Origin of the sequence: Streptomyces griseorubiginosus, assembly GCF_001514195.1 — a bacterium.
Lineage (GTDB): Bacteria > Actinomycetota > Actinomycetes > Streptomycetales > Streptomycetaceae > Streptomyces > Streptomyces griseorubiginosus.
This window is the reverse complement of record NZ_KQ948734.1, coordinates 550,491-607,146: the sequence shown is the minus strand read 5'-3', so window position 1 is coordinate 607,146 and position 56,656 is coordinate 550,491. Positions and strand designations below refer to the sequence as shown.

Here is a 56,656-nt window from a genome sequence, read left to right as displayed (position 1 = left end):
GGGTCCTGATGGCGGTGGTCCTGCTGGGCTTCGTGCTGCTCCCGTTCCTGCGGCGCAGGCGAGGCGGGATCGAGCAGGTCCCGGCGGGCCACCCGGACGCGGCGGACCCAGCGAACTACGGCTTCGTGCTGCAGGAGGAGCTGGACGTCCGTATGCCCGGCCCCGACCAGGACCTGCTGGACGTCCTTGACCTGGTGCAGCGCACCCAGGACTACAAGGCGGCCTCCCAGCTGCTGGCCGGCACCGAGCGGGAGGGCGAGCTGCGCTGGCAGCGGGTGCAGGCGTTCGCCGGTGCCGCCTCGCTGGAGTTGCAGCAGCGGCCGGGCGGCGTGAGCGAGGCGCCGGGCGGACAGTGGCTGCGGGTGTGGCGGGCCGAGCAGCCCAAGGACGCGGGCGGCGCGGCCGTGCACGCGGAGTTCCTGGTGCAGCAGGCGTGGCGCACGTCGACGCCGGGCACCGACGACTTCCGGATCATCATGGAGGAGGCGAAGGCGGCCTGCGGCGAGGCGGCGCTGCTGGCTCCCGGCGATCCGGTGCCGTACATCGTGGAGCTGTCCGTCGCACGCGGACTGGGCTACTCCCAGGCGGAGTTCGAGCAGCTGTGGCTGAAGATCCTGGACCGGGCGCCGACCCACATGGGAGCGCATCTGGCCGCGCTGCACTACTGGTGCGAGAAGTGGCACGGCTCGCGGGAGCAGGCGTACGGATTCGCCGAGGCGGCGGCCGCCCGTGCCCCACGGGGCTCGCTGCTGGCCGCGATGCCGCTGTTCGCGGTCTTCGAGCACCTGCCGGAGGTGAACCTGGTCAGCGGCTTCTACCAGAGCGAAGTCGTCACCAAGGCCATCCACGGCGCGCTGCACGCGGTGCACTCGGCCCGCGCGGACGACCCGATGCTGGCTCATGTGCGGCATCTGCTGCTGTTCTTCCTGGTGCGCGGTGAGCGCTGGGCGGAGGCGATGAGTCAGCTCGTGCACATCGACGGCCATGTCGGCGCCCTGCCCTGGACCCTGTCCGCGGACCCGGCCGCCGAGTTCGCGATATACCGGGCCCTGGCGGTGGCGGGGTACGAGGCGAACGGCGGCAGTCCGGCGACGCTCGCGCAGTGACGCCGTAGCGGTCCTCCCGAGTGACGCCGTAGCGGCCCTCCCCGGTGCCGCCGTAGGCGCCCTCCCGGGCCTGCCACGCGCCCTGCCGTGGGCGTGTCTTGCCTGATGGGGGGCCGGTCGGCCATACTCCGCGCTCACACTCTGTTGGTCATGAGCACGCCGCATGTGCCCGCTGACCGGCAGGTGGTCAGTGATCATTCGATCCGTCCCGTGGGGGGACCGATCCGTCCTGTGGGGGGACTTCTGCCCAATGGGCACGACTCTGCGTGCGCTGCGCGCTCTTCTGCTGCTCGCCGGCTTCTATCTGCTCGGCGTCCTGCTGCTGGCCGCACTGGCCGGCGCCGACTATCTGCTGTTGCTGCACGCCCCGACCAGCCTCGCGGGCAAGTTGATCATCGTCTCCGTGCTGCTGGCGATCCCGCTGGTGCAGGGCCTGTTCATGCTCCGCACCCCGCGCGAGGAGGAAATGGCGGGCCTGCCCGTCACCGAGTCCGACGAGCCCGAACTGTGGCGGACGGTGAGGGAGTTGGCCAACGAGGTCGGCACCGCCGCCCCGTCCCGGATCGTCCTGACCGCCGACGTCAACGCCGCCGTCTCCGAGGACGCCCGGCTGCTGGGACTGCGCGCGGGACCGCGCCGCCTCTACCTCGGCGTGCCGCTGCTGCAAGGGCTGTCGCAGGCGCAGTTGCGCGCGGTCCTCGCCCATGAGCTGGGCCACTACTCGAACTCCGACACCCGGCTCGCCGCCATGACCGTGCGCGGCCGCGCCCAAGTCCTGCGCACCATCAGGCACTTCGAGCAGCGCGCGGACAACACGGCCGCGCGCGAGCAGGCCCGGCAGGAGAAGAAGAACGCCAAGGCCGAGGCGAAGGGCAAGCAGGCCAAGGAGGTCGACACCGGCCACGCGGGCATCACCTACCGCGCCATGGCGAAGATCTACATCGGCTACGCCAAGCTGTACTTCCGCGCCACGCAATCCGTCTCCCGCCGCCAGGAGTACGCCGCCGACACCGCGGCCGCCCGCATCGCCGGACGCGACGCCACCGCGTCGGCACTGCGCGAGATCCCGGTGCTGAGCAGCTCGTTCGACTTCTACATGAACTGCTACGCCACCCTCGGCACCGACCAGGAGCTGCTGCCGCCGCGCGGTGAGATGTTCGGCGGCTTCGGCCGGATGCTGAACGGCCGCCGTCTGGAGCTGGTCGAGATGCGCGGCGATCTGCCCACGGGGCCGACCTCGCCGTACGACTCGCATCCGCCGATCGCCGACCGGGTGCGCCGGATCGAGGAACTGCCCGACGACGGACGCGCGGACGAGGACCGGGGTGCCGCCCTCGACCTCCTCACCGACCCGCACCGGACGCTGACGGAGCTGGAGGACGCGGTGCTGACGGAGGCGGTGCGGGGCTTCCGCCGTAGCGCCGACTGGCAGGAGCTGCTCGACGAGGTGATGGCGAAGTCGTTCCGGGCCGGGTCGACGCCGCTGCACCGGGCGTACGCCGAGTACGCCGGCGAGCAGCCGACGCTGCCCGCGCTGCTCGACCTGATCGAGGACGGCAGGCTGTGGGAGCTGGCGAAGCGGCTGCCGCTGTCCGAGGAGGCGGCCGCGGCTCGGGGGCGGGTGTTCCGTGAGTTCGTACGGCCGACCCTGCACAGGTCGTTGAAGAGCATGGCGCTGGCCGAGCTGAACGAGCGTGGGCTGCTGCGCTGGGAGTTCTCCTGGGAGCGGTCCGCCATCCCGCGCCCGCCGCGGGACGCGCAGGGGCACGAGACGGATCTCGACGAGGTGGTCGCCCCGGTCGTCACCGACGCGCCGGACACGACGGCACTGCGGGCGCTGCTCGCACGGGAGCCTGAGCCCCAGGGATCGCCGCGAGGTGCGATGTGATCATCCTCTGGATCGTTCTGGGCGTCATCGGGCTGCCGTTGCTCGCCCTGGGCCTGTACTTCCTGAAGGCCATCGTGCAGGGCGCGTTGGAGGGCTGGCGCGGGGCGGACGACGGGTCCGGGGAGAACGGCTCCGAGCAGGACGCCGACCGGCCGTACGAGCTGCCGGCCGCGGCCGCCGCGCTGGGGATGCGGCCGCCCGAGGAGCAGAACAGGGACTCCGCGGCGCCGGTCCCGGCGGTGCTCGCTTCCGCCGTCGCGGCCGCCAGGAGCGGCGACTGGCAGCCGGCCGCGGATCTGCTGGACGCGACGGCCGCCGGGCGGGACTGGGAGAACCGGTCCTTCCACAGCTGGTGGCTCGCGGACATGGCCGCCGATGACGACACCTGGCTGCTGGCCTGGGAGAGCGTCCGCCCCGACGACCCGGGCGCCGCCCTGGTGAGGGCGCGCAGCACGGTGGCGCTGGCGGGGAAGATCCGTGGGGCGAAGCAGGCGAAGTACACCACCGCCGAGCAGTTCGCCGGTTTCCGCCGGGTCATGGAGCAGTCCCGCGAGCACCACGCGCGGGCGGCGGAACTCGCGGTCGAGGGCGACCCGGTGCCGTACATCGGACGGATCTCGACCGCGCTGGGACTCGGTGACCCGCACATCGAGATGGAACGCATCTGGAAGGAGATCACCGAACGCGACCCGCACCACTACGAGGCGCACTACATGGCCCTCCAGTACTGGTGCGCGAAGTGGCGCGGTTCGGAGAAGCTGGCCCGGGAGTTCGCGGCCGAGGCCGCGGAGAAGGCCCCGCCGGGCAGCCTGATGACGGTCTTCCCGCTGATCGCGCACTTCGAGCACGACGAGTCGGACACGACGGACGCCGACCGTACGCCGGAGATGCGGACCCTGGTCGACGCGCTGCTCGCGGACGTGACGGCGGCGGATCCGGCCCATCCGCGGCTGGCGGAGGCGCGACACATGCTGGCGTACTACCTGAGCCTCCAGGACCGGGACGAGGCCGCGGTGGAGCAGTTCCGGCTGGTCGACGGCTATGTGGACGCGCTGCCGTGGCGGTACCGGGCGGATCCGGCGGCGGCGTTCTGCCGGATGCGGGATCTGAGCGTGGGGAATCTGAACGGGGGTGGGGGCGAGGGGACTTCTGGCTGAGAGAGCCGGTCGGGGGAGGGCGGCGGCTTGGGCGGACGGTCAAAATGCGGGTCGGAATACGGGTCGGGACGCGGGTCGGGACGCGGGTCGGAATGCGGGTCGGGACGCAAGCGTTGACGCGTCCACGGCCGCGCATTCGGCCACTGCACGGCGCACGGTGCAGCCGCTCACCGCCAACCCTCCGCGTGTCCTCACGTCCGCCTCCCCAGCCGCTCACGAAGGAGCCCGCGTCATGCTGTTCGGCCGCACGCCCGTTCTGCCCACGCCCGAGCAGGCGTTGCAGGGCCGCCCGGAGCCGGTGTTCAGGGTCCCGGACCGGCACACGGTCCTCGGCACTCCGCTCCTGGGCCCCTACCCCGAGGGCTACGGGACGGCCGACTTCGGCATGGGCTGCTTCTGGGGCGCGGAACGCACCTTCTGGAAGCTCCCGGTGGGCATCTGGACGACGCTGGTCGGCTACCAGGGCGGCCACACCGAGAACCCCACCTACGAGGAGGTCTGCTCGGGCCTCACGGGCCACGCCGAGGTGGTCCGGGTGGTGTACGACCCCGCCCTGATCTCGTACGAACGCCTCCTGAAGACCTTCTGGGAGTCCCACAACCCCACGCAGGGCTTCCGCCAGGGCAACGACGTGGGCACCCAGTACCGCTCGGCGATCCACACCCACACCCCCGAACAGGCAGCACTGGCCGAGTCCTCCCGAACCGCCTACCAGAAGGTCCTCACGTACTCGGGCCACCGCACCATCACCACGGAAATCCTCCCGGCCGAGACCCGCACCTTCTATCCGGCGGAGGGGTACCACCAGCAGTACCTCGACAAGAACCCGGCGGGCTACTGCGGGTTGGACGGGACGGGTGTCTCCTGCCCGGTCGGCCTGGCGATGACGGATGGTTGAGCCACTGCCGCCGGACGTGGCAGCGACGCTGCGTGCACTGCTGTCCGGCTCAGACCCGGTCAGCGGCGCCCTCCTGGCCCAGGTTCCCCACGCGCGGGTGGTGGGCAGGTGTGGCTGCGGTTGCGCGACGGTCGATCTGGAGGTGGACCGCACGGCGGCGGCTCCCGCTCCGCCGCACGACAACCCTGCCGTGGAGGAGGGGTACGCCGGCCCGCACTCGGCCGGTGTCTTGGTCTGCACCGAGGACGGTTACCTGTCGCTCCTGGAGATCTACTCGGTCGCCGACGAGCCGGTCTCAGCGTGGCCGGACCCCCGCCACATCGAGCGATGAGCGACTAGGCACATGCATTCAGCAGTACTTCGGCAAGAACCCGGCGGGGTACTGCGGGTTGGACTGCGAACGGGAGACCTTCGCCGAAAATCGGTGGCTGCCCGCACCGGCCCACCTCACGCTGTACGCCATGGAAGAACCAACACGCAGGATCCGTGCGGCCCACTCGGACTCCACCATCACCGTCTACCAGGCGTACTCCCGCGAAATCGGCCTGCCGGCCGCACGCGACGGTCGTTTCCCGGCCGCGTGGAAGCGGGACAGGATGACGTGGATCAAGCCGTCGTTCCTGTGGATGATGTACCGGTGCGGCTGGGGTGCCAAGGAGGGGCAGGAGACCGTTCTCGCTGTCGAGATCAGCCGTGAGGGCTTCGACTGGGCGCTGCGCAACGCGTGTCTGTCCAGCTACGCCCATGGCCTGCACCCCGACCGGGCCACCTGGCAACGCCAGTTGAAGCGTGCTCCCGCGCGCGTGCAGTGGGATCCCGAGCGGGATCTGCGCCTGCAACCCATGCCGTACCGGTCCCTGCAACTGGGCCTCTCAGGTGAGGCCGCACGGCGCTACGCCGACGAGTGGACGATCTCCATACGCGACGTGACCCCGCTCGCCCACGAGATCCACGCCCTGGTCGGCAGCGGTGACCTGGACTCCGCCGCCCGGCTGCTGCCCCAGGAGCGCCCCTATCCCGTCGAGGACGAGGTCCTCGCCCCGTTGCACGGATGACGAACTGGTCCCGGACACGTACCGCAAGCCACGCGACGCGTCCGGCCTGTGAGGCTCAGCCTCCCTCGGGTGACTCTGCCCGCATTGGTGCGCCGTGGCCGATGGTCATGGACCAGCGCACGCCTGAGGGTGCTTCGACCGAGGCGACGCCGCCGCGGTCCGCCCCTGTCAGGTCCACCTCGTTGTAATTGGTGCTGCTCTCGTCGGCGACGCATGGCTGCGAGAAGGACACCTGGAGGGGCCGTACGGCGACCTTGATCTTCCCTTCGCCCTGGCAGCGCACCGCGATGATGAGGGTCTGGCCCTTCCTGCCCTTGCTGTAAGCGACACTGGCACCCCCGCTGGTCATCCCCTGGCGAGCGGCAAGACTCTCGCTGACGTCCAGCTCCGGAGGGGTCTGCACGGAGGGTTGTGCGGTGCTCGGTGCGGAGGTCGCCGTCGCGGGACGGGCCGAGGAGGAGTGCCGAGGCTGAGCGGCCTGCCTGGTGTCCGGATGATCTGTTGTGCACGCGGCGGTGGGAAAGACCGTCGCAGCGCACAGGAGGCTCAGTCCTGTTGCGCGGGTCCAGCGCGGCATTTCGGTCCTTCCAGACGTACCAGCATCTCCTGCGATCATGTCAGTCCTGGAATCGGGCTCCCGGCTTCCTCGCAATTCCTGAGGAAGACATGAGGCACCGGCGAACACTACTAACGCTGCTAACACTGCGAACACCATCCTGATCACGGCACCGCTCGCTCCGCATCAACGCAGTTGGTTGCGTCCGCCGAAGGCCGGATCATGGATGCGTGACGAAGTGGACGAAGGTCGGTTCTCCGGTCGACCAGCCAGTTCCAGAACCGACGTTTTCCCCGTATCAGCACGCGCTCCGGCAGAGACTTCTCGCCGCCCCCGTGATCGCGGCCCCTGAGCCCTGGCGACGCATCGCCTGCACCCCTGTCGGTGGGCTTCTCGGTATCGGCTTCGCCTCGCACCCCGGCACCGGCCACGACTTGGTGATGGTGGTCTCGCACGACGGTCACGGGCTCTTCGACACCGTCACCGGGGAGAGGATCGCGCGGGATCGCGACCCGGACGACGAGGACGACCCGCGTGGCGCGGATCCCGCCCTGTGGTGTTCCGGGCTGGGACCGCTTGCCGGAAGCAGAGTGCGCATCGCCGGGCTTTTCGGCGGAGAGCTGCACAGCAGCAGCGGAGACGGTTGGACGCTGGAGGTCGTCGCCCCTGCCTGGCCGAACGAGCGGGTCCTGCTCTCGCGCGACGGCGGTCTGCCGCACTCCGGTCCGCACGGGGAGCACTGGTGGCACATCTTCGACTCCCGCTCCTCCGAACTCCGTACCGCCGGATTCTCCCCCTCCGGGAAGACCCTTGCCGTAGCGACGAGCAGCGATCTGTCCCTCTGGACGCGCGACACCGACGTCGACGTCGATCACAGCCCCGGGGGTGTCGCCCAGCTGTACGGATGACAGCCGGCCTCGCGGCAGCACAGGCTGGCCGCGACCGCGGAAACCCAACCCGACCGCAACGATGAGTTCGGTCGCCGCCCGCAGTCCCCACTCCGTGAGCGAGCGAAAGCGAAAGGGAGTGGACATGGGCGAGCTGACGCAGGTCGCGGACGGGGTCTGGGTGCGGCAGAGCGAGTGGGTCTGGTCCAACTCGGTCGTGGTGCGCGGGGACGACGGGCTGGTCCTGATCGATCCCGGCATCCACGGCGCCGAGCTGGACCGGCTCGCCGATGACGTGGACGGGCTCGGTGTGCCGGTGGTCGCCGGGTTCTCCACCCATCCCCACTGGGACCACCTGCTCTGGCACCCCCGGTTCGGTGACGTCCCGCGCTACGCCACCGCCCCTTGCGCCCACCTCGCCGGCCAGGCCAGGGAGCGGGCTCAGGCGATGGCGGCGGAGAGCGCGTCCGGCGTTCCTCTCGACCTGGTCGCGCTCGTGACCCCGCTGCCCGAGGACGGCAGTCCCCTGCCCGGCGAGGTCGTCGAGCATCGGGCGCACGCCGTCGGCCACGCCGCGCTGCTCCTCGCGGACCGTGGCGTCCTGCTCGTCGGCGACATGCTCTCCGACGTGCTGATCCCGCTCCTGGACATCCGTCAGGACGATCAGCTCAGTGCCTACGAGACGGCGCTCGACCTCCTCGAGAAGGCCGCCGCCCACGCCGACGTCGTCATCCCCGGCCACGGCGCCCTCGCCACGGGCAGCGAGGTGACGGACCGACTCACCGCCGACCGCGCCTACATCGCCGCCCTGCGACGGGGAGAGGAACCGGCCGACGCACGCCTGACGGCCGCGGAATGGCTGGCCGCCCCCCACCGCTCGAACCTCCAGCAGGCACGAGTTCGAGGGCGGTAGGAGGGCGCACCTGCACTCCCGCGCGTCCGTACAGCGAGTACGGCGGCGGGAGGGTGGCCGGCAGTCCGGCGCGTCGACTCCGGTGCGTCAGTCCTGCGCGTCGACTCCGGTGCACCAGTCCTGCGCGTCAGGCCGCGCCTCAGCCCTACGCCTCAGTCCCGCGCCTCACCCCTACGCCTCAGTCCTTCGCCCGCTCCGGCAGCCTCCAGCCCGGGCGGGGGAAGTGGCAGGTGTAGCCGTCGGGGTAGCGCTGGAGGTAGTCCTGGTGCTCCGGCTCGGCCTCCCAGAAGGGGCCGACCGGCTCGACCTCGGTGACGACCTTGCCGGGCCACAGACCGGACGCGTCCACGTCCGCGATCGTGTCCTCGGCGATCCGCTTCTGCTCGTCGTCGACGTAGTAGATCGCCGAGCGGTAGCTGAGGCCGATGTCGTTGCCCTGGCGGTTCTTGGTGCTCGGGTCGTGGATCTGGAAGAAGAACTCCAGGAGGGTGCGGTAGTCGGTCCGCTCGGGGTCGTAGAGGATCTCGATGGCCTCCGCGTGGGTGCCGTGGTTGCGGTACGTCGCGTTCGGCACGTCGCCCCCGGTGTATCCGACCCGGGTCGCCGTCACACCGGGAAGACGGCGGATCAGCTCCTCCATCCCCCAGAAGCATCCGCCCGCCAGCACGGCCCTCTGCGTCTGCGCAGCCATTGCCGCTCCTCCCATATCTGTCCGCTCGGTCACTCGAGGCGCTCGGCCCACATCTCACCGGCAGTCCACGCCCACTGTGCTCAACGCGGGAAGGGTCCCGCCGATTCCGCCCCCCTGTGCCACCGTCCGTGCCACCGTCCGTGCCGCCGTACGTGCCGCCGTACGGCATCTCAAACGCCGCCTCCCCATCATTCGGCCTCCGCCGAAAAGGAGGTTCGGCCGCGAACACCCTGTCCTACGATCCCCGCATGCTGATTCGTCGGACATTACGGATGATCGTCGTACTCGCCGTAACCCTCGTCGGAGCGGTCGGGGGCGGTGTGGGCACGGCCCAGGCCGAGGGAAGCGGAAGCGGAGCCTCTTATGACCGGCAGTTGCTGTTCTACAACCACTCCTACGGCGTGCTCGACCGGGAGACCGCCGATGCCATCGAGCGCTCCGACTACCTGAAGGACTTCGCGAGCTTCGAGGTCCGCACCACGACCGGCTCCGGCGGGCAGACCTGGACCGGCCGCTATCTGCGGGGGCGCGAGACCTACCTGGAACTGTTCGGGGTCGGTGACCTCCCCGGCCCGGACGGCACCCTCGGCGCCGCCGGACTGGGCGTGTCGACCGAACGGGACGGCGACCTGGCCACGGTCGCCGAGCGGATGAAGAGCGAGGGCGCCACCCCCATCGAGTTCCTCCAGACCCGGGACTTCGGTGACGGGGTGCCCGTGCCGTGGTTCGACGCCCTGCTCACCGCCACCGAGTACGACGCCTTCCAGGCCTGGGCGATGGAGTACCGCCCGGAGTACTTCGCCGATCCCCGCAGCAACACCGAGCCGGCGAGCTTTCCCGGCGACGTCGGCAGGGAGCGCTATCTCTCCGACGACTACCGCAACCACCTGATGCGTGACATCACCTCGGTCCACCTCGCCGTCACCGAGGGCGACCTCGCCGACACCGTGCCGCTGCTGCGGGCCGGCGGGTTCGCCGTGCGGACCGTCACCGGCGGGGGCGTGGTCGCGGAGGGCGGCGGCACCACGATCCGGCTCGACGCCGTGCCGCGCGCGCAGGCCGGGTTGCAGCGGGTCACCATGTCCCTGAACCGGCCCGTGAAGGACCGGCACGTGGAGCGGATCGGCAACTCCACGCTCACCGTCGGGCCCGGCAGCCACGCGGTGTGGACGTTCCCGGCCAACGGCACCCCGTAGAAAGGCAGCAGGCGTGGGGGCGGCCGTCGCCGCCCCCTACCGCTGGCCCCTGTCCGCTATCACCCGCTCCCGTACGGCCGCGTCAGTATCTCCAGCCGATGGCCGTTCGGGTCGTCGAAGTACGCGCCCCGGCCGCCGTCGTTGCGGTTGATCTCGCCGGGGCGGTGGTGGAAGGGGTCCGCCCAGTACGTCAGTCCCGCCCGCTCCACACGCGCGAAGATCGTGTCGAACTCGTCCTCCGAGACCAGGAACGCGTAGTGCTGGGGCGTGATCTCGTCGGACGTGTCCATGTAGTCCAGGGTCACGCCGTTGGGGATCTCGACGGGGACGAAGGGGCCGTACTGCGGGCTCACCCTCAGGCCCAGGATGTCGGCCAGGAAGCGGGCCGAGGCCTGCTTGTCGTGAGCGGCGACGATGGTGTGGTTCAGCTGAACGGTCATCGTGCGGGCCTCCCGGAAGCCACGGTGCGTGACAGCGCCTCCTCGCGAAAAGCCTACTCGCAGGGAGCCCGCCGACGGCCGCACGGCGAAGGGCCCCGCCGTACGGCGAAAGACCCCGCCGTACGGCGAAAGACCCTCGCGTAAGGCGAAGGACCCCCGTCGGCTGCCCTACGCCGAAGAACCCCGTCGGCCGCCGTACGCCGACGAACCCGCCGGCCGCCCTACGCCGAAGGACCCCGGCAGCTCGCCAGGGCCCTCCGCTCAAGCGGTCGGTGTCAGATCGTCGCCGTGTCGATCACGAACCGGTACCGCACGTCGCTGTTGACGACCCGCTCGTACGCCTCGTTGATCTCGGACGCGGCGATCAGCTCGATCTCCGCGCCGAGGCCGTGCGACGCGCAGAAGTCCAGCATCTCCTGGGTCTCGGCGATGCCGCCGATCATCGAACCGGCGAGGATCTTGCTGCCGCCGATGAGGGAGAAGAGGTTCAGGGAGATCGGCTCCTCGGGGGCACCCACGTTCACCAGGGCACCGCCCGCCTTCAGCAGGCCGAGGTACGCGCCGAAGTCCAGCGGGGCCGACACCGTGGAGAGGATCAGGTCGAAGGTGCCCGCGAGCTCCTTGAAGGTGTTCTCGTCGCTGGTCGCGTAGTAGTGGTCGGCGCCCAGCTTCAGGCCGTCGTCCTTCTTGCGCAGGGACTGCGACAGGACGGTGACCTCGGCGCCCAGCGCGTGCGCGATCTTGACGCCCATGTGGCCGAGGCCGCCCAGGCCGATCACGGCGACCTTCTTGCCGGGGCCGGCGCCCCACTTCTTGAGCGGGGAGTACGTGGTGATGCCGGCGCACAGCAGCGGCGCGGCCTCGTCGAGGGACAGGCCCTCGGGGATGCCGACCACGAAGTTCTCGTCGACGACGACCTTCTCGGAGTAGCCGCCGTAGGTGGGCTCGCCGTCCTTGCCGACGGCGTTGTACGTGCCGACGTTGCCGCCGGTGCAGTGCTGCTCCAGGCCGGCCTTGCAGTTCTCGCACTCACGGCAGGAGTCGACGAGACAGCCGACGCCCACGCGGTCGCCGACCTTGAACTTGGTGACACCGGCGCCGACCTCGGAGACCACGCCCGCGATCTCGTGGCCCGGGACCATCGGGAAGATGGCCTCGCCCCAGCCCTCGCGGGCCTGGTGGATGTCGGAGTGGCAGATACCGGCGAACTTGATGTCGATCAGGACGTCGTGCTCGCGGACCGCCCGGCGCTCGATGGTGGTGCGCTCCAGGGGAGCCTTGGCGGCGGGGGCGGCGTATGCGGCAACAGTGGTCATGAGGGTGGTTCTCCTCGAAGGGGGGGGTGCGCGCCCGGCTGCCTTCTGTCGTGTTCCATCCGTCCGGGCACGATGTACAGCGTGCCCGGAGAACCGGCATCCACCCAGGTCACCGCTCAGCCTACGTTCGCTGTGCCTACTACTGGCGGGGACAGGATCGTGTGCGTACGACCGTGAATACTTGACGTATGGACGAGATGGCCGAGGAACGCACCGGAGGCGGCTCACTGGACCGGCGTGCCGAGCTCAGCGAGTTTCTGCGCACCCGGCGGGCCCGGCTGAAGCCGGAGGACGTGGGGCTGCCGGAGTTCGGGCGGCACCGCCGGGTGCCCGGGCTGCGGCGCGAGGAGCTGGCGCAGCTGGCGGGCGTCTCCGTGGCGTACTACACCCGCCTCGAGCAGGGCAACGGGCGCAACGTCTCGGCGGAGGTCCTGAACGCGATCGCCCGCGCACTGCGGCTGAGCGACGCCGAGTCGGCGCACCTGACGCATCTGGCGAGGCCGAAGCAGCACAAGAAGAAGGCGGGCGCGCGGACCGAGCAGGTGCGCGGGCCGTTGCGGCAGCTGCTGGACTCGATCGAGGTCCCGGCGTACGTCTCGGGGCGCCGGTCGGACATCCTCGCCTGGAACCGGATGGCGGCGGCGGTCTTCGGGGACTGGTCGGAGCTGCCGGTGGAGGAGCGGAACTGGGCCCGGCTGGTGTTCCTGAAGCCGGAGTACCGCGAGCTGTTCGTGGACTGGGACCAGAAGGCGTACGACATGGTCAGCTATCTGCGGATGGACGCCGGCTGCCACGCCGACGACCCGCTGCTGTCCACGCTGGTCGGTGAGCTCTCGCTGAAGAGCGAGGAGTTCCGGCGGCTGTGGGCCACGCACGACGTCAAGGAGAAGACCTACGGCGTCAAGCGGCTCCGGCATCCGCTGGTCGGCGACCTGGCCCTGCACTTCGAGTCCTTCCGCCTGTCCGACGGCACCGACCAGGCCCTGATCACCTACCACGCGGAACCGGGCTCCCCCTCGGCGGAAGCCCTCCGCCTCCTGGCCAGCTGGGGCGCGGACGCGACCCGGGCGGGGGAGTCGGCGCGCCCCTGAACACCGGGCAGCGCACCAAGGTCCGCTCCCCCTCCCACTCCCCCTCATCCCCGATACGGCGGCGCCGCCCCCCACGACCACACAGGAACCGGCTGTTCCGCCGGCGGCTTCGCGTCCGGGCCCGAGAAGTGGACCGCGAGACGGGTGCCCCACTCCACGTACGCGAGGAACGCCGAGCGGAACTCCGGGTCGGTGGGCAGGCCGGCCTCGTCGGCGGCGTCCTGGATGAGGTTGAGCCAGCGGCGGCGCTGCGGCTCGGTGATCCCGCGGCCCATGTGCTTGGCGACCATGTGGCCGTGTCCGCCCTGCGTCTCGGAGTAGGCGGGCGGTCCGCCGAAGACCTCGGTGAGCCAGAGCGCCACGTGCTCGGCGTGCTCCGGGGCCAGGCCCTCGAACACCGGGGCCAGGAGGTCGTCGGCGAGGACCTTCTCGTAGAAGACCGTGGTGAGCCGGGAGAAGGCCTCCGCGCCGCCCGCCCAGGCGAACAGCGTGGGGACGGCGGCGCCCCGGCCGCGGACCGCCGTCGGCTTGTAGTGCCGCATCTCCTCGATGTTCTCGATGTACGGCCGGATGTCGGCGAGGAAGTCCGGGAACAGCTCCGACTTGCGGAAGCCCTCCAGGTGGTCCTCGGTCGAGGTCCAGGTGATGCGCAGGACGTAGTGCTCGAAGTCCTCCTCGCAGCGCGCGAGTTCGTAGTCGACGCACTGCGGGGCCGCCGCCAGCTTGGCCGAGGCGTGGGTGTAGGCGGACAGGAACTCCGCCGAGCGGTCTTCCGGGATGCGGTAGCGGATGTACTCGACGGTCTCTGTGGTCATACGGCCACTCAAACACGGACGCCCGCCGGAAGCAGTGCTTCCGGCGGGCGTCTCATCTAACGCTCGCTACAGGTCACTTCCCGTAGTACGCGTTGTAGATCGAGATCGTCGACTTGTTGCCCTTCTTGTCGGCGATCTTGGCGTGGAAGGAGATGGCCTTGTCCTTCGCCGGGTTCTTCACGGTGATCTGGCCGTCCTTGACTGTGACCTTCTTCCAGGTCTGGCCGTAGTCGTACGACACGTACACCGAGAGGGACTTCAGGTTCGAGCCCTTGGCGGCGCCCTCGACCGTCAGCGGGATCTTGACCGTCTTGCCGGCCTCGACCCGGTTGTCCAGGCCCGTCTTCGCGTTGAAGCGGACCATGGAGGCCGGGAGGGTGGCCGCGTTGTCGCCGGTCGGCTTCTTGGACTTGAACTCCCAGCTCGCGTCGATGCGGGTGGAGGCCGCCGCGACCTTGACGCTGCGCTTGACCGACGTGGTCAGCTTGTACTTGGCCTCGCCGGACGGGACCGTGAACTCCTTGCCGCCGAACAGCGGGTCGTCGTTCGTGCCGACCTTGACGCCGTTGCGGTACAGGCTGGTGCTGACCGCGGTGAAGTCGGAGGAACCGGCGTGGCCGGCACCGTCGGCGAACAGCGGCACAATGCCGTAGATCGCGTTCTCGTAGCGGAACAGCCCGTAGTACTTGTTCAGGTGCGGGCCGAAGACCGCGGTGTTGAAGGTCTTCGTGTACTTCTGGCCGGCCTTGAAGGTCTGCGCGTCGTCCAGGGTGTAGTAGGCCTCCGTGATCGGGAAGCCGTCCGCGTCCTTGCCCTTGTACTGCGACAGGTCGTACATCCACTTGACCTTGTCGACCGTCGACAGGTACAGCGTGCGGGTGCTCGGCAGTTTCTGCTCGAACGCCATGCCGAGGGTGAAGTCGGTCGGGAAGAAGCCCATCACGGACATCGCGCCGGTCTTGCCGGAGACACCGGAGCCGAGGTTGTTCTTCACGGTGGCGAGCTCACCGGCCTTGAAGTGCCGGACCTTGTCGCCCTGGATCTTCTTGACGTCGGCGGTGGTTGCCACGTCGTACTCGGCCTGGTCACCCTTGGTCCACTGACCGCTCCAGGTCTGGTGCAGACCGGAGACCTCGCCGCCGAGCGGGGCCACGCGGACGCCCTCGAAGGACTTGAGACCGATGCTGAAGCCGATGCCGGCCGCGTCGTAGTTGTAGCCGATCACACCGAGCTGCTGCTTGGCCTGCGCGTCCGGGACGGTGATGTCGGACGTCTTGGTCTTGCGGGCGTCGATCGTCACCGAGACGTTCTTGGTGACGCTCAGCTTGGGCTGGACCAGCCAGTCCACGCCGCCCTCGAAGTTCACGAAGTCCTTGGCGATCCAGGCGTCCAGCAGGTAGTTGCCCTTGGGGACGCGCATCGTCGTCGTACCGGACGGCGCGACGGTCACCTGGAAGCCGCGGCCCTCGCCGAGACCCGAGTAGCCGTAGAGGATGGTGTTGTAGTCGGCGGTCGGATTGCCGTCACGGCCGATGTGCTTGATCGTGACGTCGTACGACTCGATCTCGCGCTGCACCGCGGCCCCGGTGCGCACGGTCTGGCCGCCGCCGGTCGCCGTCACGTACGCCGAGTAGGCGCCGTCGAGCGTGCCGCCCAGCTTGGTGTTCACGGTGAAGTCGACGGAGGCTGTGCCGCCCGCCGGAACCGTCACCGTGGTCGCGGCCAGCTTGAAGAAGCCCGCCGGAGCGGCCTGGCCCTTCGGGTTGGTCGCCGTCGACGCCAGCTTCAGCGTCACGTCCTTCGTGCCCAGGTTGCGGTAGGTCAGCTTCTTGGTGACCGGCTTGTCGTCGGTGTGCGGCCACAGCTGCGTACCGAAGCTCACCGACACCGGGTCGGCGATCACGGTCTGCTTGATGGCCTTGTCCACCTGGATACGGCCCGAACCCTGCTGGAACGGCGTGTACTTGCCGCCCTTCGTGGACCCGGTCAGGGCGCCCTTGAGCTCGGCGTAACCCCAGTCCGGGTGCTCCTGCTTAAGGATCGCCGCCGCACCCGCGACATGCGGAGTCGCCATCGACGTACCGGAGATGGTCAGGTAGCCCGGCGGCTTCTCACCGACCTCCTGGTCGATGACACTGCCCTTGGCCGCTGCGGCCGTGATGTCCACGCCGGGCGCGGTGACGTCCGGCTTGATGGCTCCGTCCCCGACGCGGGGACCGGTGCTGGAGAAGTCGGCCAGCTTGTCCTTGTCGTCGACGGCGCCGACGGTGAGCGCGGCGTCCGCGCTGCCTGGCGAACCGATGGACTCCGGACCGGAATTGCCGGCCGCGATGGCGAACAGGATGCCCTTCTCGGCGGAGAGCTTGTTGACCTCCGCCTCCAACGGGTCGATCTCCGGGGTGTCGCCGCCGCCCAGGCTGAGGTTGACGACGTCGGCGCCCTGCGCTGCGGCCCACTCCATGCCGGCGAGGATGCCGGAGTCGTCACCGGAGCCGGTGTCGTCGAGGACCTTGCCGTTGAGGATCCTGGCGCCGGGCGCGACGCCCTTGTACTTGCCGCCCGACTTGGCGCCGGTGCCCGCCGCGATGGACGCGACATGCGTGCCGTGACCGAACTTGTCGGTCGCGTCGGCCGCGGCGGAGAAGTTCTTGGACTCGACCACCTGGGTCTTGAGGTCCGGGTGGGTCGCATCGACACCGGTGTCCAGGACGGCGATCTTGACGCCCTTGCCGTCGTAACCGGCCGCCCACGCCTTGGGAGCGCCGATCTGCGGCACGGACTTGTCCAGACTGGCCTTGCGGACACCGTCGAGCCACACGTGCGCGATACCCGAGGCGGTCTTGTCGCCGCTGGTGACCGCGTCCCACAGCTCGGGCGTTTCCTTCTGCGGCGTCTGGACGGCGTCCGCGTTGAGCGTCTTCAGGGTCCGCCGCAGGGTGCCCGCGTCCCGTACGTCGGCCTTGGCCGCGCTCGCCGCGCCCTGGTAGCCGACGATGACCTTCAGCCCCTTGGCCTGGGACTTGCGGAGGGCGGCCTTGTTGAGCTCGGTGACGTCGAACAGCCGCTGGTCGAGCTTGCCGCTCGCGACCATGCGGACCGCGTCGCCCGGGACCACGAGGGTGTGGCCGTCGACCTTGCGGATCTGCACGGGTATGTGTTCGCGCCCCTTCGCCCGCTCCAGGCCGACGACCCGGCCCTTGGCGTCGACGACGACACGGTCACCGGTGATCAGAGTGATGCGGTGCTTCGCGGTGAGGGCGGCACCGGCGGACTTCGACGCGCCCACCCCCTGCTGCGCGTCCGCCGTGGCAGGGCTGGTCATTCCCGCCGCGAGCGCTACCGCGGCCGCCGTGGCGACCGTGGCCGCGCATGCCTTTTTCACTTGTCTGCGCAAGATTCCCCCTTGCAGAAGGACCGGGTGAATTCCCCGTTCACCCGGGCGGGGGTGGTCTCGCACACCTGCGCGTGCACCCCCCGGAATCGCAGTATGCCGAGGGGTGATCACATCGTTCAATAGACAACTCGCCGACAGCAAAGTCTGTTACAAGACTGCCGGATTCAGGGCAAGTTGAGGCCTCGTGCTCAGGTCGCCGCGTTCTCCTTCACGGTGATCCGGCCCTTGCGGATGGTCGCCAGACGGGGGGCCTTCTTCGCGATCGCGGAGTCGTGGGTGACCATGATGAAGGTCAATCCCAGCTCCTTCCACATGCGTTCGAGCACGTCCATGATCTCGTCGCGCATCGACTCGTCGAGGTTGCCGGTCGGTTCGTCGGCGAGGAGCACCTTCGGCTGCTTGACGAGGGCCCGGGCGATGGCGACCCGCTGCTGCTGTCCGCCGGACATCTCGGAGGGCAGATGCGCGAGCCGCTCCCCGAGCCCGACGGAGGTGAGCGCCTCCGCAGCCCGGTCCCTGCGCTCCTTGCCCTTCACGCCGAGGGGTACGAGGGCGGTCTCCACGTTCTCCTGGGCCGTGAGGGTGGGGATCAGGTTGAAGGACTGGAAGACGAAGCCGATGTTCTCGCTGCGGACCTTGGTGAGCCTGGCCTCCGACAGCCTGGCCAAGTCGGTGCCGTCCAGCACGACTTCGCCCTCGGTGGGCTTGTCGAGACCGCCGAGCATCTGGAGGAGGGTCGACTTGCCGCCGCCGGTGGGGCCCTGGATGACGAGGCGGTCCCCGTCGGCGATGGTGAGGTCGACCCCGGCGAGCGCGTCGACGGTGTCCTTGCCTCGGGAGTAGCGCTTGGTGACGTTTCTCAGTTCGTACACGGTGAGCTCCTGGGTATGGGTCTGGGTTCGTGTTCGGCCGCGGGTCGGTGGGGGTTTGCCGCGCAGTTCCCCGCGCCCCTGAGTGGGTGCGGGCCAGGCACGTCCAGCTGCAACCCACCTGGGGGCGCGGGGAACTGCGCGACCAGCCACGACGCACCTGCACCCGCGCGACCACAAGGCGAGGCACATCCATAGGCGCACCTGCACCCGCGCGACCACAAGGCGAGGCACATCCATAGGCGCACCGGCACCACAGCCGACGTCCGCTACTCGACTCGCCGCAACGCGTCCGCCGGCCGCAGCCGCGACGCCCGCCACCCGCCGAACGCCCCGGCGATGAGACCACCGGCCACCGCCAGACCGACCGCGATCGCGACGGTCGTCAGGCTGACCGGAGCGCTGAGGGAGACGTCCAGCGTCCTGGCGGCAGCCCGCCGGCCAAAGCCGCCGAACCCGCCCCCACCACCGGCACCGCCGCCTCCCCCGCCGCCCAACTGGGCTTGCAACGTGGGGCTGATGGCCGTCACCGCATACGCTCCCGCGAGGCCCAGGGCGATGCCCAGGACGCCTCCCAGCAGTCCGTTGACCATGGCCTCGCCGACGACCTGCCGGGTCACCCGCCCCGACTTCCAGCCCAGCGCCTTGAGCGTGCCGAACTCCCGCACCCGGCGCGAGACGGCGGAGGAGGTGAGCAGACCGGCCACGAGGAACGCGGCGACCAGGACGGCGATGGAGAGCCACTTGCCGACGTTGGACGCCAGGGAGGAGGCCGTGGACAGCGATCCGGACACCGTGCTCGCGAGGTCCGCCGAGGTCGTCACCGTGGTGCCCGAGATGTTCTTCTGGATCGACGACTTGACGGAGTCGATCTTCTGGGAGTCGGTCGCCTTGACGTAGATCGTGGTGACCTTGTTCTTCGAGTCGCTGAGGGTCTGCGCCTGGGTGAGCGGGATGTAGACGTTGGCGGCCGCGTCCCCGCTGTCCGCGGTGGCGATGCCGATCACCGTGAACTTGACGCTCTTGATGGTCAGGGTGGAGCCGACCTTGAGCTTCTTCTCCTTGGCGTACGCGGAGTCGAGGACGGCGACCTTGGCGTTCGTCTCGGTCGACTTGAACGTACGGCCGCTGGTGAGCTTGGAGGAGGTCAGCGGGCCGAGGGCCGGCCGGGTGACGTCCGTGCCGTAGACGGAGTAGTTGTTGACGTCGAAGTTCGCGCCGCCGCCCCGCACTTCACCCTGCGGCTCGCCGGTACCGCCGCCGCGGCGGAAGCCGCCCTCGCCGCCGCCGTTGCCGTTCTGCTGGAACTCGCCCCGGGTGAACTGGCCGTTGATCTTGATGACCTGGAGGCTCAGCCCGCCGACCGCGTCGGAGACACCGGACTGCTGGTCGACCTTGGTGACGGTGGAGGTGGGCAGGGTCTCGAAGCCCTGCACCAGAACACGGTCGCTGCTCTGCTCCGCGTCGGAGCCGTTGTCCTGCGCGTCGAACCGGAAGCGCGGCCGGTCGGAGGAGTCGGCCTGCGGCTGGGCCGCCTTGGTGACGGTCATGTCGGTGCCCAGCCCGTAGAGGGACTGGAGCACCTTGTCCTGGGCCTTCCCCATGCCGGACGACACGGAACTGACCACGATGACCAGCGCGATCCCGAGCGCGAGCCCGGAGGCGACGACGAGGGCCGCCTTTCTGCGGCGGCGCAGCTCGCGCCTCAGGTAGGTGAAGAACATGCCCGCAAGCTAGGTACGACGCGTGATGACTCGCTAAGCCCCTTATAAGAGCTGCATGAGAAGCCTGTCCGCGAGCCGGGGACGAGCCGTCACGGGGCTGTCAGACCGGCGGGGCACGGGGCGGGCCCCGCAGGCCCCGCCGTACCCGTCGCGCCCGCCGCACCCGCCGCGCCCGCCGCACAGGAAAGGCCCATCGCACGGGAAAGGCCCGCCGGAAGCGGTGTGCTTCCGGCGGGCCCTCAACTACCGCTCCCTACGGCTCACTTCCCGTAGTACGCGTTGTAGATCGAGATCGTCGACTTGTTGCCCTTCTTGTCGGCGATCTTGGCGTGGAAGGAGATGGCCTTGCCCTTCGCCGGGTTCTTCACGGTGATCTTGCCGCCCGTGACCGTGACCTTCTTCCAGGTCTGGCCGTAGTCGTACGACACGTACACCGACAGGGACTTCAGGTTCGAGCCCTTGGCGGCACCCTCGACCGTCACCGGGATCTTGACCGTCTTGCCGGCCTCGACCCTGCTGTCCAGACCCGTGGCCGCGTTGAAGCGGACCGTGGAGGCGGGCAGCTTGGTGAGGTCGCCGGTCTTCTTGGACGCGAACGTCCAGCTGGCGTCGATCCGGGTGGAGGCCGCCGCGACCTTGACGCTGCGCTTGACCGAGGTCGTCAGCTTGTAGTCGGCCTTGCCCGCCGGGACCTTGAAGGTCTTCTCACCGAAGAGGGGGTCGTCGTTGGAGCCGACCTTGACGCCGTTCTTGTACAGCGTGGTCTTCACCGAGGTGAACTCCGAGGAACCGGGGTTGCCCTGGCCGTCCGCGAACAGCGGCAGGGAGCCGAAGATCTCGTTGCCCTTGCGGTAGAGACCGTAGTCGGCGCCCAGACGCGGGCCGAAGACCGCGGTGTTGAAGGTCTTCGCGTACGACTTGCCGCCCTGGAAGGACAGCGGAGCGCCGACCGTGTAGTACGCGTCGCTGATCGGGAAGCCGTCCGGGGCGACCCCGCTGTACTGCTCGAACGACAGGCCCCACTTCACACCGCTGACCGTCGACAGGTGCAGGGTGCGGGTGCTGGGCAGGGCCTGCGGGAAGTTGATCGAGGAGCCCGAGAAGGAGCCGGGCAGCCAGCCCGTGGCGCTGACCGCGCCCTTCTTGCCGCTCGCCGCCGCGCCCAGGCCGACCTTCACCTTGGCCAGCTCGCTCGCCTTGTAGTGCTTGGTGTAACCGGTGGGGAACTGCTTGACCTTGCCGCCGGCCACGGTGTCGTACTGCTCGGTGGCGCCCTTGCTCCAGTGCCCGTCGAACTGCTGGGTGAGGGAGCCGTCGGTCACCTGCGGGCCGAAGTGCGCGGTACGGAAGCCCGCGTACGTGTCCAGGAACCAGCCGTATCCGAACCCGCCGTCGGCCGTGTCGATCTGGAAGCCGGGCATGGCGAACTCCGACTTGGCGGCCGCGTCCGGCACGGTGATGTCCACCGGCTTGGCCTTGCGCGAGTCCAGCGTCACCGTCGTGTTCTTGGTGACGTTCAGCTTCGGCTGGACCAGCCAGTCGGTGCCCTTGGTGGCGTCCTCCGGGTCCACGAAGGTGGAGGAGTTGAGGATGTAGCCACCCTTGGGCACTCGTACGGTGACGGAGCCGTCCGCGTCGTACGGCGTGAACCACCTGCCACTGCCGAGGCCGGAGACGCCCGACAGGTCGGCGCCGTAGTTCTTGGTCAACTTGCCGTCACGGTCGAGCACGTTCAGCGTGACGTCGTACGACTCGATCTCGCGCTGCACCGCGGCGGCCGTGCGCACGGTCTGACCGCCGCCCGTCGCCGTCACGTACGCCGAGTAGGCGCCGTCGAGGGTGCCGCCCAGCTTGGTGTTGACCGTGACATCGACGGAGGCCGTGCCGCCCGCCGGAACCGTCACCGTGGTCGCGGCCAGCTTGAAGAAGCCCGCCGGAGCGGCCTGGCCCTTCGGGTTGGTCGCCGTAGACGCCAGCTTCAGAGTGACGTCCTTCGTGCCCAGGTTGCGGTAGGTCAGCTTCTTGGTGACCGGCTTGTCGTCGGTGTGCGGCCACAGCTGCGTACCGAAGCTCACCGACACCGCATCCGCGATGACGGACTGCTTGATGGCCTTGTCCACCTGGATACGGCCCGACCCCTGCTGGAACGGCGTGTACTTGCCGCCCTTCGTCGAGCCCGTCAGGGCGCCCTTCAGCTCGGCGTAACCCCAGTCGGGGTGCTCCTGCTTCAGGATCGCCGCCGCACCCGCGACATGCGGAGTCGCCATCGACGTACCGGAGATCGTGAGGTAGCCCGGCGGCTTCTCACCGACCTCCTTGTCGATGACACTGCCGGGAGCGGCCGCCGCGGTGATGTCCACACCCGGCGCGGTCACGTCGGGCTTGATCTGCCCGTCGAGGCCGGGGCCGGTGCTGGAGAAGTCGGCCAGCTTGTCCTTGTCGTCGACCGCGCCGACGGTCAGGGCGGAGGCGGCGCTGCCCGGCGAACCGATGGACTCCGGACCGGAGTTGCCGGCCGCGATGGCGAACAGGATGCCCTTGGTCTCCGAGAGCTTGTTGACCTCGGCTTCCAGCGGGTCGATCTCCGGGGTGTCGCCGCCGCCGAGGCTGAGATTGACGACGTCGGCGCCCTGCTCGGCCGCCCACTCCATGCCCGCGAGGATCTGCGAGTCGTCGCCGTAGCCGTCGTCGCTGAGCACCTTGCCGTTGAGGATCTTGGCGCCGGGCGCGACGCCCTTGTACTTGCCGCCCGACTTGGCACCGGTGCCCGCCGCGATGGACGCGACGTGCGTGCCGTGACCGAACTTGTCGGTCGCGTCCGCGGAGGTCGAGAAGTTCTTCGAGGCGATCACCTGGGTCTTGAGGTCCGGGTGGGTCGCATCGACACCGGTGTCCAGGACGGCGATCTTGACGCCCTTGCCGTCGTAACCGGCCGCCCACGCCTTGGGAGCGCCGATCTGCGGCACGGACTTGTCCAGACTGGCCTTGCGGACACCGTCGAGCCACACGTGCGCGATACCCGAGGCGGTCTTGTCGCCGTTGGTGACCGCGTCCCACAGCTCGGGCGCGTCGTCCTTCGGGGTCTGCACCGCGTCGGCGTTGAGGGAGGCCAGGGAGTGGCGGAGCGTGCCCGCGTCCCGTACGTCGGCCTTGGCGGCGCTCGCCGCGCCCTGGTAGCCGACGATGACCTTCAGTCCCTTGGCCTGGGACTTGCGGGTGGCGGCCTTGTTGAGCTCGGTGACGTCGAACAGCCGCTGGTCGAGCTTGCCGCTCGACACCAGGCGGACGACGTCGGACGGCAGCACATAGGTGTGGCCGTCGGCCTTGCGGAGCTGCACCGGTATGTGCGCGCGCCCCTTCGCGGGCTCCAGGCCGACGACGCGGCCCTTGGCGTCCACGACGACACGGTCACCGGTGATCAGGGTGATGCGGTGGTGGGGCGTGAGCTGGGCCTTGCCGGACCGCGAGACGCTCGCGGTCTGTTGCGCGTCCGCCGAGGCGGGGCTGGTCATTCCCGCCGCGAGCGCTACCGCGGCCGCCGTGGCGATCGTGGCCGCGCATGCCTTTTTCACTTGTCTGCGCAAGTTTCCCCCTTGCAGAAGGACCGGGTGAATTCCCCGTTCACCCGGGCGGGGGGAGTTTCGCACGCATGTACGTGCACCCCCCGGTGCCCGCAGTATGCCGAGGGGTGATCACGACGTTCAACAGAAAACTCGCCGACAGCAAAGTCTGTTACAAGACCGCCGGATTCAGGGGGAGTTGAGGCTGCGCTCGGCCCGAGACGCAGAAACGCGCCCGCCACCCGTGAGGGCGGCGAGCGCGTTGTACGGCGTTCTGCGAAGCGCTCGGCGTCAGACCGCCGACCCCGCCTTCCAGTCGGCCCAGCTCAGGTTCCAGCCGTTGAGACCGTTGTCCGGGGCCACCGTCTTGTCGCCGGTGTTCTTGACGACCACGACGTCACCGACGATCGAGTGGGTGTACATCCAGTACGCCGCGGTGCCGGTGTCGTTGGCGCCCTTGGTGTCGGACAGGCCCACGCAGCCGTGGCTGGTGTTCACGGAGCCGAAGATGGACTTGGCGCCCCAGTAGTTCCCGTGCATGAAGGTGCCGGAGTTGGTGAGCCGGATGGCGTGCGGCACGTCCTTGATGTCGTACTCGCCCTTGCCGTCGTCGTCGGTGAAGCCCACGGTCGCGCCGTTCATGCGCGTCTCCTTGAACTTCTCGGACATCACCATGACGCCTTCGTACGTCTTGTTCTCCGGCGAGCCGGCCGAGATCGGGATCGTCTTGATCGTCTGGCCGTTCTGCGTGACCTTCATCTGCTTGGTCTTGGCGTCGACGTACGAGACCTGGTTGCGGCCGATCTTGAAGGTGACCGTCTTCTGCTGGACGCCGTAGACCCCGTTGGCACCCTCCACCCCGTCGAGCGCGAGCTTCAGCGTGACGGTGGAGTTCTCCTTCCAGTAGTCCTCGGGGCGGAAGTCGATGCGGTTGGCGTTGAACCAGTGACCGACGACCTCCTGACCGCTGCTGGAGGAGACGGTGATGCCCTTCTGGACGGCCGCCTTGTTGGTGATCGCCTTGTCGAAGTTGATCGACACCGGCATGCCCACGCCGACCGTCGAGCCGTTCTCCGGCGTGAAGTTGCCTATGAAGCTGTTGGCCGGGGAGACCGTCGTGAAGGAGGCGTTCTCGTGGGCGGCGAGCCCGTCGGCGTCCTTGGCCTCCGCGGCGACCTTGTAGGTCGTCGAGCGCTCCAGCTGGGCGTCGGGCTTCCAGCTGGTCCTGTCCGCGGACAGCTGGCCGGCGACCTTGGTGCCGTCGGCGGTCGTCATCGTCACGTCGGTGAGCGTGCCCTTGCTCACGGTGACGGCGGCGGAGTTGTTGATGGAGGCGTTGTCGGTGCCGTCCTTGGGCGTGATCTTGATCTCGGCCTTGGAGCTCTTCTTCGCCGCCGCCTCGTCGGCCTTGGCCTGCGAGGTGTCGCCGCCGCCGCTGCCCGACGAGGAGTCGTCGCCACCGGAAGAACAGGCGGAAAGCACCAGTACCCCGCCGAGCAGTGCGGACGCGACCGTCAGGCCCCTGCGCCGCTTGCTGACCGTCATCACACGCTTCTCCATCGTTGCCGAATCCCCAGAAACCCCGAGGGTCCCCGTCAATGAACCTAAACGCTACGACCGGTTCGTCCCGTTCCACCTTCTCGGAAGGTGTGGGGCACACCACGTCCGCTGCGGCCGAGGGTGCGTCTGTCGGTTCGTGCGACTCCTGAGACGACGAAACCCCGGGCGGCGGTTGCCACCCGGGGTCAGTCGTTCCCTGGGCGCGCTCAGCCGGCAGCCTCTTCTTCGTCGTCCTCCTCGACATCATCCCCGTCGAGGTCCCAGTCCGGCGAATCCGGGTCGTAGTCGATCTGCTCACTGCTCCACGAGGCCTGGGCCAGTTCGACCCCGGGCACCTCTCCCACCAGGTCGAACGGGTCCACGAGATAGGCGAGGGCCTCGGCAGTGTCTTCTGTCACAGCACCCTCGGCGTGCGCCCGCTCCTCGTCCGGCATGTCCGGATCCTCCGCGATCCGCTCCAGCGCGGCCCGGCTGAGGGCGTCCTGGTCGTCGACCTCGACGACGAGTTCCACCCGAAGCCGTACAAAGCGTGATGTCTCTTCAGTGCTCATGCCCGGAGAGTACGGCCCGTCGCTCCCGTGACTTTCCCGTGACCCGCGTCTTTCACTAACATCGCCCCACACGGCCAATTCGCCAGTGCCACAAGGGGATCGATATTCCGTGTCATCCGTTCGCCGTCCGTTGCTGACCGCCACCGCCGCGGGGACCCTCCTGGGTGCCCTCTGGTTCGTCCCGTCCGCCAACGCGACCCAGGACAAGCCGGTCAGAACCGAGCCGTCCGTGCAGGCCACGGCGCAGGCGCGGGTCACGACCACGAGCGCGGAGACGACCGGGAACGGCGCCGAACTCGCCGACACCGGCAGCATCGACACCACGCCGTACGTCGTCGGCGGCACCCTGTTCCTCACGCTGGGTGCGGGCTTCGTCGTCTACTCGGTACGCCGGGAACGCCTCGGTTTTTAAACGCGCTTGACGTTCTCTTGGTCGGCCCTTCATGATCCGCCGCGGGCAAAGCCTCCGGCAAGGGCGACCAGTCGACCAGTCGATGGCCTTCGCCGCGCTCGACGCGCAGATGGCCGAGTTCGCATGACACCGAGGGCCCCCGCCGCGGTCGTACGGCAGGGGCCCTGGTCGCTGTCTAGCGCAGCGGTCCGGTGACGGCCTCGACCGCCTCCACCAGCCGTCCTTCCCGCACGAACACGTCGGCGGCCGCGAGGTCCGGTGCCAGGAACCGGTCGGGACCGGGACCCTCGACACCCGCCTTGCGTACGGCGGTGATGGCGGCCTGGGTCGCCGGTGCCGGGCGCAGCCCCTCGCGCAGCTCGACGGCGCGCGAGGCGGCGTAGAGCTCGACGGCGAGGACCCGGGTCAGGTTGTCGACGGCGGTGCGCAGCTTGCGCGCGGCCGACCACCCCATCGACACGTGGTCCTCCTGCATGGCGGACGAGGGGATCGAGTCCGCGGACGCCGGTACGGCCAGCCGCTTCAACTCGCTGACCAGCGCGGCCTGGGTGTACTGGGCGATCATCAGCCCGGAGTCGACACCGGCGTCGTCGGCGAGGAACGGCGGCAGCCCGTGGGACCGGTTCTTGTCGAGCAGCCGGTCGGTCCGCCGCTCGGCGATCGACGCGAGGTCGGCGACGGCGATGGCGAGGAAGTCGAGCACGTACGCCACGGGCGCGCCATGGAAGTTGCCGTTGGACTCCACACGGCCGTCGGGCAGCACCACGGGGTTGTCGACGGCCGACGCCAACTCCCGCTCCGCCACCAGCCGCGCATGGGCCATGGTGTCCCGCCCGGCCCCGGCGACCTGCGGCGCGCAGCGCACGGAGTAGGCGTCCTGGACGCGGGGCGCGTCGTCCTGGTGATGCCCGGTGAGCTCCGAACCCTCCAGCACGGCCAGCATGTTGGCGGCGGAGGCCCCCTGCCCCGGGTGCGGCCGGATGGCGTGCAGCTCGGGCGCGAGCACCCGGTCGGTGCCGAGCAGCGCCTCCAGGCTCAACGCGGCGGTGATGTCGGCGGACTTGTAGAGCATGTCCAGGTCGGCGAGGGCCATCACCAGCATGCCGAGCATGCCGTCGGTGCCGTTGAGAAGGGCGAGCCCCTCCTTCTCCCGCAGCTCGACGGGAGCGATCCCGTGCTCGGCGAGCAGTTCCCCGGCAGGCCGTACGACACCGTCGGGGCCCTCGGCGTCCCCCTCCCCCATCAGGGTCAGGGCACAGTGCGACAGCGGCGCGAGATCACCGGAGCACCCGAGGGAGCCGTACTCGTGCACGACCGGCGTGATCCCGGCGTTGAGCACGTCGGCCATGGTCTGCGCGACCTCGGGCCGCACCCCGGTGCGTCCCGAGCAGACGGTCTTCAGCCGCAGGAACATCAGCGCCCGTACGACCTCCCGCTCCACCCGCGGCCCCATTCCGGCGGCGTGCGAGCGGACGATGTTGCGCTGCAACTGGGCCCGGAGTTCCGGGCTGATGTGCCGGGTCGCCAGGGCGCCGAAGCCGGTGCTGACGCCGTAGACGGGCTCGGGCTTGGCCGCGAGCGCGTCCACGATCCCGCGCGCGGCCGCCAGCGCCGAGACCGCCTCCCCGGAGAGCTCGACCCGGGCGCCGCCGCGCGCCACGGCAAGGACGTCGGACGCGGTGACCCCGGACGTCCCCACCACCACAGTGTGCATATCCATATTCAGGAGCGTACGCATTGAATTCGAGGATGTCACTACTGGGCCGGGGTTACGCCCCTTACCGTCCCCGACCTCTCAGGTGGGCCGCCCCCGGAACCGCCGACGCTCCGGCGAGGCCTCGGCGGGCGCGGTGTCCGCCAGCCGTACGACCGGGTCCTCGGCCCCGCCCCGCCCGGCCACCACCGGTGTCGTGGCCCGCTCGGCCTTGGCCCGGTACTGCGCGGCATCGGCGAGCCGGAACAGCCGCCGGGCCGACCGCACGGGTCCGATGGGATCCGCGGTCGAGGCGACTCCGCACGCCACGCCCTCCCCCAGCTCCAGCTCCCCCGCCCTCCGGCACAGCTCGCCGGCGGCCCGCACCACGTCGTCGGCGTCGGGCCCGACCGCGAGCAGACAGAACTCGTCCCCGCCGAGCCGCGCGGCGAGCGCCCCCGGCAGCATGGCCCCGCACAGCGACAGCACCGAGCCGAAACGTTCCAGCAGCCGGTCGCCCACGGCATGCCCCTGAGTGTCGTTCACCCGCTTGAGCCCATTGAGATCACAGACGACGAGACTCACCACGACCCCGTCCCTCTTGTGCCGCTCGACCGCCTCGTCCAGCCGCATGTCCACGGCCCGGCGGTTGGCGAGCCCGGTCAGCGCGTCCGTGAACGCGAGCCGCCTGGCCTCCTCCAGCCGCTCCGCCTGGGCGATACCGGCGGCGACGACGGCGGCCAGCACGGTGGCGAAGTCGGCGTCCTCCCGCCCGAACAGCGGGGCGCCGACGGGCCGGGCCACGTACAACTCCCCCCACGCCCGCCCGTTCAGCACGATCGGCGCGACGACACAACACCCCCTCCCCCTACGGCGCAGGGCGGCGACCCGCTGATGCACATACCCCGGCCGGCCTCCCGCAGCGGGCCCCTCCGCCGTCTCCACCCACGCGTTGGGCTCCCCACCCCCGGCCCACCGCTCGTGCAGGAACTCGGTGATCTCGGGGAACTGGTGCACCGGGTAGGCCTCCCCCTCGGGGAACTCCTCCTCGCCGGCCACGCGATCCCCGACATTGACGAGGACCCTGAGCCGCCCGAGCTCCCGCTCCCACACCGAGAGCGCGGCAAAACTCCCCCCGAGCGCACGGCACGCCCCACCGGCAGCGGCCCGCCACGCCTCCCGCGAGCCGTGGGCCGCCGCCATGCCCTGCGCCAACGAGACGACCGCGGCCAGCCGGATGTCCTCACCCATCGCTCCAGGTTAGGGAGGTTTTGGGCGGGGGCCGGGGTGTGGTTGGGCCGTTCGAGAATGCGGGTTCGGTTGTTCGGCGGGTGCGGGTCCGTCGTGGCTGGTCGCGCAGTTCCCCGCGCCCCTAGGGAGTTGCAGTCGCCCACGGCGCAAAGGGGACGGGGTGGGGGGTGTCCGCCCGCAGCGGCCGGCGTCCGGAACCGAGCACATCTCAAAGTGACCGAGCCGCCGGACCGAGGACGGATACCCCCCACCCCGGCACCGACCCACCCACCGGACGGCACGCGCTACGCACGCCCCCACCGAAGCCGAGCGGGCCGCCGCAGGCATTTCAGGGGCGCGGGGAACTGCGCAAAAACGCCCGCCCCCACCCCACCCGCAGACAAAAACCGCTAACTCGCCGAAGGCCACCGAGGCGCCCGCCGCTCAGCGAACGCCGCCACCCCCTCCGCCCGGTCCTCCGAGAACGCCACCGACCGCCACGCCGCGTCCTCCACCTCCAGCCCCGCCCTCAGATCCAACCCCTGCCCCAGCCGCAACGCCCGCTTCGCCGCCCGCAACCCCACCGGCGAGTTCGCCGCGATCCGCCCCGCCAAAGAAAGCGCGGCGGACCGGTCCTCGCCCGCCGGCACCAGCTGATCCACCAGCCCCAGCCGGTACGCCTCCTCCGCCTCCACCCGCCGCGCGGTGAAGATCAGCTCGGCGGCCCGGGCCGCCCCCACCCGCCGGGGCAGCAGCTGCGTCCCCCCGCCCCCGGGAATCACCCCCACCGACACCTCCGGCAGCCCCACCACCGCCGTACCGTCGGCCACGATCAAGTCGCAGGCGAGCGCCAGCTCGAACCCTCCGCCCAACGCGAACCCGTGCACCGCGGCGATCGTCGGCATAGGCAGCTCCAGGACCCCGGTGTACGCCGCCCGAGCCACCGGCCGCTGCCGGACCAGATCCGCGTCGCTGAAGGAGTTCCGCTCCTTCAGATCCGCCCCGACGCAGAAGGCCCGCTCATGCGTGGAGGTCACCACGACGACCCGCGCGCCCCCGTCACCCTCCAGCGCCGCGCACGCCGCCGCCACCGACCGCGCCATCTCCGTCGAGACCGCGTTCATCGCCTTGGGCCGGTCCAGAACCAGCTCGACGACCCCTTCCTCCCCGTGCCGCCGCACCAGCACGAACTCCCCGAACCGCTCCTCGCCCACCAGGCCCTCCAAGTTAACGCGGGTTAACAAGAACGCTCCGATCATCGCAGCCCCGCCCCGTCCACGAAAGGTTCCCGCCGAACCGCCCGACACCCCGTTCGAGTGACATCCCGCCCAACTCCTCCCCCACCGCCCATCGCAGCGCATAACGTGCGCCCCGCCACGGCGCACAGGGGGCGCGGGCACGGCGCGGGCACACAGGGGAGAAACGATGACGGCGACGGTCACGATGACGACGGGACTCGCGGAGGGCGAAGGCACCCGCCTCTTCGGCTCACGCGGGCCGAGAGGCCCCCGGGGCCGCCACCGCAAGCCCCGCCCCCGCAAGGTCCTCCTCGCGGCGGGCGGCCTCGCCCTGGCCGCGGGCGCGCTGAGCCTCGTACGGCTGGCCCCGGACCACACGGTGGGCGGCTTCGGCGCGACGGAGACGGACCCCCAGGCAGCACCGGACACGGACACCGGCACCACCACAGGCACGGACACCGACCCCGGCACGGACCGCGCGACCAACGCCGCCGCGACCATCGGTGCCGTCCCGAAGGTGAGCCCGTCCTCCACGGCCGTCATGGGCGGGATCTCGGCCACCCCCACAGCGGGCGCACCCCTCGCACCCACCGCGTCCGCGTCCGCCGTACCCCAGCCCTTCGCAGCGGCCCCCACGACGATCCCGGACGCTCCGAACGCACCGGCCCCGGCCCCCACGGCCACCACCGCACCCCACGCCCCGACGACGACCGCCGCCCCGCAACCGCACCCGGCGCCGACCACGGCCCCGACGACCCCGGCCCCGGCCCCCACCGCGCAGCCGACGCAGTCGTCCCGCCCCGCCCCGGGCCTGTGCGTACCGATCATCGGCCTGTGCGTGCAGCAGCGGTGAAGCCCACCGGTCGGCCATAAGCAGGTCCCGCGGAGGCCGAAGGCGCTAGGGCGTCTCGTCCCTGCGGGTCAGCAGCCACGGCTCGACCACGCCCAGCCCACGCACCGGCCGCTGCCACATCGGCTGGAGCGCGAAGCGGTAGGTCGGCGGCTCCTCGCCCTCCTTCTCGGCGGCGGCCGCGGCCTCGGCCGCCTCCGCCTCGGAGGCGGGCGCCTCGCCGTGCCGGATGAGCTCCTCCGCGAAGGCGGAGTCGACGAGCACGGCGTCCCGGGGAGCTATCGAGGTCAACCGGGAGGCGAGGTTCACCGTCGTACCGAACACATCACCCATACGGGTGGTCACGGTGCCGAAGGCGATGCCGACCCGCAGCTCCGGCATGGTCTCGTCGTTGGCCATCGTCTCGATCAGCCGCAGCGCGATCTCCGCGGCCACCGCCGCGTCGTCGGCCGCGTACAGGACCTCGTCGCCGAGGGTCTTGATGAGCCGTCCGCCGCGCGCGGCCACGAGGTCCGCGGCCGTGGTCTCGAAGGCCTCGACGAGCTCGCCGAGCTCCTCCTCCTCCATCCGGCGGGTCAGCCGCGTGAACCCCACGAGGTCCGCGAAGCCGACGCACAGCCGCCGGTCGACCATCTCCTCGTCGTCTGCGGCCTGCACGACCCGCCCCGCGGAGGCGGAGAGCTGGCGGCGCCAGACGTAGACGAGGAACTCCTCCAGCTCGGGCAGGAGCAGCTCGATGATCGGGTACGTCACCTCGGTGCGGGTCATGCCCGGTTCCGGCGGGTCGGTCAGGCCCTCAAGGAAGGAGTCGATCTGCCATTCCGCGAGCCGGGCGGTGGTCTGCCCGGTGGACCGCGCCACCTGTACCGCCATGGCCTCGCTCAGCAGCCCCGCCTCGACGAGACCGGCGAGCCGGCGCAGCGCGAGGACGTCCGCCTCGGTGAACGCCTTGGCCTGGCCGACGTCCGCGAAACCCATCGCCCGCCAGAAGCGGGTCGCCAGCTCCATGGAGACGCCGGCGGTGCGGGCCGCCTGAAAGGGGGTGTAGCGCCGCTCGGCGCCGAGAATGAGCTGTTCGAGACGCACGGCGAGCGGGTGCGGGGTCGCGTCCGCGCCGGAGCCCGTGTCGTCTACGGTCACGCCTGCTGCCCTTCCGATCTGTCACGGTCAGGTATCGACCGGCCTCAACTGTACGGCAGGTGTGCGGTAGCTCACTCCCGTTGGCGTGGAGAAGCGGTGCCGGCTCTACGCGGGTCGCAGGTGGACGATGTCCCCCGCTCCCACCGGTTCCTGCACGCCCTCCTCGGTCGCGATCACCAGGCGGCCGTCGCCGTCCACGGCCACCGCCTCGCCCACCAGCGAACGATCTCCCGGCAGCTCGGCCCGCACCCGTCTTCCCAGCGTCGCGCACCCCGCCGCATACGTCTCCTGCAAGCCGCTCACCGTCGGGTCCCCCGCCGCCGCCCGCCAGCGGTCGTACCACTCCTCCAGGGCCCGCAGTACGCCCCTCAGCAGCGGGTCCCGGTCCGTGCTCACCGCTCCGGCCAGCGCCAGCGACCCGGCGGTCGGCACCGGCAGCTCGTCCTCCCGCAGCGTGACGTTGATGCCCACGCCCACGACGACCCCGTGGTCCCCCGCCCGCTCCGCGAGGATGCCGCCCGCCTTGCGCTCCTGGCCGCCGACGGTCACCAGCAGGTCGTTGGGCCACTTCAGAGCCGTGTCGACGCCGGCCGACCGGGACAGGCCCGTCGCCACCGCCACGCCCGTCAGCAGGGGCAGCCAGCCCCAGCGTGCGACCGGGACGTCGGTCGGGGTCAGCAGGACGGAGAAGAACAGGCCGGAGCGCGCGGGCGCGGTCCACTGCCGGTCCAGGCGGCCCCGCCCGGCGGTCTGCTCCTCGGCCACGAGGACCGCGCCCTCGGCGGCCTTGCCCGCGGCGGCGCGGGCGACCAGGTCGGAGTTGGTGGAGCCGGTGCCGGTCACCACCTCGATCCCGGACCAGAGCCCGCCCTCCCGCACCAGCCCGCGGCGCAGCGCGGCGGCGTTGAGAGGCGGCCGGTCGAGGTCCGACCAGCGGCTGTCGTCTCCTGAAACATCTCGCGGCGTCATGCAAGCCACCCTAGGTGTGTGAAACGCCGCACTGCTGATTCGTAGGGGCACCACTACTCTACGGATGAGTAACCGTCCCCCCTTTTGAGCAGGCAGGGAGCCGCGAGACCGATGTCCGAGCCGGAAGAGATCGACATCCACACCACCGCGGGCAAGCTCGCGGATCTCCAGCGCCGCATCCAGGAGGCGACGCACGCCGGCTCCGAACGTGCCGTCGAGAAGCAGCACGCCAAGGGCAAGTTGACGGCCCGTGAGCGCATCGAGCTGCTCCTCGACGAGGGTTCCTTCGTCGAGCTGGACGAGTTCGCCCGGCACCGCTCCACCAACTTCGGCCTGGAGAACAACCGCCCTTACGGGGACGGTGTGGTGACCGGTTACGGCACCGTCGACGGCCGCCCGGTCGCCGTGTTCTCCCAGGACTTCACCGTCTTCGGCGGCGCGCTCGGCGAGGTCTACGGCCAGAAGATCGTCAAGGTGATGGACTTCGCGCTGAAGACCGGCTGTCCGGTCATCGGCATCAACGACTCCGGCGGCGCCCGTATCCAGGAGGGTGTGGCCTCCCTCGGCGCGTACGGCGAGATCTTCCGCCGCAACACCCACGCGAGCGGGGTCATCCCGCAGATCAGCCTGGTCGTCGGCCCGTGCGCGGGCGGTGCGGTGTACTCGCCCGCGATCACCGACTTCACGGTGATGGTCGACCAGACCTCGCACATGTTCATCACCGGGCCGGACGTCATCAAGACGGTCACCGGCGAGGACGTCGGCTTCGAGGAGCTGGGCGGCGCCCGCACCCACAACTCGGTGTCCGGCGTGGCCCACCACATGGCCGGGGACGAGAAGGACGCCGTCGAGTACGTCAAGCAGCTGCTGTCGTACCTGCCGTCCAACAACCTGTCCGAGGCGCCGGTGTTCCCGGAGGAGGCGGACCTCGCGGTCACCGACGAGGACCGCGAGCTGGACACGCTCGTCCCGGACAGCGCGAACCAGCCGTACGACATGCACACGGTGATCGAACACATCCTGGACGACGCCGAGTTCTTCGAGACGCAGCCGCTGTTCGCTCCGAACATCCTCACCGGGTTCGGCCGGGTGGAGGGCCACCCGGTCGGCATCGTCGCCAACCAGCCGATGCAGTTCGCGGGTTGCCTCGACATCACGGCGTCGGAGAAGGCCGCACGGTTCGTCCGCACGTGCGACGCCTTCAACATCCCGGTCATCACCTTCGTGGACGTGCCGGGCTTCCTGCCCGGCGTCGACCAGGAGCACGACGGCATCATCCGCCGGGGCGCCAAGCTGATCTACGCCTACGCCGAGGCGACCGTCCCGCTCATCACCGTGATCACCCGCAAGGCCTTCGGCGGCGCGTACGACGTCATGGGCTCCAAGCACCTCGGCGCGGACCTCAACCTGGCCTGGCCCACCGCCCAGATCGCCGTGATGGGCGCCCAGGGCGCGGTCAACATCCTGCACCGCCGCACGATCTCCGAGGCCGAGGCCGCCGGTGACGTGGAGGCGACCCGGGCCCGGCTGATCCAGGAGTACGAGGACGCCCTCCTCAACCCCTACATCGCGGCCGAGCGCGGCTACATCGACTCGGTGATCATGCCGTCGGACACCCGCCGCCACGTCGTGAGGGGCCTGCGCCAGCTGCGCACCAAGCGCGAGTCCCTGCCCCCGAAGAAGCACGGCAACATCCCCCTCTAAGGAGACGCTGTGAACATCAAGGTCGTCCGGGGCAACCCCACTCCGGAGGAACTGGCCGCCGCCCTGGCGGTGGTCAGGGCCCGCGCCGCGACGGCACCGGAGCCGTCCGGCGCGGAGGAACCCAGGCCCGCCTGGTCCGACCCTTCCCGGATCGCGACCCGCCGCCTGCCCCAACCGGGCCCCACAGCATGGACCCGCACCTACTGGCCGGGATGACCGGACCCACCCAGGGGCGCGGGGCTGCATCGATATGCGGCTCCGCCGCGCGGGCCCACAGAGGTTCAAAAAAGGGCGCCTGATTGAGTACCCGTACTCAGGCGCCCTGGACCGGCCAAGCCCCACGCTGGTGGCATGCTGTGGTCCGACCCCGAGAACGAGCCCCCGAAGGAACTCCGCGACATGCAGGAGATGCTTCGGCGGCTGGGCATCTTCATGGCCCTGGCCATGGTGCTCGCGATGATCGTGATCGGACTGCGCTGAACCGGCACTCCACGACCGGCACTCCACCGACCCCCACACCACCGCCCGGCACACCGCCGGGCGGCACTACGCTGACCGCATGACCGATCAGCCGCGCCGCCGCCTCGTCCTCGCCTCCCAGTCCCCCGCCCGGCTGAACCTGCTCCGCCAGGCGGGCCTGACCCCCGAGGTCATCGTCAGCGGCGTCGACGAGGACGCCGTCACCGCCCCCACCCCCGCCGACCTGGCCCTGGCCCTCGCCGAGGCGAAGGCATCCGTCGTGGCCGCGCAGCCCGCGGTCAAGGGGGCCCTGGTGATCGGCTGCGACTCGGTGCTCGACCTGGACGGCCAGGCGCTCGGCAAGCCCGCCGACGCCGAGGAGGCCACGGCCCGCTGGAAGGCCATGCGCGGCCGCGCGGGGACCTTGCAGACCGGCCACTGCGTCTACGACACGACGAGCGGCCGGTACGTCTCCGCCGTGGCCTCCACGGTGGTCCGCTTCGGCGAGCCGACCGACGACGAGATCGCCGCGTACGTCGCCTCGGGCGAACCTCTCTACGTCGCCGGGGCGTTCACCCTGGACGGCCGTTCGGCCCCGTTCATCGAGGGCATCGACGGCGACCACGGCAACGTGATCGGCCTGAGCCTGCCGCTGCTGCGCCGGCTGCTGGCCCGACTGGGCGTGGGCATCACGGAGTTGTGGGCGCCGGCGGAGGCGTGAGCGGCGACTCGGCGGCCTCCGGGGCGTCCTTCGGCTCCTCGGAGGCCTCGGAGTCGCCGGGCCCGTCGGTGTCCCCCGGCCCGGTGGCAGCCGCCGGCTCCGGATGGTCGTCGTAGCTCATCAGCAGCAGGACGATGAGCGCCAGCATCACGATCATGAACGCGAACTGCGGCCGGCCGATCAGCGCCCAGGCGACGGCGGCGAGCAGCCCGTGCACCACGGCCACGCTGATCAGCAGGATGCGGCCGAGGCCGGCCGGTGGACGGTTGCGCAGGGCCACCAGCAGGGCGACCAGGGCGCACAGGGCGAAGTAGAGGCCGAAGACGACCGCGCCCACCTTCGAGGACATCACCATGGCGTCCGGGTCGAGGCCGGCGAGGGACATGTTCTGCCCGTCGACGACGTTGGCCATGATCCAGTTCAGCAGGGCGACACCGAACGCCTCGGCGAAGAGGACGACCGCCACGATCCACGCCACCGGCCTGCGTATCACCGGTCCCACCCACTTTCGAGCCGCGCTCTTGTTACCCGAAGTACGTTCAATACCAGCGCGAACGCTACTAACGGGTAAACCCTGGGACAAGGGTTCCGCCGGGGGCAAAGAATCATTGGGCCATTCGTAGGGACTCCACAAAGAAACGAAGTGGTCCGCAGCACGCTCTTACAGAGACCTTGACCACAGAGGAGGGCTAGGGTTTTCGGGAGGAGTCCTGCGTACCGAGGTGCGACAAGGGATTTCGCTCGTGGAGTGACCCCCGTATCACGCTCCGTGTGGGGAAGCTCACCACGGGGGACGGGTCGAAGAGCCGTGTCGGCAGTCCCTAAACTCGGCTTGTTTCAAGGAGGGAGCCTCAATCGTGCGCAAGGTGCTCATCGCCAACCGTGGCGAAATCGCTGTCCGCGTTGCCCGGGCCTGCCGGGATGCCGGTATCGCGAGCGTGGCCGTGTACGCCGACCCGGACCGGGACGCTCTGCATGTCCGCGCCGCGGATGAGGCGTTCGCCCTGGGCGGTGACACCCCGGCCACCAGCTATCTCGACATCGAGAAGGTCCTGGGGGCCGCGCGTGAGGCGGGCGCGGACGCCGTCCATCCGGGTTACGGCTTCCTCTCGGAGAACGCCGAGTTCGCGCAGGCGGTCCTGGACGCGGGCCTGATCTGGATCGGCCCGCCGCCGCAGGCCATCCGCGACCTGGGCGACAAGGTGGCCGCCCGGCACATCGCCCAGCGCGCCGGTGCCCCGCTGGTGGCCGGCACCTCCGACCCGGTCTCCGGCGCGGACGAGGTCGTGGCCTTCGCCGAGGAGCACGGCCTGCCGATCGCCATCAAGGCGGCCTTCGGCGGTGGCGGACGCGGTCTGAAGGTCGCCCGCACCCTCGAAGAGGTCCCCGAGCTGTACGACTCCGCGGTCCGCGAGGCCGTGGCCGCGTTCGGCCGCGGTGAGTGCTTCGTCGAGCGCTACCTGGACCGCCCCCGGCACGTGGAGACCCAGTGCCTGGCCGACAAGCACGGCAACGTGGTCGTCGTCTCCACCCGTGACTGCTCGCTCCAGCGCCGCCACCAGAAGCTGGTCGAGGAGGCGCCCGCGCCCTTCCTCTCCGACGAGCAGGTCGCCGAGCTGTACCGGGCCTCCAAGGCCATCCTCAAGGAGGCCTCCTACGAGGGCGCGGGCACCTGCGAGTTCCTCGTCGGCCAGGACGGCACCATCTCCTTCCTGGAGGTCAACACCCGCCTCCAGGTCGAGCACCCGGTCACCGAGGAGGTCGCCGGCATCGACCTGGTGCGCGAGATGTTCCGCATCGCCGACGGCGAGGAACTCGGCTACGGCGACCCCGAACTGCGCGGTCACTCCTTCGAGTTCCGCATCAACGGCGAGGACCCGGGCCGTAACTTCCTCCCGGCCCCCGGCACCGTCACCAAGTTCGAGGCGCCCTCCGGCCCCGGCGTCCGCCTGGACGCCGGCGTGGAGTCCGGCAGCGTGATCGGTCCGGCCTGGGACTCCCTGCTGGCCAAGCTGATCGTCACCGGCGCCACCCGCGAGCAGGCCCTTCAGCGCGCCGCGCGTGCCCTGGAGGAGTTCCAGGTCGAGGGCATGGCCACCGCGATCCCCTTCCACCGCGTGGTGGTCAAGGACCCGGCCTTCGCCCCCGAACTGACCGGCAGCACCGACCCGTTCACGGTCCACACCCGCTGGATCGAGACCGAGTTCGTCAACGACATCAAGCCCTTCGCCGCCCCCGCCGAGACCGAGGCCGAGGAGGACGGCGACCGCGAGACGATCGTCGTGGAGGTCGGCGGCAAGCGCCTGGAGGTCTCCCTGCCCTCCTCGCTGGGCATGTCGCTGGCCCGCACCGGCCTCGCCGCCGGCGCCAAGCCCAAGCGCCGGGCCGCCAAGAAGTCCGGCCCCGTCGCCTCCGGCGACACCCTCGCCTCGCCGATGCAGGGCACGATCGTCAAGATCGCCGTGGAGGAGGGCCAGGAGGTCAAGGAGGGCGACCTCGTCGTCGTCCTCGAGGCGATGAAGATGGAACAGCCCCTCAACGCCCACCGCTCCGGCACCATCAAGGGCCTGACCGCGGAGGTCGGCGCCTCCATCACCTCCGGCGCGGCGATCTGCGAGATCAAGGACTGACGACCTCGTCCGGCACGACGCCCACGAGGCGCCCCGCGAACCTGAGCGCAGGTCCGCGGGGCGCCTCGTTTCCCCGTTCCCCGTGGCAATGGCCTAGACGAGGGAAACCGCGCCGGCACGCCCACGGCGACCTGACCAGCGGGAGGGCGGCCTCTTCCTCACCTCGAGGAGGGCGGCGCCTCAACCCGGGTGCGCATACGCGGCACGGCACCCTCTACGCAGCACCACCCCGCGAACGCCAACCACCAGCCCCCACGGCCCCGCATCCGCGCCACGACCGCACCGGACACCCCCGCGACGACTCGCACGCCGTGGCCCGGCACCTGGCCGCGCGTCACAGACGCAGCCGCGGCCTCCCCAGCCCCCGCAGGACGACACTCAGAGACAGCCCCCCTGCCTCCGCCAGCCCCGGCACCCCGCCCGACGACTCTCCGCCCCGGCCCCCCAGCCGAAGCGCGCCCCCGTCACCGCCGTCGTAGATCCGCCACACGCGCACGCTCCGCGCCCGGAGGTGTCTCCCCCAGTACCGCGGCCGTCCGGAGGGTGGGGCCGGCGCCCGCCGGGACCTGACCGCGGCGAGGCCCCGGCAGGGGTACGTCCCGGCGCTCCTGACCCCGGCGCGCCGGGACCTGATCACCCCCCGGCGCTCCCGACGCGCCGGCCACGGCGATCTGCACCCCCTGGTCGGCGAGCGCCTGGAGTTCCGTGCCGGCCCGGTCGTCATGGGCCGGGGGCTCGTCGGTGACCAGGCGGGTGATCACATCCGTCGGCACGGTCTGGAACATGGTGTCGGTGCCGAGCTTGGTGTGGTCGGCGAGGACGACGACCTCCGCGGCGGCCTGCACCAGCGCCCGGTCGACGGACGCCGACAGCATGTTGGACGTGGAGAGACCGCGTTCCGCGGTGAGCCCGCTCCCGGAGAGGAAGGCGCGCGAGACCCGGAGCCCCTGGAGCGACTGTTCGGCCCCGGAGCCCACCAGGGCGTAGTTGGAACCGCGCAGGGTGCCGCCGGTCATCACGACCTCCACCCGGTTGGCGTGGGCGAGCGCCTGGGCCACCAGGAGGGAATTGGTCACGACGGTCAGACCGGGCACCCGGGCGAGCCGGCGGGCCAGCTCCTGTGTGGTGGTACCCGCCCCCACCACAATGGCCTCGCCCTCTTCGACGAGACCCGCGGCGAGATCGGCGATGGCCGTCTTCTCGGCGGTCGCGAGATGCGATTTCTGCGGAAAGCCGGACTCCCGCGTGAACCCGCCCGGCAATACCGCACCGCCATGCCGGCGGTCGAGGAGTCCTTCTGCCTCCAGTGCGCGCACGTCCCGCCGTACGGTCACTTCGGAGGTCTGGACGACGCGGGCGAGCTCACGGAGCGACACGGCTCCGTTGGCCCGCACCATTTCGAGGATCAATTGGCGACGTTCTGCAGCGAACACGAAACTGACAGTAACCCCAACGACCGTCTGCTTTCAGCAGTATGCGCCGAATTACCGAAGTTGTTCGCACAGTAGGACGGGAAGTGGTATAGGGCCTAATCCACCCGCCTATGCCGCACGAATGGTCGACAACTCCCCGTGACCAGGCAGGAATCGCTTTCGGCCGTCAGGCCCCGCCGGTCTCCTTGCGCGTGTGCAACTGCCGTGCCACCTCGGCGATCGACCCCGAAAGGGAGGGGTAAACGGTGAACGCGTTCGCGATCTGTTCGACCGTCAGATTGTTGTCGACCGCGATCGAGATGGGGTGGATGAGTTCCGAGGCGCGGGGGGCGACGACGACACCGCCGACGACGATCCCGGTGCCGGGCCGGCAGAAGATCTTGACGAAGCCGTCGCGGATGCCCTGCATCTTGGCGCGCGGGTTCCTGAGCAACGGCAGCTTCACGACCCGGGCGTCGATCTTGCCGCCGTCCACGTCGGCCTGGGAGTAGCCGACGGTGGCGATCTCCGGGTCGGTGAAGACGTTGGAGGAGACCGTCTTGAGGTTCAGCGGGGCCACCGCGTCGCCGAGGAAGTGGTACATGGCGATACGCCCCTGCATGGCGGCGACGGAGGCGAGCGCGAAGACACCGGTCACGTCACCGGCGGCATAGACGCCAGGAGCCGTCGTCCTGGACACCTTGTCGGTCCAGATGTGCCCGGAGTCCCGCAGCTTGACGCCGGCCTCCTCCAGCCCCATGCCCGCGCTGTTGGGAATGGCGCCGACGGCCATGAGGCAGTGCGACCCGCTGATGACCCGGCCGTCCGCGAGCGTGACCTCGACCCGGTCCCCGACCCGCTTGGCGGACTGGGCACGGGAGCGGGCCATGACGTTCATGCCGCGCCGCCGGAAGACGTCCTCCAGGACGGCGGCCGCGTCCGGGTCCTCACCGGGCAGCACCCGGTCCCGGGACGACACGAGGGTCACCTTGGACCCGAGCGCCTGGTAGGCACCGGCGAACTCGGCACCGGTCACACCGGAACCGACGACGATGAGCTCCTCGGGAAGCTCGTCGAGGTTGTAGACCTGGGTCCAGTTGAGGATGCGCTCCCCGTCGGGCTGCGCGTCGGGAACCTCACGGGGGTGCGCGCCGGTGGCGATGAGCACCGCGTCCGCGACGAGGGTCTCCTCACTGCCGTCGACGGCCCGCGCGACGACCTTGCGGGACCCGTCGAGCGCCTGCATGCCCTCGAGCCGTCCACGCCCGCGCAGCACCCGGGCTCCGGCGCGCGTCACGGAAGCGGTGATGTCATGCGACTGGGCAAGGGCCAGCCGCTTCACCCGCCGGTTGACCTTGCCCAGGTCGACGCCCACCACCCGGGCGGCCTGCTCCAGGGGCGGGGTGTCGTCGGCGACGATGATCCCCAGCTCCTCGTAGGACGAGTCGAAGGTCGTCATGACCTCAGCCGTCGCGATAAGGGTCTTCGACGGGACGCAGTCGGTCAGCACCGACGCCCCGCCCAGACCGTCGCAGTCGACGACGGTCACCTCCGCGCCGAGCTGGGCGGCCACCAGGGCCGCCTCGTATCCGCCGGGTCCGCCACCGATGATCACGATCCGAGTCACGTACTCCATTGTCCCGCACGACCCGGGGTGCCACTGCCTGGGGCCCGTCCCGAGATACCTCTGTTACGGGAGAGACGCCGGGGAAGGCTGCCGTACCCTCGTCGCATGTCGCTCTACGCCGCCTACGCCGGCAACCTCGACGCGCGGCTGATGACCCGCCGCGCCCCGCACTCGCCGATGCGTGCCACGGGGTGGTTGAACGGCTGGCGGCTGACCTTCGGCGGTGAGCACATGGGCTGGGAGGGGGCGCTGGCCACGATCGTCGAGGACCCCCTCTCCCAGGTCTTCGTCGCGCTCTACGACATCGCGCCCGCCGACGACGACTCCATGGACCGCTGGGAGGGCGTGGGCCTGGACATCTACCGCCGCACCCGCGTCCGGATCCACACCCTGGAGGGCGAGGAGCAGGCCTGGACGTACGTCCTGAACGGCTACGAGGGCGGTCTCCCCTCGGCCCGCTATCTGGGCGAGGTGGCCGACGCGGCGGAATCGGCGGGCGCCCCGCACGACTACGTGATGGAACTGCGCAAGCGTCCCTGCTGACGTTCCGGCCTTTGGTTGGAAACGACAAGACAACGATCGCCATCCCGTCAGCTCTGTCATCTACGCGCGTAGGCTCCGACCGGCTACCCTCGTCCGCGTGAACGCATCTCTTCTTCCGGACGACATCCAGGGCGACCCCCACGCCGCCGCCGACGCCGCCGCCGCCCGCCTGCGCGAACTGACCGGCGCCGAGACCCACGACGTCGCCCTCGTGATGGGCTCCGGCTGGGCGCCGGCCGTGGACGCCCTCGGCGCCCCGGACGCCGAGTTCCAGGTCACCGAGCTGCCCGGGTTCCCGCCGCCGGCGGTGGAGGGACACGGCGGCAAGATCCGCTCGTACCGGATCGGTGAGAAGCGGGCCCTGGTCTTCCTCGGCCGCACCCACTACTACGAGGGCCGTGGCGTGGCGGCCGTGGCCCACGGCGTGCGCACCGCCGTGGCCGCCGGCTGCAAGACGATCGTCCTCACCAACGGCTGCGGCGGCCTCCGCGAGGGCATGCGCCCCGGCCAGCCGGTCCTGATCAGCGACCACATCAACCTCACGGCGACCTCCCCGATCATCGGCGCGAACTTCGTCGACCTGACCGACCTGTACTCCCCGCGCCTGCGCGCCCTGTGCAAGGAGGTCGACCCCACGCTGGAGGAGGGCGTCTACGCCCAGTTCCCCGGCCCGCACTACGAGACTCCGGCGGAGATCCGCATGGCCCGCGTCATCGGCGCGGACCTGGTGGGCATGTCGACGGTCCTCGAAGCGATCGCTGCGCGCGAGGCGGGTGCGGAGGTCCTCGGCATCTCCCTGGTCACGAACCTGGCGGCGGGCATGACGGGCGAGCCCCTGAACCACGAGGAGGTCCTCCAGGCGGGCCGCGACAGCGCGACGCGGATGGGGTCCCTGCTGGCACAGGTGCTCGAACGAATCTGACGGGGTCAGGGGTAGCGGGCCCTGTGCGCTAGGGGGGTACCGGGTTCGGTAGTCGGGCGAGTGCGGGAGCGTCGTGGCTAGTCGCGCAGTTCCCCGCGCCCCTGAGGAGTTGCAGTCACGCCCGCCCCCACCGGACCGTTAGCGCCTCCGCCCCACCGGACCGTTGACCGCGCGCGGACGCCCCCACCGGCCGTTCGCCGCGTACGGCGGGCAGGGGACGGGGTGGGGGGTGTCCGCCCGCAGCGGCCGGCGTCCGGAACCGGGCCCCTTTGAAGAGACCGAGCCGCCGGACCGAGGACGGACACCCCCCACCCCGGCACCGACCCACCCACCGGACAGAACGCGCTACACACGCCCCCACCGGACCGCAAGAGGCCGCCGCAGGCCTCCAGGGGCGCGGGGAACTGCGCAAAACGCCCGCCCCCACCACGCCGCACTCAACCGACAACGAGAGGCTGACCGAACCGTGCGCGACGACCTCACCTCCCGGGCCCAGACCTGGCTCACCGAGGACCCCGACCCCGACACCCGCACCGAACTCGCCCAGCTCATCGAAGCCGGAGACGTCAAGGAACTGGAAGCCCGCTTCAGCGGCACCCTCCAGTTCGGCACCGCCGGCCTGCGAGGCGAACTCGGCGCCGGACCGATGCGCATGAACCGCACGGTCGTCATCCGAGCCGCCGCCGGCCTCGCCGCCTACCTCAAGAAGCACGGCAACAGCAACGGCGCCGTCGTCATCGGCTACGACGCCCGCCACAAGTCGAAGGACTTCGCCCAGGACACCGCCGCCGTCATGACCGGCGCCGGCCTCACCGCGAAAATCCTCCCCCGCCCCCTCCCCACCCCCGTCCTGGCGTTCGCCATAAGGCACCTGGGCGCGGTGGCCGGCGTGGAGGTCACCGCCAGCCACAACCCGCCTCGCGACAACGGCTACAAGGTCTACCTCGGCGACGGCTCCCAGATCGTCCCGCCCGCCGACGCGGAGATCGCCGCGGAGATCGAGGCAATCGGGTCCCTCCTCGACGTTCCCCGCCCCGACACCGGCTGGGAGACCCTCGACGACGCGGTCCTCGACGCCTATCTCGCCCGCACGGACGCCGTACTCGCCGCCGGCTCCCCCCGCACCGCCCGTACCGTCTACACGGCGATGCACGGCGTCGGCAAGGACACCCTCCTCGCCGCGTTCGCCCGCGCGGGCTTCCCCACCCCGGACCTCGTCGCGGAACAGGCCGACCCGGACCCCGACTTCCCGACCGTCGCCTTCCCCAACCCGGAAGAGCCCGGCGCGATGGACCTGGCCTTCGCGAAGGCGAGCGAGACCGACCCCGACCTGATCATCGCGAACGACCCCGACGCCGACCGCTGCGCAGTGGCCGTCAAGGACAACCGCACCAAGGACACCGGCACCGAGGACGGCACCGGCTGGCGCATGCTGAGCGGCGACGAGGTCGGCTCCCTCCTCGCCACCCACCTGGTGACCCGCGGAGCACAGGGCACCTTCGCCGAGTCGATCGTCTCCTCCTCCCTCCTCGGCCGGATCGCCGAGAAGGCGGGCCTCCCCTACGAGGAGACCCTCACCGGCTTCAAGTGGATCGCCCGCGTGGAGGGCCTGCGCTTCGGCTACGAGGAGGCCCTCGGCTACTGCGTGGACCCCGAGGGCGTCCGCGACAAGGACGGCATCACCGCGGCCCTCCTCATCACGGAGCTCGCCTCCGGGCTGAAGGAACAGGGCCGTACGCTCACCGACCTCCTCGACGACATCGCCGTGGAACACGGTCTGCACGCCACGGACCAGCTCTCGGTCCGCGTGGAGGACCTGTCGATCATCGCCAGGGCGATGGAGCGGCTCCGCGAGCACCCGCCGACCGAGCTCGCGGGCCTGCCCATCACCAAGGCGGAGGACCTCACCCGGGGCACGGACCGGCTCCCGCCCACCGACGGCCTGCGCTACACCCTCACGGGCGCCCGGGTCATCGTCCGCCCGAGCGGCACGGAGCCGAAGCTGAAGTGCTACCTGGAGGTGGTGATCCCGGTGTCCGCCCACGCGGACCTCCCGACGGCCCGCACCGAGGCGACCGCCCTCCTGACGAGGATCAAGCAGGACCTCTCAGCGGCAGCCGGCATCTGACGGGACCCGACCCCCCGCCGAGAAACCGCACCCACCCCCGATCCGAGGGGCGGCCCCCGTCCGGGCCGCCCCTCACCTCACCCGTCAGCCCGCCCTCCGCGCCACGACGAACCGGTCCACCTCCGCCCCCGTCGCCGCCAACGCCCGCACGGTCAGCGTGGCCGTCCGCCCCGCCGGCGCCGGCTTCGCATCGACCCGGATGAACGAGTAGCCGGTGTACCGCACCCGCGACCAGTCCACGCTCTCGGTGACCTTGCCCCCGGCACCGGTGCAGTACGTGGGCACCGCGCCCACCTCGTCCTCGTGCCCTTCGTAGCTGTCGGCCACGGGAAAGCTGTAGACGCTCTCCCCGCCCGCGCCCGCGGTCACGTAGACGACACCGCCACGGGTCGGCTCGTGCGTGCCCCCGATCGGCAGCTCCCGCACGGCCTTGTCCTGCACCACCGGATCGGTCCGCTCGTAGACGTGGTTGTGCCCGTTGACGACAAGGTCCACCTGGTGCTTCTCGTACAGCGGCACCCACTGCTCCCGCACCCCGCCCTCGGAGGCGTGCGAGCTGGTGGTGGAGTAGGCGCAGTGGTGATGGAACACCACCACGAAGTCGACACCGGGCGTCTTCCGCAGCTGCCCCAACCGCCGGTCGAGCCACGCGGTCTGACGGCCGTCCGTGTAACCCCGGTTGGCCGGGATCTCGTACGACACGTCGTTGGCGTCGACCGAGACGACGGCCACGTTCCCGTGCACGAAGGAGTACACGCCCGGTGCCTTCTCCGGGTCGAACCCGTTGCCGGGGAGCGTGAAGCGGGCCTCGTTGCCGCCGTAGCCGTTGGGCGAGTACCAGGCCTCCATGTCGTGGTTGCCGAACGCCACCATCCACGGCACCCGGCTGGACGTGGGTTCGATCTGCGCGAGGAACTGGTCCCACTGCCGGGCGTCGTAGTTGCTGCTGTCGGCGGGCAGCCCGTGCCCGGTCTCCTCGGCGTAGCAGATGTCACCGGCGTGCAGGTGGAAGGCCGGGTTCTGGGCCTGGACGAGGGCGTTGAGGCCGATCGACGTGTAGCTCGGGTTCTGGTCGCCGAAGGCCGTGAACGTGAAGGGCCGCCTGCTGTGGGCGTCGGGGGCGGTGGTGAAGGAGTAGACGGTGTGCGCGGCACCGGGGTGGGCCGGGTCGAAGCCGCGGTGTCCGACGCCGTAGTAGTAGGTGGTCCCGGGCTGCAGGTTGTCCAGGGCCGCGTGCACGTAGTACTGGTCGATGTCGGCGCTCTTGCCGACCCCGGCCGGGGTGAACAGGTCCCGCACCTCGGCGGGCACCTTGTGGCCGAGGTCGAGCGGGCTGAGCCCGATCCGCAGGAAGGGGTCGCGCACGGGCAGCGGGACCTGCCAGGACACCCGCATCTGGGTGCGCGGGTCGGCGCCGTAGGCGAGGTGCCGGCCGAACGGCGCCACGAGCGCGCCGTCGACGTGCTCGGTGGCCGAGCGGGTGACGAGGTCGGGGCCGGCCGCCCGTGCCGTGCCGCTCGCGGCGAGTCCGGCCGCGCCGGCGACCGCGGTCGCGGCGAGCAGACCACGCCGGGACAGGGACCGCCGTAGGTACTCGTGCCGCTCCGGCATGCTCAGGGTGTCCGCGAGACGGGCGGGGATGCCCATGCGCGGGGTGTTCAGGGGTGCGTTCATGGCCGGAGGCTGACAGCGGCCGGTGAATGGCGACTGGACTGGACCTCTGCGTTGGCCCATGTACGGGTCCGTAGCACCCCATCGGGTGATTTAGGAATGGATGTTGACCTTGGTTCCGCATCCGGCCCCCACTCCCGGGCAACGGTGGACGGGAAGCGCACCCGAGCCAGTCCTGGAGGCCCGTCACCGTGTCCTCGACCGCCCTCCGGCCGCCCCCGAACCGAGCGAACCGCACGGCCGACGCCACCGACGCCCCGGACACCCCCCGCCCCCGCCTCCCGGCTCTCGCCCGGGCCCTGCTCGCCTACGTCGGCGTACGCGCCCTGGGCCTCGCCGTGCTGGCCCTGTGGGCGCACCGCCAGCACCACGGCGTCTGGCCGATCCTGGCGACCCAGTGGGACGCCGAGTACTACCTCGGGATCGCCGACCACGGCTACGCCCATGCGCTGGGCGGCATGGACGGCGGCAACAACCTGGTCTTCTTCCCGCTGTACCCGGTCCTGGTGAAGGCCGTCGCCGCCGTCACCCCGGGCACCCGCGCCACCACGGGCCTGTGCCTGGCCGTCGCCGCCTCCCTGCTCGCGGCCTGGGGCGTCCACGCGGTCGGCGACCGCCTGCACGGCCCGCGGGCGGGCGTCCTGCTGACCGTGCTGTGGGCCGCGCTCCCGGTCGGCCTGGTCCAGTGGATGGGCTACACGGAGTCCCTGTTCACGGCCTGCGCGGCCTGGACCCTGTACGCCCTGCTCACCGACCGCCCCCTCACCGCGGCCTGTCTCGCGACCCTGGCGGGCCTGACCCGTCCGACGGGCATCGCGGTGGCCGCCGCCGTCACCCTGACCTGTCTGCTCTCCTGGCGCCGCCCCCGCGCACTCCTGGCCGCCTTCCTGGCCCCGCTCGGCTGGTGCGCCTACGTCGGCTGGGTGGGCCTGCGCCTGCACCGCTGGGACGGCTACTTCGCCGTACAGCGCACCTGGCGCAACGAGGTGGACGGCGGCCTGGACACCCTGCGCCAGTTCAGAAGCCTGCTGCTGTACGACCCGACTCCGGAGCTGTTCCTGCTCCTCGTGACGGCGACCCTGCTGGCGTCGGTAGCCCTCTTCGCCCTGTCGCTCCGAGACCGCCAGCCGCTCGCCCTACTGGTCTTCACCGCCGTCACCCTGCTGATCGTCCTGACCAGCGGCGGCGTCTACTTCCCCCGAGCCCGCTACCTGCTCCCGGCGTTCCCCCTCCTGCTCCCGATCGCCGTAAGGCTGATGAGAGCACCGGCCCGCTACCGCCACATCATCTTGAGCATGGCTGTACTGGGCTCGGCGTACTGGGGCGCCTACATGACCTTGGTATGGACAGGCCCACCATGAGGGCTTTCAGCTTTTAGGGGCGCGGGGCTGTATCAATTTGCGGCTACCGCCGCGTGGGCGCGACCAGCCACAACGGCGCAGCAGCCGCCCGACAACCCCCCGCGGCCACCCGTAACGCGCTACCCAACCACCGCCAAAACCAACAGCAGCACCGCCCCCGCCACCGCAGGCCCCACGATCTCGTAAGCCCACCGCACCGACACCTCCCCCTGCGACGCCTCCGCAGGACCCCGCGCCTCCAGCAGATCCCCCAGGTCGTCCATGATCTGGTCGGTCTCCGCCCGCGTCGGCCCCTCGGGAACCGGCGTACGGCCACCGAGGCCGTCCATCTGCATCCCCCCGCCGAACAGCCCGAGCCCCCGGCTCGGTCCGCGGCCGGACTGCTGCCGGGCGGTCTGCCGGGCCGCCTTCTTGCGGCCGCGCAGCGAGACGGGGATCGCCCACAGCTGGTACTTGGTGCCGGACTTGGCGAGGACCTCGTTCGAGAACCCGGAGCGCAGCATCTCGACCTGGCCCCAGGGCAGGACGATCACCCGGAAGGGGTTGCGGATGCGCAGCCGGTCGTGGTTGGCGAAGACGGCCGGGCGGAGGGTGAAGGCGATCACCAGCGGCACGAGGAGGAGCAGCGTGGCGAGGGCGAACCACGGCGTGTTGCCGCTGCCGGAGACGACCGCGTCGAAGCCGAGCCAGCCGATGATGACGAGGAGGAGGAAACCGCCGATCAGCGCCATGGGTGAGCGGTAGATGCGGTCCCTGGATTCCGGGGTTGCGGACGACATGCTCGCGATCCTAAGCGCCGCCGGTAAGAGCGCTCGTTCGACCCACCTGTTCGACCCACCTGCTCGGCCCCCTCGCCTTCCACGTGGGTGACCTGCCCCCCTGTACAGCCGCTACGCGCGTAGATATGCTCGTCTGGTGACCATGCCCACCACTGCATCAGCCGCACACCCGCTCACGGACGTGACCGCGTCCGACAGCACGCTGCGCCGGTTCCTTCACGGGCTGCCCGGCGTGGACGCCGTCGGTCTGGAGGCCCGCGCCGCCTCCCTCGGCACCCGTTCCATCAAGACGACCGCGAAGGCGTACGCCATCGACCTCGCCATCTCGATGGTCGACCTGACGACGCTGGAAGGCGCGGACACCCCGGGCAAGGTCCGGGCGCTCGGCGCCAAGGCGGTCCGCCCCGACCCGACCGACCGGACGACCCCCGCCACGGCCGCGGTCTGCGTCTATCCCGACATGGTGGCCGTCGCCAAGGAGGCCGTCGCCGGTTCCGGTGTGAAGGTCGCCTCCGTGGCCACCGCCTTCCCGGCCGGCCGCGCCGCCCTGCCCGTGAAGCTGGCCGACGTGCGCGACGCCGTGGCCGCCGGTGCGGACGAGGTCGACATGGTCATCGACCGCGGGGCGTTCCTCGCGGGCCACTACATGAAGGTGTACGACGAGATCGTCGCCGTGCGCGAGGTCTGCGGGACCGACGCCCGGCTCAAGGTCATCTTCGAGACCGGCGAGCTGTCGACGTACGACAACATCCGCCGCGCGAGCTGGCTCGGCATGCTGGCCGGCGCGGACTTCATCAAGACGTCCACCGGCAAGGTCGCGGTGAACGCCACTCCCGCCAACACCCTGCTGATGCTGGAGGCGGTGCGCGACTTCCGCGCGCAGACCGGCGTCCAGGTGGGTGTGAAGCCGGCCGGCGGCATCCGCACCTCCAAGGACGCGATCAAGTTTCTCGTCCTGGTCAACGAGACCGCGGGTGAGGACTGGCTGGACAACCACTGGTTCCGCTTCGGCGCCTCCTCGCTCCTGAACGACCTGCTGATGCAGCGTCAGAAGCTGGCCACCGGACGCTACTCCGGCCCCGACTACGTGACGGTGGACTGATCACCATGGCATCTGCATCCGCATTCGAGTACGCCCCGGCGCCCGAGTCCCGCTCGGTCGTCGACATCGCCCCCTCCTACGGGCTGTTCATCGACGGCGAGTTCGTGGAGGCGGCCGACGGCAAGGTCTTCAAGACCGTCTCCCCGTCCACCGAGGAGGTCCTGTCCGAGATCGCCCAGGCGGGCGAGGCGGACGTGGACCGCGCGGTGGCGGCCGCCCGCAGGGCCTTCGAGAAGTGGTCGGCGCTGCCCGGCTCCGAGCGCGCGAAGTACCTGTTCCGCATCGCCCGGATCATCCAGGAGCGCAGCCGTGAGCTCGCCGTCCTGGAGACCCTGGACAACGGCAAGCCCATCAAGGAGACCCGCGACGCCGACCTGCCCCTGGTCGCCGCGCACTTCTTCTACTACGCGGGCTGGGCCGACAAGCTGGAGCACGCCGGGTTCGGTGTCTCGCCGAAGCCCCTCGGCGTGGCCGGCCAGGTCATCCCGTGGAACTTCCCGCTCCTGATGCTGGCGTGGAAGATCGCCCCCGCTCTCGCCACCGGCAACACCGTCGTGCTGAAGCCCGCCGAGACGACCCCCCTCTCCGCGCTCTTCTTCGCGGACGTCTGCCGCCAGGCGGGCCTGCCGAAGGGTGTCGTCAACATCCTCCCGGGCTACGGCGACACGGGCGCCGCGCTCGTCGCGCACCCGGACGTCAACAAGGTGGCCTTCACCGGCTCCACGGCCGTCGGCAAGGAGATCGCGCGGACGGTGGCGGGTTCGAGGAAGAAGCTCACCCTCGAACTGGGCGGCAAGGGCGCCAACATCGTCTTCGACGACGCCCCGATCGACCAGGCGGTGGAAGGCATCGTCAACGGCATCTTCTTCAACCAGGGCCAGGTCTGCTGCGCGGGCTCCCGGCTCCTGGTCCAGGAGTCGATCCAGGACGAGCTCCTTGACTCCCTCAAGCGCCGCCTGTCCACGCTCCGGCTCGGCGACCCGCTCGACAAGAACACCGACATCGGCGCGATCAACTCCGCCGAACAGCTCGCGCGGATCACCTCGCTCGTCGACAAGGGCGCGGCCGAGGGCGCCGAGCCGTGGTCCCCCGAGTGCGAACTGCCGTCCGCCGGTTACTGGTTCGCTCCGACGCTCTTCACGAACGTCACCCAGGCGCACACCATCGCGCGCGACGAGATCTTCGGCCCGGTCCTGTCGGTGCTGACCTTCCGCACGCCCGACGAGGCGGTCGCCAAGGCCAACAACACGCAGTACGGCCTGTCGGCCGGCATCTGGACCGAGAAGGGCTCGCGGATCCTGGCGGTCGCGAACAAGCTCCGGGCCGGGGTCGTCTGGTCCAACACCTTCAACAAGTTCGACCCGACCTCGCCCTTCGGCGGCTACAAGGAGTCGGGGTTCGGCCGCGAGGGCGGTCGCCACGGCCTGGAGGCATACCTCGATGTCTGACCGCTTGAATGTGCTGAAGACCTACAAGCTGTACGTCGGCGGGAAGTTCCCGCGTTCCGAGAGCGGCCGGGTGTACGAGGTGACCGACGCAAAGGGCAAGTGGCTGGCGAACGCGCCGCAGTCCTCCCGCAAGGACGCCCGTGACGCGGTCGTGGCCGCGCGCAAGGCGTTCGGCGGCTGGGCGGGCGCCACCGCGTACAACCGCGGCCAGGTCCTGTACCGGGTCGCGGAGATGCTGGAGGGCCGCAGGGCGCAGTTCGTCCACGAGGTGGCCGACGCGGAGGGCCTGTCGAAGTCGAAGGCCGCGGAGCAGGTGGACGCGGCGGTGGACCGCTGGGTCTGGTACGCGGGCTGGACCGACAAGATCGCCCAGGTGGTCGGCGGCGGCAACCCGGTGGCGGGCCCGTACTTCAACCTGTCCTCGCCGGAACCGACGGGCGTGGTCGCGGTCCTGGCCCCGCAGGAGTCGTCGTTCCTGGGCCTGGTGAGCGTCCTCGCCCCGGTGATCGCCACGGGCAACACGGCGGTCGTGGTGGCCTCGGAGAAGGCCCCGCTCCCCGCCCTCTCACTGGCCGAGGTGCTGGCCACCTCGGACGTCCCCGGAGGCGTGGTCAACGTCCTCTCGGGCCGTACGGCGGAGATCGCGGCCCCGCTCGCCTCCCACCAGGACGTCAACGCGATCGACCTGGCGGGCGCGGACGAGGTCCTCGCGAAGGAGCTGGAGATCGCGGCGGCGGACAACCTGAAGCGGGTCCTGCGTCCACAGCCTGTGGACGACTGGACGGCAACGCCGGGCATCGACCGCCTGACGGCCTTCCTGGAAACGAAGACGGTCTGGCACCCGACGGGTTCACTGGGCGCCGGGGGCTCCTCGTACTGAAGACAGCGGCCGCAGGCCGCGTCTTCAGGGGCGCGGGGAACTGCGCGACCAGCCAGGACGCACCCGCGCCCGGCAACGGTCCGCAGCCCCCCGCCGCCGCCCCCTCCGTGTCACCCGTTCCCGAGCAACCCCGCCACCTGCCCCACCACCGGCAGCGACCCGATCGACTGCGCCTGAGCCACCGGCCCGGTGAGCGCCTGCGTGGCCAGCGGCTGGAAGTCGGCGAGCTGCGTACCGACTCCGTTGTCCAGCGGGTCCACACCCGTGCCCGCCAGCGGGTTCGGCTTGAGTCCGGCCACCGGCCCGGTGACGTATCCGACCGTGCCGGTGAGTCCCTGCAACCCCGCCTGGGGGTCGACGTTCCCCAGCGAGGTCGGCCGGGTCCGGACCACGTCGACCACGGGCTCGGCGTTCGCGGCGGACGCCACGCCCGCTCCGGCGCCGAGCGCCACTCCCGCGGTCGCCAGGGCGACCAGCGCCCGCTGGGCGGTCGGGTTCTCGTATCGGGCCATCGTTGCTGCCACCTTCTCCGTACGCGGGGTAATCGAGTCGGCACGAAGGGTAGTTGAAGTGTGACGCGCGCTTCAAAGCCGACCCGCGGGGTCGATGAACAGCAGGTGAATGCCTCACACTGGTGTCCCGTGAGCTCCCAACCGCCCATACCGACGCGAGTCGTGCTGCTCTGCGGCCCCTCCGGCTCCGGCAAGTCCCTCCTCTCGGCCCGGTCCGGACTTCCGGTCCTCAGGCTCGACGACTTCTACAAGGAGGGCACCGACCCCACGCTGCCGCTGGTGGCGGGGAGCTCCGACATCGACTGGGACCATCCCGGGTCCTGGGACGCGGACACCGCGGTCGCGGCGATCGTGGACCTGTGCCGCACCGGCCGTACGCACATCCCCGTCTACGACATCTCGCTGAGCGCCCGCACCGGCGAGGAGGCGGTCGACCTGGGCCGCACCCCGCTGTTCATCGCGGAGGGCATCTTCGCCGCGGAGATCGTCACGCGCTGCCGGGAGCTGGGGGTGCTGGCCGACGCGCTGTGTCTGAGCCGGGGCCCGGTGCGCACCTTCCGGCGCCGGTTCCTGCGGGATCTGCGGGAGGGCCGCAAGTCGGTGCCGTTCCTGCTGCGCCGCGGCTGGCGGCTGATGCGCCTGGAGCGCTCGATCGTCGCCCGCCAGACCGCCCTCGGCGCCCACCCCTGCGACAAGGACGAGGCCCTCGCCCGGCTCACGGCCGCGGCGACCGCCCCCCGCCCGGCACCGACCCCGGCGTCCTGAACGCCAACGGCTCCTTCTCCGTCGTAGGACCGGAAACACGGTCCCTCGGAAAGGAAGCCGATGACAACTGCCCTGCGGGTCCTCGCGTTCGTCCTCCTCGCGGCCGTCGCCGGCTGCGGACCGGCCGAGGAGCACGGTCAGGCGGCCTCCTCCTGTGCGGGCACGGTGCGGTACGAGAACCGTGTCTATCTGCCCGCCGGAGAGATCGGCTTCACCGTGGGCGAGCGGCTGGGGAACGCCGAGATCCCGGAGTGCGACGACACCCCGGGCGACTCCGGGGTCACGATTCCGCGGGGCACCACCGGCGCGTACGCCGTCCAGGGGCGGAAGCCCGCCGAGGCCATCGCCGTCGGTGACACGGCCGCCGCGGCGCGGCTGATGGAGGTGGCCGACTGACCGCGCACGGCAAAGCGGGACCGGACGGACCCCCCGGCCCTCCAGTCCCGCTTCTTGGTGGTGCTTCCCCGTTGTCCCCCGCCCGGGTACCGGCCCCCCAGCCGATACCCGGTCCCCCACTCTGTGGTGCGGTCCCCCCGCTTGTGGTGCTGTCCCCTACCGGTGGTGCGGTCCCCCCGGACCACTGGCGGTGCGACCCCCCGAACCCTCAGGCCACGAGCTCCCCGAAGGCGTTCTCCTCGTCACGGCCGAAGCTGAGGACCTCGTCCTCGCGCAGCCGGCGGAGCGACCGCCAGATGCTGGACTTCACCGTGCCGACACTGATGTCGAGGATCTCCGCGATCTCCGGGTCGGTGCGGCCCTCGTAGTAACGAAGGACCAGCATCGTGCGCTGGAGTTCGGGGAGCCGGGCGAGCGCCTGCCACAGGACCGCGCGCAGTTCGGTGCCGCGCATCGCGTCCGTGTCGCCGGGCGTCTCCGGCAGTTCCTCGGTCGGGTACTCGTTCAGCTTGCGGCGGCGCCACGCGCTGATGTGCAGGTTCGTCATGGTGCGGCGGAGGTAGCCCCCGACCGCGGCCTTGTCGCTGATCCGGTCCCATGCCCGGTACGTCGAGAACAGCGCGCTCTGGAGCAGGTCCTCGGCCTCGAAGCGGTCACCGGTCAGGTGGTAGGCGGTGGCGTACAGGGAGGCGCGGCGCTCCTGGACGTAGGCGGTGAACTCCGCCTCCGACAGCGAACGACGCTCCCCCGTCTCCTCCCTGTACGACGATCCCCCGTGCGTTTCCCCCGTGCTGGTGTCAACCACCGACATGTACGTGGTGTGCTGACGCCCGGTGCCGCGAGCGCACCCCCGCCCGCTTGCGGCACCGGACTTCTCCGGACCCCGGCCCCCGTTCACGTCGTGGAGACGCGTGATCACTGCGCCAGTGCTGTTGCTGTGCAGCGTGTTCATCTCGCGCCCCCCGTCGTGGACTTCCGGTGTTCGGTCGTTCCGGGCGGTACTTCCTTGCCCGTGCCGAGAAGCTTGCCCTCGCACCTTCATGGCCGTGTCCGCCGACTGTCACAGACCTGTCACAGGGCCCCGTCGCAGGAATCGCACAGGACGGGCACAGAGAGCAGCGGTATGCTCACGCACGTGTACAGGTGTCGATACCCGACCGTGCCATGGGCCAGAATGAGCCCGTGCCTTCCCTGTTGCTGATCGAGGACGACGACGCCATCCGTACGGCCCTGGAGCTGAGTCTCACGCGCCAGGGCCACCGGGTTGCCACCGCTGCCACCGGCGAGGACGGCCTCAAACTGCTGCGTGAGCAGCGGCCGGACCTGATCGTGCTGGACGTGATGCTGCCCGGTATCGACGGGTTCGAGGTGTGCCGGCGCATCCGGCGCACGGACCAGTTGCCGATCATTCTGCTGACCGCGCGCAGCGACGACATCGACGTGGTGGTCGGGCTGGAGTCCGGCGCCGACGACTACGTGGTCAAGCCGATCCAGGGACGGGTGCTCGATGCCCGGATCCGGGCCGTGCTGCGCCGCGGCGAACGCGAGTCGACCGACGCGGCGAGCTTCGGGTCCCTGGTCATCGACCGTGCGGCCATGACCGTCACGAAGAACGGCGAGGACCTCCAGCTCACGCCGACCGAGCTGCGGCTGCTCCTGGAGCTGAGCCGGCGGCCCGGACAGGCGCTGTCCCGGCAGCAGTTGCTGCGGCTGGTGTGGGAGCACGACTACCTCGGTGACTCGCGCCTGGTGGACGCCTGTGTGCAGCGGCTGCGCGCCAAGGTCGAGGACGTGCCGTCGTCCCCGACGCTGATCCGGACCGTGCGGGGTGTGGGCTACCGGCTGGACACACCTCAGTGACCGAAGCGCAAGGGGGGCTCCGCGGCTGGTTCGCGGCGCGCAAGGGCATGTGGTCACGGCTGCGCTTCACCAGTCTGCGGCTGCGTCTCGTCGTGGTGTTCGGCCTGGTGGCGCTGACCGCGGCCGTGTCCGCGTCCGGGATCGCCTACTGGCTCAACCGCGAGGCGGTGCTCACCCGCGCCCAGGACGCGGTGCTGCGGGACTTCCAGCAGGAGATGCAGAACCGCGCGGGCGCGCTGCCCGAGGAGCCCACGCAGGACGAACTTCAGCAGGCGGCCGGGCAGATGGCGGGCAGCAGCCAGCGCTTCAGCGTGCTGCTGGTGGGCACCGACGGGAACGGCAAGACGGTGTACGGCAATTCGGGCGCCCTGGACGGGTTCACGCTCCAGGACGTGCCGGTGTCGCTGCGCGAGGCGGTGAACGAGAAGCAGAGCGTCGACTCCGCCAACAAGTCCGCCTACCACCTGTACTGGCAGCGGATCGTCGACCACGACACGCCGTACCTGGTCGCCGGCACGCGCGTGATCGGCGGTGGCC

General features: G+C 70.6%; 51 protein-coding genes (2 of these 51 only partly in view). 28 read left to right on the top strand and 23 right to left on the bottom strand.

Annotated features, from left to right (window positions below; genetic code table 11):
• From AQJ54_RS02755 to AQJ54_RS02730, 6 genes are all read left to right on the top strand, one after another.
• A protein-coding gene (locus AQJ54_RS02755) for a hypothetical protein (protein ID WP_062233508.1) crosses the window boundary here: on the top strand, positions 1-1,106 show its 3' portion. Its footprint begins 13 nt before the window's first position; 1,106 of the gene's 1,119 nt are visible here — the last part of the coding sequence; its start codon lies beyond the left edge, outside the window; the stop codon is at positions 1,104-1,106.
• Positions 1,107-1,356: 250 nt separating this feature from the next.
• Positions 1,357-2,994, top strand: coding sequence for a M48 family metalloprotease (locus tag AQJ54_RS02750; protein ID WP_062233504.1), 1,638 nt, complete (start codon positions 1,357-1,359; stop codon positions 2,992-2,994).
• Complete coding sequence (locus AQJ54_RS02745; protein WP_062233501.1) at positions 2,991-4,151, top strand: hypothetical protein; 1,161 nt, start codon at positions 2,991-2,993, stop codon at positions 4,149-4,151. The genes AQJ54_RS02750 and AQJ54_RS02745 overlap by 4 nt, the downstream gene beginning before the upstream one ends.
• 232 nt (positions 4,152-4,383) lie before the next feature.
• Positions 4,384-5,049, top strand: a complete 666-nt coding sequence (gene msrA, locus AQJ54_RS02740) for a peptide-methionine (S)-S-oxide reductase MsrA (protein ID WP_062233499.1) — start codon at positions 4,384-4,386, stop codon at positions 5,047-5,049.
• Entirely contained in the window at positions 5,042-5,380 is a 339-nt protein-coding gene (locus AQJ54_RS02735) for a hypothetical protein (RefSeq protein ID WP_063806393.1), read from the top strand. Before msrA (AQJ54_RS02740) ends, AQJ54_RS02735 begins: the two co-directional genes overlap by 8 nt.
• A 130-nt stretch (positions 5,381-5,510) precedes the next feature.
• Complete coding sequence (locus AQJ54_RS02730; RefSeq protein ID WP_062234861.1) at positions 5,511-6,104, top strand: DUF4291 domain-containing protein; 594 nt, start codon at positions 5,511-5,513, stop codon at positions 6,102-6,104.
• Between the two features lie 55 nt (positions 6,105-6,159).
• Here AQJ54_RS02730 and AQJ54_RS02725 read toward each other — a convergent pair whose 3' ends face one another.
• Positions 6,160-6,507, bottom strand: coding sequence for a hypothetical protein (locus AQJ54_RS02725; protein ID WP_062233494.1), 348 nt, complete (start codon positions 6,505-6,507; stop codon positions 6,160-6,162).
• Between the two features lie 383 nt (positions 6,508-6,890).
• Here AQJ54_RS02725 and AQJ54_RS02720 point away from each other — a divergent pair, with 383 nt between their 5' ends.
• Complete coding sequence (locus AQJ54_RS02720) at positions 6,891-7,568, top strand: hypothetical protein (RefSeq protein WP_062233490.1); 678 nt, start codon at positions 6,891-6,893, stop codon at positions 7,566-7,568.
• A gap of 124 nt (positions 7,569-7,692) precedes the next feature.
• Positions 7,693-8,460, top strand: a complete 768-nt coding sequence (locus AQJ54_RS02715; RefSeq protein WP_062233486.1) for an MBL fold metallo-hydrolase — start codon at positions 7,693-7,695, stop codon at positions 8,458-8,460.
• A 178-nt stretch (positions 8,461-8,638) separates the two neighbouring features.
• Here AQJ54_RS02715 and msrA (AQJ54_RS02710) read toward each other — a convergent pair whose 3' ends face one another.
• Positions 8,639-9,151 (bottom strand): peptide-methionine (S)-S-oxide reductase MsrA, encoded by a 513-nt coding sequence (gene msrA, locus AQJ54_RS02710; protein ID WP_030326696.1) that lies wholly within the window; start codon positions 9,149-9,151, stop codon positions 8,639-8,641.
• Between the two features lie 272 nt (positions 9,152-9,423).
• Between msrA (AQJ54_RS02710) and AQJ54_RS02705 the strand changes: the two genes are divergently transcribed.
• Positions 9,424-10,347 carry a DUF5829 family protein gene (locus tag AQJ54_RS02705; protein WP_062233483.1) on the top strand — a complete coding sequence of 308 codons (924 nt, stop codon included), beginning with the start codon at positions 9,424-9,426 and terminating at the stop codon, positions 10,345-10,347.
• 59 nt (positions 10,348-10,406) lie between these two features.
• Here AQJ54_RS02705 and AQJ54_RS02700 read toward each other — a convergent pair whose 3' ends face one another.
• Positions 10,407-10,787, bottom strand: a complete 381-nt coding sequence (locus tag AQJ54_RS02700) for a VOC family protein (protein ID WP_062233480.1) — start codon at positions 10,785-10,787, stop codon at positions 10,407-10,409.
• 275 nt (positions 10,788-11,062) lie between these two features.
• Positions 11,063-12,103 carry an NAD(P)-dependent alcohol dehydrogenase gene (locus AQJ54_RS02695; RefSeq protein ID WP_062023793.1) on the bottom strand — a complete coding sequence of 347 codons (1,041 nt, stop codon included), beginning with the start codon at positions 12,101-12,103 and terminating at the stop codon, positions 11,063-11,065.
• Between the two features lie 188 nt (positions 12,104-12,291).
• On the opposite strand from AQJ54_RS02695, the gene AQJ54_RS02690 reads away from it, so the two are divergent.
• Positions 12,292-13,194 carry a helix-turn-helix domain-containing protein gene (locus AQJ54_RS02690; RefSeq protein ID WP_062233478.1) on the top strand — a complete coding sequence of 301 codons (903 nt, stop codon included), beginning with the start codon at positions 12,292-12,294 and terminating at the stop codon, positions 13,192-13,194.
• Positions 13,195-13,238: 44 nt separating this feature from the next.
• Here the strand turns inward: AQJ54_RS02690 and AQJ54_RS02685 are convergent, their stop codons facing one another.
• The 7 genes from AQJ54_RS02685 to AQJ54_RS02655 form a co-directional block, all read right to left on the bottom strand.
• On the bottom strand, positions 13,239-14,009 hold the full coding sequence (locus tag AQJ54_RS02685; protein ID WP_062233475.1) for a group II truncated hemoglobin: 771 nt from the start codon (positions 14,007-14,009) through the stop codon (positions 13,239-13,241).
• A gap of 73 nt (positions 14,010-14,082) precedes the next feature.
• A complete protein-coding gene (locus AQJ54_RS02680; protein WP_248845286.1) occupies positions 14,083-17,403 on the bottom strand; it encodes a S8 family peptidase in 3,321 nt (1,106 codons plus the stop codon).
• Positions 17,404-17,591: 188 nt separating this feature from the next.
• The gene (locus AQJ54_RS02675; protein WP_062023785.1) at positions 17,592-18,275 is read right to left on the bottom strand and encodes an ABC transporter ATP-binding protein; all 684 of its coding nucleotides are present in this window, start codon (positions 18,273-18,275) and stop codon (positions 17,592-17,594) included.
• A gap of 266 nt (positions 18,276-18,541) precedes the next feature.
• Positions 18,542-19,996 (bottom strand): ABC transporter permease, encoded by a 1,455-nt coding sequence (locus AQJ54_RS02670; RefSeq protein ID WP_062023783.1) that lies wholly within the window; start codon positions 19,994-19,996, stop codon positions 18,542-18,544.
• A gap of 260 nt (positions 19,997-20,256) precedes the next feature.
• Entirely contained in the window at positions 20,257-23,568 is a 3,312-nt protein-coding gene (locus AQJ54_RS02665; protein WP_062233470.1) for a S8 family peptidase, read from the bottom strand.
• Between the two features lie 279 nt (positions 23,569-23,847).
• A complete protein-coding gene (locus AQJ54_RS02660) occupies positions 23,848-25,116 on the bottom strand; it encodes a L,D-transpeptidase (RefSeq protein WP_062023779.1) in 1,269 nt (422 codons plus the stop codon).
• A 206-nt stretch (positions 25,117-25,322) separates the two neighbouring features.
• Entirely contained in the window at positions 25,323-25,667 is a 345-nt protein-coding gene (locus tag AQJ54_RS02655) for a hypothetical protein (RefSeq protein ID WP_062233467.1), read from the bottom strand.
• 130 nt (positions 25,668-25,797) lie between these two features.
• Here AQJ54_RS02655 and AQJ54_RS02650 point away from each other — a divergent pair, with 130 nt between their 5' ends.
• Entirely contained in the window at positions 25,798-26,079 is a 282-nt protein-coding gene (locus AQJ54_RS02650) for an LPXTG cell wall anchor domain-containing protein (RefSeq protein WP_062023776.1), read from the top strand.
• A 175-nt stretch (positions 26,080-26,254) separates the two neighbouring features.
• On the opposite strand, the gene hutH is transcribed toward AQJ54_RS02650, so the two are convergent.
• From hutH to AQJ54_RS02635, 3 genes are all read right to left on the bottom strand, one after another.
• Positions 26,255-27,793, bottom strand: a complete 1,539-nt coding sequence (hutH, locus tag AQJ54_RS02645; RefSeq protein WP_062023774.1) for a histidine ammonia-lyase — start codon at positions 27,791-27,793, stop codon at positions 26,255-26,257.
• An 81-nt stretch (positions 27,794-27,874) separates the two neighbouring features.
• A complete protein-coding gene (locus AQJ54_RS02640) occupies positions 27,875-29,023 on the bottom strand; it encodes a GGDEF domain-containing protein (RefSeq protein ID WP_062023772.1) in 1,149 nt (382 codons plus the stop codon).
• A gap of 389 nt (positions 29,024-29,412) precedes the next feature.
• Positions 29,413-30,216, bottom strand: coding sequence for an enoyl-CoA hydratase/isomerase family protein (locus AQJ54_RS02635; protein ID WP_062234858.1), 804 nt, complete (start codon positions 30,214-30,216; stop codon positions 29,413-29,415).
• A 211-nt stretch (positions 30,217-30,427) separates the two neighbouring features.
• Between AQJ54_RS02635 and AQJ54_RS02630 the strand changes: the two genes are divergently transcribed.
• Positions 30,428-31,093, top strand: coding sequence for a hypothetical protein (locus AQJ54_RS02630; protein WP_062233464.1), 666 nt, complete (start codon positions 30,428-30,430; stop codon positions 31,091-31,093).
• Positions 31,094-31,138: 45 nt separating this feature from the next.
• Here the strand turns inward: AQJ54_RS02630 and AQJ54_RS02625 are convergent, their stop codons facing one another.
• The gene (locus tag AQJ54_RS02625) at positions 31,139-32,230 is read right to left on the bottom strand and encodes an adenylate/guanylate cyclase domain-containing protein (RefSeq protein WP_062233462.1); all 1,092 of its coding nucleotides are present in this window, start codon (positions 32,228-32,230) and stop codon (positions 31,139-31,141) included.
• Positions 32,231-32,335: 105 nt separating this feature from the next.
• Entirely contained in the window at positions 32,336-33,199 is an 864-nt protein-coding gene (locus AQJ54_RS02620) for a biotin--[acetyl-CoA-carboxylase] ligase (RefSeq protein ID WP_062233458.1), read from the bottom strand.
• 111 nt (positions 33,200-33,310) lie between these two features.
• Here AQJ54_RS02620 and AQJ54_RS02615 point away from each other — a divergent pair, with 111 nt between their 5' ends.
• The 4 genes from AQJ54_RS02615 (at position 33,311) to AQJ54_RS02605 (ending at position 36,083) form a co-directional block, all read left to right on the top strand.
• Positions 33,311-34,903: an acyl-CoA carboxylase subunit beta gene (locus AQJ54_RS02615; RefSeq protein WP_020141426.1), complete on the top strand. Its 1,593-nt coding sequence runs from the start codon at positions 33,311-33,313 to the stop codon at positions 34,901-34,903.
• Between the two features lie 9 nt (positions 34,904-34,912).
• On the top strand, positions 34,913-35,119 hold the full coding sequence (locus AQJ54_RS02610) for an acyl-CoA carboxylase subunit epsilon (RefSeq protein WP_062233455.1): 207 nt from the start codon (positions 34,913-34,915) through the stop codon (positions 35,117-35,119).
• A gap of 135 nt (positions 35,120-35,254) precedes the next feature.
• Positions 35,255-35,383 (top strand): morphogenic membrane protein MmpB, encoded by a 129-nt coding sequence (gene mmpB / locus AQJ54_RS47375; RefSeq protein ID WP_107047818.1) that lies wholly within the window; start codon positions 35,255-35,257, stop codon positions 35,381-35,383.
• Positions 35,384-35,462: 79 nt separating this feature from the next.
• On the top strand, positions 35,463-36,083 hold the full coding sequence (locus AQJ54_RS02605; RefSeq protein ID WP_062023761.1) for a nucleoside triphosphate pyrophosphatase: 621 nt from the start codon (positions 35,463-35,465) through the stop codon (positions 36,081-36,083).
• On the opposite strand, the gene AQJ54_RS02600 is transcribed toward AQJ54_RS02605, so the two are convergent.
• A complete protein-coding gene (locus AQJ54_RS02600; RefSeq protein ID WP_062234856.1) occupies positions 36,052-36,576 on the bottom strand; it encodes a hypothetical protein in 525 nt (174 codons plus the stop codon). The genes AQJ54_RS02605 and AQJ54_RS02600 overlap by 32 nt on opposite strands.
• Before the next feature lie 364 nt (positions 36,577-36,940).
• On the opposite strand from AQJ54_RS02600, the gene AQJ54_RS02595 reads away from it, so the two are divergent.
• Entirely contained in the window at positions 36,941-38,713 is a 1,773-nt protein-coding gene (locus AQJ54_RS02595; protein ID WP_062023751.1) for an acetyl/propionyl/methylcrotonyl-CoA carboxylase subunit alpha, read from the top strand.
• A gap of 464 nt (positions 38,714-39,177) precedes the next feature.
• Here the strand turns inward: AQJ54_RS02595 and AQJ54_RS02590 are convergent, their stop codons facing one another.
• Positions 39,178-40,146, bottom strand: coding sequence for a DeoR/GlpR family DNA-binding transcription regulator (locus tag AQJ54_RS02590; protein ID WP_079069705.1), 969 nt, complete (start codon positions 40,144-40,146; stop codon positions 39,178-39,180).
• Positions 40,147-40,312: 166 nt separating this feature from the next.
• Entirely contained in the window at positions 40,313-41,761 is a 1,449-nt protein-coding gene (locus tag AQJ54_RS02585) for an NAD(P)H-quinone dehydrogenase (protein ID WP_062233452.1), read from the bottom strand.
• Between the two features lie 96 nt (positions 41,762-41,857).
• Here AQJ54_RS02585 and AQJ54_RS02580 point away from each other — a divergent pair, with 96 nt between their 5' ends.
• From AQJ54_RS02580 to AQJ54_RS02570, 3 genes are all read left to right on the top strand, one after another.
• Complete coding sequence (locus AQJ54_RS02580; protein WP_020141438.1) at positions 41,858-42,295, top strand: gamma-glutamylcyclotransferase family protein; 438 nt, start codon at positions 41,858-41,860, stop codon at positions 42,293-42,295.
• A gap of 97 nt (positions 42,296-42,392) precedes the next feature.
• The gene (locus AQJ54_RS02575; RefSeq protein WP_020141437.1) at positions 42,393-43,217 is read left to right on the top strand and encodes a purine-nucleoside phosphorylase; all 825 of its coding nucleotides are present in this window, start codon (positions 42,393-42,395) and stop codon (positions 43,215-43,217) included.
• 466 nt (positions 43,218-43,683) lie between these two features.
• A complete protein-coding gene (locus AQJ54_RS02570) occupies positions 43,684-45,345 on the top strand; it encodes a phospho-sugar mutase (RefSeq protein ID WP_062233449.1) in 1,662 nt (553 codons plus the stop codon).
• Between the two features lie 84 nt (positions 45,346-45,429).
• Here the strand turns inward: AQJ54_RS02570 and AQJ54_RS02565 are convergent, their stop codons facing one another.
• Positions 45,430-46,992 carry a purple acid phosphatase family protein gene (locus AQJ54_RS02565; protein ID WP_079069703.1) on the bottom strand — a complete coding sequence of 521 codons (1,563 nt, stop codon included), beginning with the start codon at positions 46,990-46,992 and terminating at the stop codon, positions 45,430-45,432.
• 215 nt (positions 46,993-47,207) lie between these two features.
• Between AQJ54_RS02565 and AQJ54_RS02560 the strand changes: the two genes are divergently transcribed.
• Positions 47,208-48,377, top strand: coding sequence for a hypothetical protein (locus AQJ54_RS02560; RefSeq protein ID WP_062233446.1), 1,170 nt, complete (start codon positions 47,208-47,210; stop codon positions 48,375-48,377).
• Positions 48,378-48,496: 119 nt separating this feature from the next.
• On the opposite strand, the gene AQJ54_RS02555 is transcribed toward AQJ54_RS02560, so the two are convergent.
• The gene (locus AQJ54_RS02555; protein WP_062233443.1) at positions 48,497-49,156 is read right to left on the bottom strand and encodes a PH domain-containing protein; all 660 of its coding nucleotides are present in this window, start codon (positions 49,154-49,156) and stop codon (positions 48,497-48,499) included.
• Positions 49,157-49,298: 142 nt separating this feature from the next.
• On the opposite strand from AQJ54_RS02555, the gene deoC reads away from it, so the two are divergent.
• From deoC to AQJ54_RS02540, 3 genes are read left to right on the top strand one after another with little or no spacing between them, the layout of a single operon-like run.
• Positions 49,299-50,258, top strand: coding sequence for a deoxyribose-phosphate aldolase (deoC, locus tag AQJ54_RS02550; protein WP_030316854.1), 960 nt, complete (start codon positions 49,299-49,301; stop codon positions 50,256-50,258).
• A 5-nt stretch (positions 50,259-50,263) separates the two neighbouring features.
• Positions 50,264-51,706, top strand: a complete 1,443-nt coding sequence (locus AQJ54_RS02545; RefSeq protein WP_062233440.1) for an aldehyde dehydrogenase family protein — start codon at positions 50,264-50,266, stop codon at positions 51,704-51,706.
• Positions 51,699-52,586: an aldehyde dehydrogenase family protein gene (locus tag AQJ54_RS02540; protein ID WP_062233437.1), complete on the top strand. Its 888-nt coding sequence runs from the start codon at positions 51,699-51,701 to the stop codon at positions 52,584-52,586. The genes AQJ54_RS02545 and AQJ54_RS02540 overlap by 8 nt, the downstream gene beginning before the upstream one ends.
• 110 nt (positions 52,587-52,696) lie before the next feature.
• On the opposite strand, the gene AQJ54_RS02535 is transcribed toward AQJ54_RS02540, so the two are convergent.
• Positions 52,697-53,098: a hypothetical protein gene (locus tag AQJ54_RS02535; protein ID WP_062233433.1), complete on the bottom strand. Its 402-nt coding sequence runs from the start codon at positions 53,096-53,098 to the stop codon at positions 52,697-52,699.
• A 60-nt stretch (positions 53,099-53,158) separates the two neighbouring features.
• Between AQJ54_RS02535 and AQJ54_RS02530 the strand changes: the two genes are divergently transcribed.
• Positions 53,159-53,863, top strand: a complete 705-nt coding sequence (locus tag AQJ54_RS02530; protein ID WP_079069701.1) for a uridine kinase — start codon at positions 53,159-53,161, stop codon at positions 53,861-53,863.
• Between the two features lie 60 nt (positions 53,864-53,923).
• Positions 53,924-54,259, top strand: coding sequence for a DUF6281 family protein (locus tag AQJ54_RS02525; RefSeq protein WP_062233431.1), 336 nt, complete (start codon positions 53,924-53,926; stop codon positions 54,257-54,259).
• Positions 54,260-54,467: 208 nt separating this feature from the next.
• Here AQJ54_RS02525 and AQJ54_RS02520 read toward each other — a convergent pair whose 3' ends face one another.
• Entirely contained in the window at positions 54,468-55,211 is a 744-nt protein-coding gene (locus tag AQJ54_RS02520) for a SigE family RNA polymerase sigma factor (RefSeq protein WP_062233428.1), read from the bottom strand.
• A gap of 230 nt (positions 55,212-55,441) precedes the next feature.
• Between AQJ54_RS02520 and afsQ1 the strand changes: the two genes are divergently transcribed.
• Both afsQ1 and AQJ54_RS02510 read left to right on the top strand, forming a co-directional pair.
• Positions 55,442-56,119: a two-component system response regulator AfsQ1 gene (gene afsQ1 / locus AQJ54_RS02515; RefSeq protein WP_020141253.1), complete on the top strand. Its 678-nt coding sequence runs from the start codon at positions 55,442-55,444 to the stop codon at positions 56,117-56,119.
• A 47-nt stretch (positions 56,120-56,166) separates the two neighbouring features.
• Positions 56,167-56,656 carry the start of a sensor histidine kinase gene (locus AQJ54_RS02510; RefSeq protein ID WP_243659482.1) on the top strand. It continues 1,037 nt past the right edge of the window, so only the first 490 of its 1,527 coding nucleotides appear in the window; the start codon lies at positions 56,167-56,169; the stop codon falls past the right edge of the window.

Bases quoted from the DNA above. Each gene is read 5' to 3' on its own strand.
- AQJ54_RS02750 (WP_062233504.1), top strand. From the start codon at position 1,357: ATGGGCACGACTCTGCGTGCGCTGCGCGCTCTTCTGCTGCTCGCCGGC.
- msrA (WP_062233499.1), top strand. From the start codon at position 4,384: ATGCTGTTCGGCCGCACGCCCGTTCTGCCCACGCCCGAGCAGGCGTTG.
- AQJ54_RS02735 (WP_063806393.1), top strand. From the start codon at position 5,042: ATGGTTGAGCCACTGCCGCCGGACGTGGCAGCGACGCTGCGTGCACTG.
- AQJ54_RS02730 (WP_062234861.1), top strand. From the start codon at position 5,511: ATGGAAGAACCAACACGCAGGATCCGTGCGGCCCACTCGGACTCCACC.
- AQJ54_RS02715 (WP_062233486.1), top strand. From the start codon at position 7,693: ATGGGCGAGCTGACGCAGGTCGCGGACGGGGTCTGGGTGCGGCAGAGC.
- msrA (WP_030326696.1), bottom strand. From the start codon at position 9,151: ATGGCTGCGCAGACGCAGAGGGCCGTGCTGGCGGGCGGATGCTTCTGG.
- AQJ54_RS02705 (WP_062233483.1), top strand. From the start codon at position 9,424: ATGATCGTCGTACTCGCCGTAACCCTCGTCGGAGCGGTCGGGGGCGGT.
- AQJ54_RS02700 (WP_062233480.1), bottom strand. From the start codon at position 10,787: ATGACCGTTCAGCTGAACCACACCATCGTCGCCGCTCACGACAAGCAG.
- AQJ54_RS02695 (WP_062023793.1), bottom strand. From the start codon at position 12,103: ATGACCACTGTTGCCGCATACGCCGCCCCCGCCGCCAAGGCTCCCCTG.
- AQJ54_RS02690 (WP_062233478.1), top strand. From the start codon at position 12,292: ATGGACGAGATGGCCGAGGAACGCACCGGAGGCGGCTCACTGGACCGG.
- AQJ54_RS02685 (WP_062233475.1), bottom strand. From the start codon at position 14,009: ATGACCACAGAGACCGTCGAGTACATCCGCTACCGCATCCCGGAAGAC.
- AQJ54_RS02670 (WP_062023783.1), bottom strand. From the start codon at position 19,996: ATGTTCTTCACCTACCTGAGGCGCGAGCTGCGCCGCCGCAGAAAGGCG.
- AQJ54_RS02660 (WP_062023779.1), bottom strand. From the start codon at position 25,116: ATGGAGAAGCGTGTGATGACGGTCAGCAAGCGGCGCAGGGGCCTGACG.
- AQJ54_RS02655 (WP_062233467.1), bottom strand. From the start codon at position 25,667: ATGAGCACTGAAGAGACATCACGCTTTGTACGGCTTCGGGTGGAACTC.
- hutH (WP_062023774.1), bottom strand. From the start codon at position 27,793: ATGCACACTGTGGTGGTGGGGACGTCCGGGGTCACCGCGTCCGACGTC.
- AQJ54_RS02640 (WP_062023772.1), bottom strand. From the start codon at position 29,023: ATGGGTGAGGACATCCGGCTGGCCGCGGTCGTCTCGTTGGCGCAGGGC.
- AQJ54_RS02630 (WP_062233464.1), top strand. From the start codon at position 30,428: ATGACGGCGACGGTCACGATGACGACGGGACTCGCGGAGGGCGAAGGC.
- AQJ54_RS02620 (WP_062233458.1), bottom strand. From the start codon at position 33,199: ATGACGCCGCGAGATGTTTCAGGAGACGACAGCCGCTGGTCGGACCTC.
- AQJ54_RS02615 (WP_020141426.1), top strand. From the start codon at position 33,311: ATGTCCGAGCCGGAAGAGATCGACATCCACACCACCGCGGGCAAGCTC.
- mmpB (WP_107047818.1), top strand. From the start codon at position 35,255: ATGCTGTGGTCCGACCCCGAGAACGAGCCCCCGAAGGAACTCCGCGAC.
- AQJ54_RS02605 (WP_062023761.1), top strand. From the start codon at position 35,463: ATGACCGATCAGCCGCGCCGCCGCCTCGTCCTCGCCTCCCAGTCCCCC.
- AQJ54_RS02585 (WP_062233452.1), bottom strand. From the start codon at position 41,761: ATGGAGTACGTGACTCGGATCGTGATCATCGGTGGCGGACCCGGCGGA.
- AQJ54_RS02580 (WP_020141438.1), top strand. From the start codon at position 41,858: ATGTCGCTCTACGCCGCCTACGCCGGCAACCTCGACGCGCGGCTGATG.
- AQJ54_RS02565 (WP_079069703.1), bottom strand. From the start codon at position 46,992: ATGGGCATCCCCGCCCGTCTCGCGGACACCCTGAGCATGCCGGAGCGG.
- AQJ54_RS02555 (WP_062233443.1), bottom strand. From the start codon at position 49,156: ATGTCGTCCGCAACCCCGGAATCCAGGGACCGCATCTACCGCTCACCC.
- deoC (WP_030316854.1), top strand. From the start codon at position 49,299: ATGCCCACCACTGCATCAGCCGCACACCCGCTCACGGACGTGACCGCG.
- AQJ54_RS02545 (WP_062233440.1), top strand. From the start codon at position 50,264: ATGGCATCTGCATCCGCATTCGAGTACGCCCCGGCGCCCGAGTCCCGC.
- AQJ54_RS02540 (WP_062233437.1), top strand. From the start codon at position 51,699: ATGTCTGACCGCTTGAATGTGCTGAAGACCTACAAGCTGTACGTCGGC.
- AQJ54_RS02535 (WP_062233433.1), bottom strand. From the start codon at position 53,098: ATGGCCCGATACGAGAACCCGACCGCCCAGCGGGCGCTGGTCGCCCTG.
- AQJ54_RS02525 (WP_062233431.1), top strand. From the start codon at position 53,924: ATGACAACTGCCCTGCGGGTCCTCGCGTTCGTCCTCCTCGCGGCCGTC.
- AQJ54_RS02520 (WP_062233428.1), bottom strand. From the start codon at position 55,211: ATGAACACGCTGCACAGCAACAGCACTGGCGCAGTGATCACGCGTCTC.